This is a genomic window from Aureimonas psammosilenae (assembly GCF_009176975.1).
GTDB classification, from domain to species: Bacteria; Pseudomonadota; Alphaproteobacteria; order Rhizobiales; family Rhizobiaceae; genus Plantimonas; species Plantimonas psammosilenae.
On the sequence record NZ_WEZG01000009.1, the window covers coordinates 115,343 to 170,544 of the forward strand.

A 55,202-nucleotide genomic window follows, 5' to 3' on the forward strand; every position below is an offset into this window, starting at 1 on the left:
CTCGGCCAGTTTCTCCCATGCGGCGTCCAAGAGGTCCCACAGAGCCGCGCCTGGGTTTTTCTCCCGTCGAGCGGCGACGAGCTTCAGGTAAGGGGCCAGCATGGCTTTGGTGACGGCCGGCTGGTTGATGCCGCCGTTCCGTCGCAGATTGGTAGCATGGGCGCGGCAATATCTACCGTACCTAGAAACCGTCATGCTGATGCATCCCGGCGCTATGCAGCTCTTCACGGTCTTTCACCCAACGTTACAAATTGTGGACCGACCCAGAGAGACTGGGACAGAAAGATGTTCGCGAGGATGCTCACAGGCTGACCTCGCCGACCGCCAGTCGCTTGCGGAGCCGTTGAACCGCTGTGGCCGTCCACGCGCCACCACGGGGCGACAGGATGCCCCGCTCGTTCAATGCATTGGCGGTCCCGAGCGCAGTGGTAATGCCATCCGCTTCGATCCTCGCTAGTGCCTTCTGAAGCTGCTTCGCCTTCGCATCGGCCTTCGCGGTGATGGCCGCCACGGCTCTGCCGGTGCCAAGATGCCTGATCCCTTCGGCGCCGTTCGGGTTCCCGAGCTTCACGCCGCGCCGCTTTGCCTCCACGAGAGCGGCCTTCGTGCGAGCCGAAATCATCTCCCGCTCGTGCTGGGCTACCGCAGCCAGGATATGCACGGTGAGGGCGTTCGCATCCGGCATATCGGCCGCCACGAAATCCACGCCGGCCTTCTGCAGGCCACTGAGGAAATGCACATCGCGGCTGAGGCGATCGAGTTTGGCGATGACAAGGCGAGCACCAGAGAGCTGCGCATGCTCGATGGCGGCCCGAAGCTGTTGGCGGTCGTCCCGCCGGCCGCTCTCGACCTCAAGGTACTCGTGGAGAACCGTTGCGTTGGCGCCAGCCATCCGTTGAACATATGCCTCCACGGCCGACCGCTGCGCGTCGATACCCAACCCGTCGCTGCCCTGCTTCGCGGTAGAGACTCGAAGGTACGAGACAAACCGATGAGCGGCAGCGGGGCGGGTATGGGACACGGCGGGGACCTTGAGAGAGCCAGCGGGAGAAGTCGGTTGGATCAGCCTTGCCGCCTGTTGTCATTAGACCTATCGAACGTTTGGCCATTTGACAACGTGAGATATTGGAGACCTTGAGCCTCGCCTCACAACTAGATGCCTTCGGCGAAGGTGCGGATGAGGTCCGCTTGGTTTCTTGGGTTGGCCATCAAATCCCTGAGGCGCCTTCCTCCCTCAAGATCGTAAGTCGTCACATCAATGCTCATGCTGGTTCCTTCCGAGGAATCACTGACGGGATCGTTAGGCGGCGTTTCACGCCCCTACCGTCTTGGGACATGAGGTCCGCGTGGTGTCGCGCTGGGTGTTAGAGGCAGGCTCGATAGACCCCGCCCACCAGCCTACCGGATCGGAGGCGACGTGCCAGGGGAAGCGACCCCATGGGGGGTCTTGCGGCATCTCCTTGCCATCGATTGCCCTCTCAGATTTTTGCCCCAAACATCTCAATGTCGAAGGGTTGGTCACCCATGGTCCGCCAACGCAGGTCAGCTCGCTCGATCTCGTCGCGGTCGAACCGCAGTGACCAACAGGATGTCGTAAGCTGGCGTCAGGCCGGCAGGTACGGGCGATCGAGCGTGCTGACCGGATGCTCCTCGCTGCGATCCCAAAAGGCCTCCCACACCTTCCCACCGAACCACGGCGCCTTGACATAAAGGTTGCCGGTCCACTCAAGTTCGAACCGCCGACCGATCTTGATGCACATGCTACTGGTTCCCCTCGGGTTGCTGCCATAGTCACACCAGCGCGGCACGGCAGCCCCCTACGGGCGCCGAGCTGGCGTTCCGTCGTCCCGCATGGTCGGCGGGCGTGATTGTCGGATGGGTCCTGCGGTGGGCCCTCGGGCTCGCCGCATCGGATGATCACGGGTAGCAGCAGCGGGTTGGCTCGTCTACTCTCGTAAGGCAGCCGAGATCTGTTTTTTATCATGCCAATCAGCATCTTACCCGCTTTGGCATGGGTTCGAAGATCGCGTAGTCAAGCTCGTTTAGGCAGCCCGGTGCCTATTGTCGCTCGATCGGCAAATCTTCACTGCTTCAGAATGCGCTGGCGGCGCTCGCTATAGTGTTTCGGAGCCGGCGCTGACATCGTAGGCTGGGAGGCGATCCACAGCTTCCCTCATGCGTTCCAGCGCGAGCTTCCCGACATAGCGGTTGTCCTGACCGTCCAGGGTGTGCCCAGTGATCCGCCGACGTACCGTCTCGATGACTTCGTGGTTGGTCAGTTCCACCGATATGCGATGCCGCCAGCCGTGGTTTGGGCTTACCTCGCCAGACAGGACGCCTGTGAGTTCCAGGGCGCGGACCCAATCCCCAAGGCGATTGATGGCGACCGACTTCCGAGACCGCTTGCCGTCTTCGGCCTCCCCCGGCCGCTCTTCATAGAACAAGCGTTCGCGCTTCTGGCCTGCCACCCAAGTTGGGAACCCCATGTCGACCAACTGCCGGTGCAGGGGGACCACACGAGCCGATGCTTTGTTCTTCAACCGACCGGCCGAAGGCGATATGTCGATCAACCAGATCCCTGTCTCGGGGTCTTGTCGGACATCCTGGCGGCGTAACTGAACGACCTCGCCAGCGCGGGCCCCTGTGTGAGCTAGAAGCCATGGGACCCAGCGGCGCAAAGGCGTGGTCTCGCTAGTGGCAGCGGTGAGGATTGTCTGCGCCTCGGCCAAGGTGAAGCCCCTCTTGTCGCCTCCTTCATCCCGACGCGCGACCTTCGGGACGTCCAGGGCTGGGTTGTAGGCGATCTGTCGTTTTGCCTTCGCCCACCTGAACAGCGCCTTCACAGCAGCAAGGTACGTTTCGTTGATGGTCTTCGCGCTCAGGCCCTTCTCAACCAGCGCGTCGGTCCAGGCGATGATGTGGTCGGGCGTGATCTCGGAAGGGACAACAGTGCTGGCATGATCGGTTAGGCTGCTGATGCTGCGGGTCCACTCGGAAACGGTCTTCGGCGCGTAGGCACGTTCCGCAGCGAGCTTCGTAAGCAAACTTTGGACGGTTGAGCCTTTGCCAGACGGAACCGGCTTTGGTGCGGTGGCGGCCTTCTTGGGGGCCCACTGCGGGAACCTGTTGGCCTTAGGATCGGGCGCATAGTCGCCTTCGGCGTTCCTGCCCAGCCGGCCGGCGGCATCCACTAGGGCCGAAGCCCCAGCCTCCAGAAGGCGCGTGCGGCTTTCTCCGGCGACGTTCAATCCTTCGCTAAGTAGAAGCTCGTCGACCGTGCTGCCAAACCATGTCTCCAGCGTCCCAGCTTCCCGCTCGTGCTGGAAGCGATCGATGACCGCCTGCCATATGCCGACCTCGCCGGGTTCATCCTCCATTTTCGCCGTTAGATCTTGATACAGAAGCCCAGCAAGTGCGGTGATTTCCTTCTGCGAGAGAACCACCGGCTTGGCTCGCATGGCTCGCCAGGCCCGCTCTAGGTAAGCTGTGACTGCAGCCTGACGGGCCTTTGCTTCGCCCGGATCCCGGGTCCGCAGAGAGCAGCGCACATCGAGCGCCTTTGCCGACAACGCCACGCGGATCGTCTCTTGTCCCACCGGAAGATTGAGCGTTCGGCCCCGTGCGATCCCTATGACATCGGCAGGGATACGCTGGATGAACTGATGGAAAGTGGAGGCGGAACGCTTCATCGGGCGGGGCATGGCAAGAGGCACCGTTGAACACTCCTGTTGAACAGGATGTTCCCAACAAACCTCTGCTGCGACTTAACTATTTGGCTTCCCGGAACATTCCGGTGAATTGGTGCCCAGGAAAGGACTCGAACCTTCACACCTTGCGGCACACGGACCTGAACCGTGCGCGTCTACCAATTCCGCCACCTGGGCACGGGCCGGAGCTTTAGGGGGTCGGGTTGGTCCTGTCAATCGGGCTTGTGCGTCATCTTACCTGTCCAGAGGACCTTGGCTCCGCCGCCATCGGCGGCTTGGCGTCGCCCTAAACCTCCGCCGCCATCGTTTCCGAACGCCATCCGGGACACCCGGAGACATTACGCCTCTTTTCGGCAGAACCGCGCGGCGCTATGACCACCGCAACGGAATGGATCGTGCGGCCCCTCATAGCCGCCCATGCGAAGGCGAACGAGCAAATGGCGGTGGATCTCAACAAGACGGTCACGGTCTTCGGCGGGTCCGGCTTTATCGGCCGCTACGTCGCCCGGGCCCTGGCCCGGCGCGGGCATCGCGTGCGCATCGCCTGCCGCAGGCCCGATCTCGCTTACTACGTGCAGGTCGCCGGCAATATGGGGCAGGTCATGCCGGTGCAGGCGAACCTGCGCTATCGCTGGACAGTGGATCGCGCGGTGGAAGGCGTCGACCACGTGATCAACCTTGTCGGTGTCCTGTCGGAATCGGGCAAGCAGACTTTTTCCTCGCTTCAGGCGGAAGGGGCGGGCGCGGTGGCGGAAGCCGCCCGCGCGGCCGGCGCCAAGCTCACCCACGTCTCCGCCATCGGGGCGTCGGCCTCCTCGGATTCGGCCTATGCCCGCTCCAAGGCGGAAGGCGAGGCGCGGGCGCGCGCCGCTGTTCCGGATGCGACGATCCTTCGGCCCTCCATTGTGTTCGGCCCGGAGGACAAGTTCTTCAACCGCTTCGCCGATATGTCGCGCTTGTCGCCCTTCCTGCCGCTCGTCGGCGGGGGGGAGACACGCTTCCAGCCGGTTTACGTCAACGACGTCGCCGAGGCGATCGCGATGACGGTCGACGGCCGGGGCGCCGGGCAGTGCTTCGAACTCGGTGGCCCCGAGGTGCTCACCTTCCGCGAGATGATGGAGATCATGCTGGAAGTGGTGAACCGCAAGCGCCGCTTCCTGACGATCCCATTCGGTGCGGCGAGCCGCATCGCGGACCTCACGTCCTGGCTGCCGAGCCCGCCTTTGACGGGCGATCAGGTGAAGCAGTTGCAGCACGACAACGTCGTGTCGGAAGCCGCCATCCGCGAAGGCCGCACCCTTGCCGCCTTCGGCATCAATCCTGAATCGATCGGCGCGGTTCTTCCGACCTATCTCATCCGCTTCCGCCCGCAGGGGCAGTTCACCAAGCCCGAGATCCATGCCGGCGGCTTGAAGCGCGACAGCGAAGCCGCCTGACGGGATCTGCGCCCGGCTCGCACCGGATCGAAGGCCCCGCTGAAAAGCGGGGCCTTTTCTTTGTCTTGCCTCAGCCCAGAACCAGAAGCCCCAGCAGGCCGAGCGTCCCGATCCCGATCCGCCAATAAGCGAAGGGCGCGAAACCGTGGCGGGACACGAAGTTCAGAAGCGTCCGCACCACGATCACCGCCGAGATGAAGGAGGTGACGAAGCCGATGGTGATGAGCGTCGCATCGGCCGAGTTCAACTGGTCGTAGTTCTTGTAGAGGTCGAGCACGAAGGCGCCGAGCATCGTCGGCATGGCGAGAAAGAAGGAGAATTCCGCCGCCGAGCGCTTGTCGGCGCCCATGAGAAGCGCGCCGGCGATGGTGGAGCCCGAGCGCGAGGTGCCCGGAATCATCGCCAGGCACTGGAACAGGCCGATCTTGAACGACAAGGGCAGCGTGTAGTCCATCAGCCGCGTGTAGCGCGGCGCCTTGGCCATCTTGTCCACGAGAAGCAGGAGAACGCCGCCGACGATCAGCGCCACGCAGATCGTCGTGGGTGATTCGAACAGCACCGTCTTGATGAAGTCGTGGAGAAGAGCGCCGATCACCGCCGCTGGCAGAAAAGCGAGGGCGACCGCGAACACGAATCGCCGACTTTCGGGCACGGTCGGAAAGGTGACGGCGATCTCCCAGAGGCGCTTGGCATAGACCGACAGGACGGCGAGCACCGCGCCGAGCTGGATCAGCACCTCGAAGGTGTTGCCCGTCGTGTGGAAGCCGAGAAAGTGGCTGGCGAGAATGAGGTGGCCCGTCGAGGAAACGGGAATGAATTCGGTGAGGCCTTCGAGAACGCCGAGAAAAACGGCGGAGAGGATCGACCCGAGGTCCATGCGGGAAACTCCTTCGCGCGGCGCGCTGCCGCCTTGGGCCCCGTCTCGCACAGAAGCGTCAACCATGCTCAGAATTTTTTGGAGGCTACGCGAAAAAGGTGGTGCCTGCCGGAGCTTGGCCAAAGGCGTTCATGAAGGGCTGCGAGCGGCTTCGATCGCTTCTAGAGGCTGTTATGGACCATAGACGAGCATCGTGTGGGATCAGCGAAGTCCAGTCCGGCAGGAGGCGAGTGCAGCCAAGCCTGGCGGCTTGGCAAGTCTCGCCGACGCCCCGGATGGCTTCGCTCATCCCACCCTCCGGGCTGTCTGGTCTGGCTCGCCGGAGTGCGTCGCCGGCGTTTGCCGGTAGCCCCGCTACCGGCTGCATCCGGCTCCTACCCGGCGAACCAGACCAGACAGCACGATGCTCGTCTATGGTCCATAACAGCCTCTAAAGACTTGCTGGCGCGCGCCGACCTGCTATTTGCGTTTCTCCACAGCCTTGCCCGGCGAGGCCGACCCGGCCGTCCGGCGCCTTTGCCTTTCGTCAAGGACTTGCCGGCAGGTTGCGGTTTTGGGCGCGTCCGGCGTCCGGTTTCGCATGGGTTGCGTATGGACGTCCTGCCCTTGTCATGTTGAGGCTCCACCACCATCCGATGTCGGCGGCCTCGCGCTTCGTCCGACTTGTGCTCGGCGAATATGGCGAGCGGCCGGAACTCTTGGACGAGCGCCCCTGGGAGCGACGCCGCGACTTCCTGGCCCTCAACCCAGCCGCGACGCTGCCGGTTCTTCTGGAGGATTCGGGGCCGCCCATCGTCGGCGGCACCGTGATCGCCGAGTATCTCGATGAAACGCGCGGCGTCTTCCAGCGCGACAAGCGCCTTCTGCCGGAAACGCCGGCCGAGCGCGCCGAGGTGCGGCGCCTCGTGGACTGGTTCCTGGCCAAGCTCGAAAACGAGGTGACGCGCTATCTGGTCCGCGAGCGCGTGTTCAAGCAGGAGATGCGGCCCGAAGAAGGGGGCGGTGCGCCCGACGCCTCGGCCATCCGCGCGGCCAGAGCCAATCTCAAGCACCACATGCGCTATGTCGGCTGGCTGGCGGAAAGCCGCAACTGGCTGTCGGGCGATCGCATGACCTATGCCGATCTCGCCGCCGCCGGCGCCTTATCGATCCTCGACTATCTCGGCGAGATTTCCTGGGACGGCGAGCCGCTGGCCAAGGAATGGTACATGCGGGTGAAGTCGCGTCCTTCCTTCCGACCGCTCCTGGTGGAGAAGGTGCGCGGGCTGCCGCCGGTTGCCCATTATGCGGAACTCGATTTCTAGGCGCTCGCGTTAAGCCTATATGAGGGCGATGAGCGATCCCGCCGCCCTCCGCCGCTTTCTGGATGCCGATGCGCGGCGTCTCGGCTTCGATGCCGTGGGCGTGGTGCGGGCCGAGGAGAATGCCGCCGCCGCCGGACGGCTGGAGGAATTCGTCGCTGAAGGCCGGCACGGCACCATGGGCTGGATGCCGGAAACGCTGGAGCGTCGCCGCTCGGCGAAGGCGATATGGCCGGAGGCCCGTAGCGTCATCGTGCTCGGGCTGAACTACGGCCCCGACGAGGACCCGCTCGCCAATCTTTCGCGCACTGATCGAGGCGGTATTTCCGTCTATGCCCGCCATCGCGATTATCACGACGTCATCAAGGGGCGGCTGAAGGAACTCGGCGGGCGCCTCCTCGCCAAGGCCGATCCCGGCCACGCGGTGAAGGTCTTCGTGGACACCGCGCCCGTGATGGAAAAGCCGTTGGCCCAAGCGGCCGGGCTCGGCTGGCAGGGCAAGCACACCAATCTCGTCAGCCGCGCCTTCGGTTCCTGGCTGTTTCTCGGCTCGATCTTCACGACGCTCGACTTGGAGCCGGACGGGCAGGGCCGCGATCTTTGCGGCTCCTGCCGGGCCTGCCAGGACGCCTGCCCGACGGACGCTTTTCCCGAACCCTACAAGCTCGATGCGCGGCGCTGCATCTCCTATCTCACCATCGAGACCAAGGCGCTCGTGCCGCTCGCGTTGCGTCCCAAGATGGGCAACCGCATCTATGGCTGCGACGATTGCCTCGCCGTCTGCCCCTGGAACAAGTTCGCGGTGAACGCACGCGAAGCCAAGCTCGTGGCGCGCGAAGATCTGCGCTCGCCGGCTTTGGCCGATCTTCTCCGTCTCGATGATCCAGCTTTTCGCGCCCTGTTTTCCGGCTCGCCGGTGAAACGGGTCGGTCGGGCGAAGTTCGTGTCGAACTGCCTGATCGCCGCCGGCAATTCGGGCGAGGCCGTGTTTCTGCCGCTCGTCCGGCAACTCTTGCATGACAATGCGCCGGTGGTCCGCGCGATGGCGGTTTGGGCGCTCGGACGTTTGGCACCCGTCGAGGCGATGGCAACCCGCGAGGATGCGCTGGCTCGCGAGAGTGATGCGGATGTGCGGGGCGAATGGCTGGCGGTTGGCACAGCCGAGGCCTGACGCCGGCGTGCGGCACGCTATAGACTGATCTCCTCAACGGTTCGGGATTTCGCCTATGCGCTTCTTCGTGTTCGGCTGCGGCTATTCGGCTTCCGCCTTCGTTGCCAAGCTGGGCTCAAGCGAGATCGCAGGGGTCACCACGCGCTCGCCCGACAAGGCGGCGGCTTTCGCGGCCAAGGGCCTCAAGCCCTTCCTGTTCGACGGCGAGCATCCGGGGGAGGGGATCGACGCCGCGCTGGAGGGCGTCACCCATCTTCTCGTGTCCGCCGGGCCGGATGCCGCCGGCGACCCGGTGCTGCGGCAATATCGCGACCGGATCGGCCATGGCTGCGCGCGGCTCGAATGGATCGGCTATCTGTCGACGGTCGGCGTTTATGGCGACCATGGCGGTGCCTGGGTGGACGAGGACACGCCCGTCGCGCCGCGATCGGAGCGCTCGCGCCAGCGCGTGACGGCGGAAGAAGACTGGCGGCGCGTCGCGGAGGCACGGGGAACGCCGCTCGCAACCTTGCGCTTGTCCGGCATCTACGGTCCGGGGCGCAACGCCTTCGTGAATCTTCGCGAAGGCAAAGCCAAGCGTCTCGCCAAGCCGGGGCAGGTGTTCAACCGCATCCATGTGGAAGACATCGCCGGCTCGCTTCTCCATCTGGCGACCCGGCGCGAAGGCGGCGTCTTCAACGTCACGGACGACGAGCCCGCCCCGCCGCAGGACGTCGTGGAACATGCCGCGACCCTCGCCGGACTGCCGGTCCCGCCGCTCGTGGATTTTGACGAAGCCGCGCTTTCCCCTATGGCGCGTTCCTTTTATGGCGAGAATAAACGGGTCTCGAACCGCAAAATCAGGCAGTCCGGATACACGTTTTCTTTTCCCACATTTCGGGACGCTCTTCCCTCTCTCATAGGCGATGCCGCATTTTCACCATCACCAAATATTTCTTGAATATGACGCTTTTTAACATCACGTGATGGAACTGACCCAATTTTGACCCTGACCGCCCGGCATCTGTCCCCTCGCTAGCCGCGGGGGCAACGAGGGGGTCAGGTTTTCTGAAGCTCGGCCACCCGCGGAAAATCAACGGGATAAGGACCGAGGGGTTTGAAGACTGCCGCTCTGACAGCCATCGCCATCGCCATTTCGACGATTTCAATTCCGCATATCGCATCCGCACAGACCGCGACGCAGACCGCCAAGGTGAAGACCGCCTGCGGGGGTGCCTCCTGGTACTCGCTTCGTTCACGCACCGCATCCGGTGAAATGATGAACCCTGCTGCCATGACGGCAGCTCACAAGACCCTGCCGCTCGGCAGCAAGGTTAAAGTCACCAACCTTAAGAACAACCGTTCGATCGTCGTGACGATCAACGATCGCGGACCTTTCATCAAGGGGCGCCTGATCGACCTTTCCAAGGGTGCGGCCCGCCAGCTCGACTTCGTGCATTCGGGCGTCGCCCGCGTTCAGATCGAGTCCGTCGACGGCTCGGGAACCAAGAGCTGCGCCTGATCCATCCGAAACGATGACGCGCAAAGGCTGCGGATCTCCAGGGCGGAGAGCGCAGCCTTTCTCTTGTCAGGCGGGCGTCAGGCCGAGCCGCGCGCGCATCGCCACCCGCGCCGTCATCATGACGGCGGCGAAGAACAGGCCGGCGGCGAGCCCCGCCCAGATGCCGACCCCGCCGAGCCCGGCCGTGAAGGCCAGGACCCAGGCGACCGGCATGCCGATGCCCCAGTAGCTGACGAGCGCCATGATCATCGGAACGCGCGTGTCGGCGAGGCCGCGCAGCACGCCGGCTGACACGACCTGCAGGCAGTCCACGAGCTGGAACGCCGCCGCGACCGCCAGAAGCTGCACCCCCTCCGCCAGCATGGCCGGGGACTCGGCATGGCTCTTGTCGAGATAAGCGCCGACGAGAAAACCGGGCGCCGCCCAGAACAGGATCGCCCCGCAGCACCCGGCCGCGAAACCGAGACCGATCGCCGACCACGCGGCGCGCCCGAGGCCGAGCCAGTCGCGCCGGCCGAAGGCGACGCCGACCCGGACGCTGGCCGCCTGCGACAGGCCGAGCGGCACCATGAAGGCGATGGAGGCGAGCTGCAGCGCGATGCCATGCGCGGCCAGCGTCACCGTACCGAGCCAGCCCATCATCACGGAAGACGCGGCAAAGAGCCCGGCCTCGGCGATGATCGTGGTGGAAACCGGCAAGCCGATGCGCAGGATCTCCCGGAAGGCCGGCCAGTCCGGCCGCCAGATGCGCTGAAGGAAGCGGTAATCCTCTAATCCCCGCGCCCAGCGGCAATAAGCGAAGAGCGCCAGCGCTCCGAGGACGTTCGTCAGGACGGAGGCCAGCGCCGAGCCGTTGAGGCCAAGGGCTGGGAAGCCGAAATGGCCGAAGATCAGCACCCAGTTGAGTGCGGCATTCAGGACGACGCTCGCCAGCGTCACGAGAAGGATCGTGCCGGCGCGTCCGACGACGCTAAGCCCCGAGCGGAAGCCGGCGATGAAGAGGGCGGGGATCAGGCCCCATTCGAAGACGCGCATGAAGGAGCCGGCGAGCCGCGCGGTTTCCGCTTCCTGGCCGAGCGCCAGAAGGATGGCCTCGAAATGCCACAGCGGCACGAGCATCAGGAGCCCGTAAGCCCCAAGCGCCCAGAAGCCCATGCGCACCGAACGCCGGACGCCGGCCCGGTCGCCGCGCCCTTCGGCGCTGGCCGCCAGCGGCAGGAGCCCCTGCGCGAAGCCCGAGCCGAAGATCCAGACGAGATAGAAGCCTTGCGTACACAGAACGGCGGCGGCAAGCTCGGTCGTGCCGAGGCGCCCCACCATCAGGGTGTCGGTGACGTGGATCGCCATCTGCGCGAGCTGGGCGCCGACGAGCGGGCTCCCGAGCGCCAGCGTCGCGCCCAGATGCGCCCCCCACGAGGCGCCGGGCGGAACGGAGGACGCCTTGTCCGCCGAAACGACGGATGCGGTTTCCATATCGACTCTCCTTGAAGCCGGCTCGCGGGCGCTTGTGAGGGCGCGGGGCGAGCCGGAACGCCCCCGCGTTAGATCAGCGACCCTGCCCTGTCTAGCGCGGCTCTCCGCGCCAGATCATGCGGAACCGGGAGGAGGGCTTGGAGCATGGGCTTCGATCTTTTTTATTGGCCGTCGATCCAGGGACGCGGCGAGTTTCCGCGCCTCGTTCTGGAAGCCGCCGGCGCCGATTATCGCGACATGGCGCGGCTCGACGACGTGGAGAACGGTGGCGTGGAAGGCATGATGGCCTTCATGAAAGGGAAGGGCGGCTATCCCATCCCCCTCGCGCCGCCTTTCCTCAAGGACGGCGAGGTGCTCGTGTCGCAGTCGGCGGTGATCTCGGCCTATCTCGGCGAAAAGCTCGGCTGGGCACCGGAGGATGAAGCCCTGAGGGAATGGGCGCGCGCCATCGCCGTCACCACGGCCGATCTCGTGGCGGAAGCGCACGACGTGCACCATCCCGTCGGCGTGTCGCTTTACTACGAAGATCAGAAACCGGAGTCATCGCGCCGGGCGGGCGAGTTCCGGTCGCAGCGCATCCCGAAGTTCCTCGGCTGGTACGAGACGCTGATCGCGAACAACCCCACGCGTTCGGGAACGCTTGTGGGCAACCGCCTGACCTATGTGGATCTCGGCCTGTTCCAGGTGCGCGAAGGTCTGGCTTACGCCTTTCCCCGCGCGACCGCCGCCCTCTCGGGGCGCTTCCCTCATGTCGAGGCGCTGACCGAGCGCGTGCGGGCCGAGCCGGGGATCGCGGCCTATCTCGCAAGCCCGCGCCGCCTGCCCTTCACCACGGAGGGCATCTTCCGCGATTATCCGGAACTCGACGGCGACGCCTGAGGCCGCCGTCGAGATATCGGCTTTTTACTGCGCCATCTTGGAGGCGAAGAGCGACAGGGCCTGCTGGTAGACCACGGCGCGGTTCCAGTCGGCGAAGACCGGATAGTTCGGCTCGCCCGGACCATAGCCGGCATTCGGCTGCCAGCCGTGCTCGCGCAGGAAGTTCGCGGTGGAGGCCAGAACGTCGGCCTTGGAGCGGATGAGGTCGCGGCGGCCGTCGCCGTCGAAGTCGACCGCGTATTTCAGGTAGTTCTTGGCCAGGAACTGCGTTTGGCCGATCTCGCCGGCCCAGGCGCCCTTCATGTCCTCGGCGCGCTTGTCGCCGCGATCGACGATCTCCAGGGCCGCGATCAATTCTTCCGTGAAGAAGTCCGAACGGCGGCAATCATAGGAAAGGGTCGCCAGCGAACGGAAGATGTTCATCGAGCCGGAATTGGCGCCGAAGCCCGTTTCCATGCCCCAGATCGCGACCAGCACTTCCTTCTGGACGCCGTAGCGGCGCTCGATGGAATCGAGCAGGGCCCCGTTCTGGCGGATGACCGACTTGCCCTTCTGGATATAGGAAGCGGGCGCGCGGCGCTCCATGAACTGGTCGAGCGAGAGCTTGAAGCTCTTCTGGTTGCGGTCGAGGCTGATGACCTTGGCATCGTAGGAAACGCCGCCGAGAGCGGAGTCGATGGCGCGGGCGGAGATCCCTTGCGCGGCCGCTTCCTGCTTGAACTGGGCGAGCCAGGCCGGGAACCCGGCCGCGTTGTTGCCGCAGGTGGCGGCCGAGGCCTGACCGGCGCTCAATCCGACAAAAAGGGCACCGGCGGCAAGAGCGGCTTTGGCGGCCTTGGAAATGATGGTCATCGGCGGTCTTGAACTCCGGTCGGGAACGGGCGCGTGGCGAAAAATCGGATGAGAATGTTTCGAATCGCCTAAGGCAGGCGGAATCGGGCGAAGGTTAGGCGCGAGGTCTCAGAGAAACGTTAACCATCGGCTTGTGTTGTCGGATTGCCTCGGTCCCCGCCTATCGGCAGGCTCGCGAAGGGGATATGGGCTGAAGCCAAATCCCATCGAGCATCGCGCCGCGGTTCGCCGCCCGGAGTCCGTCTTGTCTTCTTCCCATGCCCGGTCGCGCCCGGCCGGTACGATGTCCGGCGACGGTCTCGGCATCCTCGCGATGCTTCTGGCCATGCTGCTCTTCGCCGCCAACGACACGATGGGCAAATGGCTGGTGTCGACCTACGGCGTCGGCCAGATCATGTTTCTGCGCTCCGTCGGTGCGCTTCTGGTGATCGCGCCTTTCCTGACGCGCCTTCCGCCCGGCGCGCTCTGGCGCGTCGAGCGGCCCTGGCTCCTGACGCTGCGCTGCTTCTTCGGGGCGTTCGAGGCATCCGCCTTTTATTATGCGACGATCACGCTGCCGCTCGCCGATGTCATCACCTATTGGCTGGCCGCGCCGATCTATGTGGCGGCCCTGTCGCCCTGGCTCCTGAAGGAAAAGGTCGGCTGGCGGCGCTGGACGGCGATCGCGGTCGGCTTCGTGGGCGTCGCGGTCGCGCTGCGCCCGTCTTCCGCGGCGCTGACGCCGGCCGCCGTGGTGTCGCTCGTCGGGTCCTTCGTGTTCAGCCTCACCGTGGTCTACGGTCGCCAGTTGCGCGGCACGCCCGACATCGTGCTCGTGTTCTGGCAGTTCGTGGCGGCCCTCCTGTGTGGCCTCGCGACGGTGCCGTTCTTCTGGGTCCCGCCGTCGACGCGCGACTTCGGTCTCCTGGCTCTCCTGGGCATCGTGTCCATGGTCGGCCATGTCTGCGTGACGCGCTCGTTGAAGCTCGGCAGCGCCGCCACCGTCGCGCCCATGCAATATTCGACGCTTCTCTGGGGCGTCATCTTCGGCTGGATCTTCTTCGGCGAAGTGCCGGACGCCATGCTTCTGGTCGGCGCCGCGATCATCATCGCCTCCGGCCTGTTCATCGCCTTCCGCGAAAGGAAGATGAAGGTGGACGGAGAGCCGACGGTGGTCGACTCTCCTTGAACACTTTCAGTTCTGGCCGAGCTTGCCGTCGACGCGCCGCCAGAGCTTCAGCGGGTTGCCGTCCTTGACCGCTTCCGGCTGAAGGGCGACGGGAAAGTCCTGATAGGAAACCGGCCGCAGGAAGCGATAGATCGCAAGGCTCCCGACCGAGGTGGTGCGCCCGTCCGAGGTGGCCGGGAAGGGGCCGCCATGCACCATGGCATGGCCGACCTCGACGCCCGTGCCGAAACCGTTGACGAGGATGCGGCCCGCCGTTTCCTCCAGCCGCGGCAAAAGCTTGGCCGCCGCCGCGTGGTCCGCCTCGTCGATATGGATCGCGACGGTGAGCTGGCCTTCGAGGCCGTCCACGACCTTGGCGACTTCCTCTTCGTTCCGGCAGCGAACGACGAGCGAGGAGGAGCCGAAGACCTCTTCCTGAAGCTCGGGCGCCGACAGGAAAGCCTCGGCCGAAACGGTGAAGATCGCCGACCGGCCGCGCAAGGTCCCGCCTTCCTGGCCGCGCGCCAGCGTTTCGACGGAAGCGTGGCTCCCCAGCTTCTCGACGCCCTCGCTATAGGCCTTGTGGATGCCGGGGGTCAGCATCACGGCGGCCGGCGTTTCGGTCAAGGCCTCGGCCGCGCCCTTCAGGAAGGCGTCGAGGCCTTCGCCTTCGATCGCCACGACGAGGCCCGGATTGGTGCAGAACTGGCCGGCGCCGAGGATCAGCGAGGCGGTGAAGGCCTTGCCGATCGCCTCGCCGCGGGCAGTGAGCGCCGCCGGAAACAGCACCACCGGGTTGATCGAGCTCATCTCGGCATAGACCGGGATCGGCTGCTTGCGGGACGCGGCGATCTTCATCAGCGCCGTCCCGCCGCCGCGCGAGCCGGTGAAGCCGACCGCCTTGATGCGATGATCGGCGACGAGGCCCTGGCCGATCTCGCGGCCGGAATCGAAGAGAAGCGCGAAGGTGCCTTCCGGCAGGCCGCGATCCTTTACCGCCTTGGAAACGGCACGGCCGACGAGCTCGGACGTGCCGGGATGGGCGGAATGGGCCTTGGCGATCACCGGGCAACCGGCGGCCAGCGCCGAAGCCGTGTCGCCGCCCGCGACCGAAAAGGCGAGGGGGAAGTTCGATGCGCCGAACACCGCGACGGGGCCGACCGCGATGTTGCGCAAACGAAGATCGACGCGGGGCAGGGGCTTCCTTTCCGGCATGGCCGGATCGACGCGCGCTTCCAGGAAGCCGCCGTCGCGCACGACGCCCGCGAACATGCGAAGCTGCCCGATCGTGCGGCCGCGCTCGCCTTCGAGACGCGGGCGCGGCAGGCCGCTTTCCGCCATGCAGCGCTCGATCAGCTCGTCGCCGAGCGCCGCGATGTTGTCGGCGATGGCTTCGAGGAAAAGAGCGCGGTCTTCCAGGCTCGTTTCGCGGTAGGGCCGGAAGGCGGCCTCGGCCAGCGCGCAGGCGCGTTCCAGATCCGCCTTGGTCGCGCCGCCGAAGCCCGGCTCCAGCTTCTCGCCGTTCGACGCGTTCACGCCGAAGATCTCGCCGTTCGCGCCCTTCAGGGCTTCCCCGCCGATGAACTGTTGTCCGAGAATCGTCATGGGATGGTTCCCTTCGGTGTTATTTCGCGTTGCATGTCGCCGGTCCGGCGGAGCGTCACCCCGCCATATAGGGACCGATCCACGATGAGGTCGGGCTTATTTGCCCCAGGTGAGCGCCAGCGGCTCGACCTGCCGTGCGAGTTCCAGAAGGCCGGCGCGCGTCGCGGGGTGGATCTGGTCGAGCGGGTGGCGCACATGGTCTGAAGCAATCACGCCGCCTTCCATCATCACGGTCTTGGCGGCGCGCAAGCCACATTGCCGGTTCTCGTAGTTCACGAGCGGCAGGATGCGGGCATAGGCGGCCGCCGCCCCTTCGCGGTCGCCCGCGCGGTGCTTGTCGAAGATCGGGCGAAGAAGGTCGGGCGCCATCGCGCTCGACATGGTGCCCGTCGCGCCCGCGTCGAGGTCCGCCATCATGGTGATCGCCTCCTCGCCGTCGAAGGGGCCGACCACCGCCTCGCCGCCAGCGGCGATGAGGGCGCGAAGTTTCGCCGCCGACTGCGCCACCTCGATCTTGAAATAGCGCACCAGCGGCACTTCACGGGCGAGCTTTACGAGGAAGGATACCGGCAGGGCGACGCCCGACAAGGGCGCGTCCTGCACCATGATGGGGATGCCGGCGGCATCCGCCACCGTCTTGAAATGCTCGGTCATACCGACTTCGTCGGCTCGCAAAGCCGCGCCGTGATAGGGCGGCATCAGCATCAGAAGCGCCGCGCCGAGTTCGGCGGCTTCCTTGGCGCGGGCGCTCGCGATGCGCGTCGAGAAATGCGAGCAGGTGACCATTACCGGCACGCGGCCCGCGACATGCTCCAGCGACAGCCGGGTCAGAACCTGCCGCTCCTCGTCGGTGAGGAGAAACTGCTCGGAATAGTTGGCGAGGATGCAGATGCCGTCGACCTTCTGGTCGATCATGCAGTCGAGAACGCGCTTCATGCCGTCGAGATCGAGATCGCCGTTCTCGTGGAAGGGCGTCGGGGCGACCGGAAACAGACCGGAGAAAGGTTCCTGAAACGACATCGGCAACGCCTCCCAATAATACGACTAATCGAGGCCGGGTTTAACGGAAAGGTCCGGGAGGTGAAACGCCCAAGGCGGATTTTCCATGCAAAAGGCGCTTTTCCCTCCTTTTCTCCGCGTCTGACGATCCCGCGCAGCGTGTGGCGCGATGACAGAAGCCGCTTCCTGGCTTAGAAAGCTCCCGGCCGGCGGTTTTTCGCGGACCGTTTGAAAGGGAAAAGGTGCCGAGCGTATGCGCGTCGCTCTGACGAGGTCCGGAACGGCCCGCATGCTGTTTCTGCGCGGCATCGCGCTGACGCACGACGTCGTCATCGGCGCGCTCGCCATGCTTTTGTCGCTGGGCCTCCGGCTCGGCGACGAGGTCTTCATGCTGGATGCGGAGGCTTATCTCGTGGCCTCGCTCGGCTTCGGCGTTCTGGTCGGCACGGTCGGGCTCGGCGTCGGGCTCAATCGCGGCATCTGGCGCTATGCTTCGCTGCCCGAGCTGATCTCGGTGGTGAAGACGGCGACGATCTCCGTTCTTTTGTTCGTCTTTGTGCACTTCCTCGTGGTGCGTCTCCAGCTCATTCCGCGCTCGACGCCGCTCATCACCTGGGCCTTTCTCGTGGTGATGCTGGCCGCCCCGCGCGCCGCCTACCGCATGTTCCGCAACCATCGCGACACGGTGCGGCCGGGCGCCAAGCCGCGCCAGCCGGCCAAGCGCGTGATCCTGATCGGTGCCAACGACAATGCCGACGCTTTCCTGCGCCGCATCAGCGAGCAGACCGGCCCGAACTACAAGGTGCTCGGCATCATCGACGAGCGCGGCCGGCGCACCGGGCGCTACATTCGCGGCGTGCCGATCCTCGGCACCCTCGACCGCCTTCCCGCCATCGTCAGGCGCTTCGAGAAGGAGGGGAAGCGGCCGGATGCCGTGATCCTCGCCCGCTCGCGCGAGGAATTCGAGCGCCATGCCCCGATCGAGGACCTGATCGAACTGGCGAGCGGGGAGGGACTGCCGCTCCTTCGCATGTCGGACATGCTGGACATGCGCGACGTGTCCGAGCCCGTCGAGATCCGCCCGATCCGCCTCGAAGACCTTCTCGGGCGACGGCCGAGGCGTTTGTCGAAGGACACGGTGTCGAACCTCATCGCGGGCCGCACCGTTCTCATCACCGGCGGCGGCGGCTCCATCGGCTCCGAACTCGCGCGCCAGATCGCGGCGCTGGAGCCGGCGCGTCTCGTGATCGTCGACGCCAGCGAGTTTCTTCTGTTCGAGGCCGAGAACGACCTTCGCCGCCTCGCGCCCCAGCTCGACGTCCTCGCCCTCATTGGCAACGTGCGGGAAGCCGCGACGATCGAGCGGATCTTTGCCAGCGTCAAGCCGGAGATCGTGTTCCACGCCGCCGCCCTCAAGCACGTGCCGATCGTGGAAGCGCAGCCCTTGGAAGGGCTCTTCACCAATTCGATCGGCTCGCGCAACGTGGTGCGCGCGGCCGTCAAGGCCGGCGTCCGCGCCATGGTGATGGTGTCGACCGACAAGGCGGTGAACCCCGCCAACGTCATGGGCGCAACCAAGCGCCTCGCCGAAATGGTGTGCCAGGCCGAGGACATCGCGGCGGGCACGGAAGGCACGCGCTTCGTCACCGTGCGCTTCGGCAACGTGCTGGGCTCGGCCGGCTCGGTGGTGCCGACCTTCGAGAAGCAGCTCGAACTCGGCGGCCCGCTGACTGTCACCCATCCCGATATCGAGCGCTATTTCATGACCATCAAGGAGGCCTGCCTTCTTGTTCTGGAAGCGGCGGGCCAAGGGCTCCAGCATCGCGAGGAGCGCGGCCGCATCTTCGTTCTCGACATGGGCTCGCCGGTGAAGATCGCCGATCTCGCCCGCGACGTGATCCGCTTGTCGGGCCTTCGCCCTGAGGCGGACGTGAAGATCGTGTTCACCGGACTTCGGCCCGGCGAGAAGCTCTACGAGGAACTGTTCGACCGCGCCGAAACCCTGTCGCCGACCTCGGTGGAAGGTTTGCTGACGGCCTTCCCGCGCGCCATCGAAGCGCCGCTCGTGTCGCGCATTCTCGACGAGATGCAGCGCCATGTAGAGGCGGCGGACACGGTCGCCGCGCTTCGGCTCCTCAGCGCCACCGTGCCCGAATTCACGCCGGGACGCGAAGCGGCGCGGCTGATGGGGCTCCCCGAAGACGCCGTTCTTCTGACGGAAGCCGGCGAATAAACCGGGTTCAGGCCGAATAGAACCGACGGAACCAGTCCACGAAGCGCGGCACGCCCTCCGAGACGTCGGTGCGCGGTTGCCAGCCGGTATCGCGCGACAGGGGCGCGATGTCGGCGAAGGTCGCGGGAACGTCCCCCGGCTGCATCGGCAGCATCACGAGGCGCGCTTCCCGCCCCGCCGCCGCTTCGATCGCGTGGATGAAGTCCATCAAGGGCGTCGGGCTGCCGCGGCCGATATTGTAGAGACGCCAAGGCGCAGCGGAACTTGCCGGATCGGGGCAGTCGCTGTTCCAGTCCGGGTTCGCGATCGCCGGGTGGTCGAGCGCGGCGAGGATGCCGGCCGCGATGTCGTCGATATAGGTGAAGTCGCGTGCGTGGTGGCCGTGGTTGAACACCTCGATCGGCTCGCCGGCAAGGATCTTCTTGGTGAAGATGAAGGGTGCCATGTCCGGCCGGCCCCAGGGGCCGTAGACCGTGAAGAAGCGCAGACCCGTCGCCGGCAAGCGATAGAGATGGGCATAGGAATGGGCCATCGCCTCGTTGGCGCGCTTCGTCGCGGCGTAAAGGCTCAAAGGATGGTCCACCGCGTGCGTCGTGGAAAAGGGCATCGCCGTGTTGGCGCCGTAGACGGAGGACGACGAGGCATAAACGAGATGGGAGACGCCCGTGTGGCGGCAGCCTTCCAGGATGTTGAGGAAGCCGGTGAGATTGGCGTCGGCATAGTCGTGGGGGTGGAACTGCCCGTGCCGGACGCCGGCCTGGGCGGCCAGATGCACTACATGGGTGAAGCGCTCGGCCTCGAACATCGCTGCCATCGCCGGACGGTCGGCGATGTCGCCCTCCGTGAAGCGGATGTTCGGATGGGCATCGAAGCGCGCGATCCGCGCCCGCTTCAGCGCGAGGTCGTAATAGGGCGAGAAATTGTCGAGCCCGACCACCTCGGCCCCGCGCGCGGCAAGGAGAAGGGCGGTCTCGGCGCCGATGAAGCCGGCGGCGCCCGTCACCAGGACCTTCATGGCGCGGCCTTCAACACCCTCAACGCCTCGCCCGCTTCGATGCGCCCGTCGTAAAGCGCGCGACCCGAGATCGCGCCTTCGAGGATCGCGGCGTCGGGTTCGGCAAGGCGCCTGATGTCGTCCATAGAGGCGAGGCCCCCGGAGGCGATCACCGGGATCGGCACGGCATGGGCGAGCGCGATCGTGCCCTCCCAGTTGATGCCGGCCAGCACCCCGTCGCGGTCGATGTCGGTATAGATGATCGCGGCGACGCCGGCGTCGGCGAAGCGAAGCGCGAGATCGGTCGCGGTCAGTTCCGAACTTTCCGCCCAGCCTTCCACCGCCACATAGCCACCGCGCGCGTCGATGCCGACCGCGACCTGCCCCGGAAAGCGTTTGGCCGCTTCGCGCACGAGGCCCGGATCGCGCACCGCGACGGTGCCGAGGATGACGCGATGGAGGCCGAGACCGAGCCAGCGCTCGATGTCCTCCATCCGCCGGATGCCGCCGCCGAGTTGGACGCGCATCCCGTTTTCGACGCTCGCGAGGATCGCCTCCACCGCCTGCCCGTTGACGGCGCGGCCGGCGAAGGCCCCGTCGAGATCGACGACGTGGAGGTGCTCGAAGCCGGCCTCGCGGAAGGCGGTCGCCTGCGCGGCCGGGTTCTGATTGTAGACGGTCGCCTCGGCCATGTCGCCCAGCTTCAGGCGCACGCATTCGCCGTTCTTCAGGTCGATCGCCGGAAAAAGAATGGGCATCAGGGCGTCCAGGACAGGAAATTGGTGAGAAGCTTGAGGCCGAGGCGCTGGCTCTTTTCGGGATGGAACTGCGTGCCGGCCTTGTTGCCGCTCGCCACCATGGCCGTCACCGGCCCGCCATAGTCGGTGGTGGCGAGAACATCCTGCGGCCGTGTCGCCATCAGATGGTAGGAATGGACGAAGTAGGCGTGGAGCCCATTCTCGCCGGTCGGAATGCCGGCGAGGAGCGGATGGTCGCCGTGGGCGTTGATCGTGTTCCAGCCGATCTGCGGAACCTTTAAGCCCGGGTCGCTCGGCACCATCGGCTCGACATCGCCGGGAATCCAGCCGAATCCTTGCGTGATCGTCTTCTCCAGGCCGCGCGAGGCCATGAGCTGCATGCCGACGCAGATGCCGAGAAACGGCCGGCCCCTCGCCTCGACGGTTTGGAGAAGCGCGTCTTCCATGCCCGGAACGGCGGCCAGCCCCGCGCGGCAATCGGCATAGGCACCGACGCCCGGCAGAACGACGCGGGTCGCTTTCGCGACCGCTTCCGGCTCGTCGGTCAAAAGGATGCGTGTGTCGAGGCCGGCTTCGCGGGCGGCGCGCTCGAAGGCTTTCGTCACTGACCGCAGATTGCCTGAGCCGTAGTCGATGATGGCAAGCGTTTCAGCCAAGGCGTCCGGCCCCCGTCCAGTTTCGCCACCCGCCGCGCTTGGCTTCCGCCGCGTTCGGGCGCGCCGCGAAGCGCCATGGCAGATGATGCGCGCCGGCGTCGCCGCCCGACGCGGTCGAAGCGAGGCTGCGGGCACCGGCATAATAGAAGATCGCTGCTTCCCCGGCATTGGCCGCCTGGAAAGCGCCGGTTTCGGCATAATGTTTCCGGCGGAAGCGCAGGCCGCGAAGGCTCGGGCCTTCCAGCGCCACGAGAAGCGCCAGAAGCAGCGCCAGCGGCACGGCGAGCGCGGAATAGCCTTGGGCGCCGAGCCAGCCGAGCCCGCCCGACACGAGAAACACGATCAGCGCGGAAAGAAAGAGCCCGTAGCGCAGGAGCCAGAGCCACGGAAACAGGAAGGCCCAGACGGAGAAGCCGTCGCGCACGAAGACCGCCCGTTCGCTGGGCGTGCCGGGCGGCGCGCCATCGGTGCGCGGCGGCTCGAAGACGACATAGCGCGTCACGCGAGGATGCCCTTGGTGGAGGGCACGAGATCGGCCTGGCGCGGATCGATGGCGATCGCATCACCCAGAACCCGCGCCACCGCCTTGAAGCAGGTTTCGGCGATGTGGTGGGCGTTCGCGCCGTAGAGATTCTGGATGTGCAGCGTGATCCCGGCATTCTGGGCGAGCGCCTGGAAGAATTCGCGCACGAGTTCGGTGTCGAAGGTGCCGATCTTTTCGCGCGGGAACTCCGCCTTGAAGACGAGGAACGGCCGGCCGGACACGTCCACGGCGGCGCGCGTCAGGCATTCGTCCATGGCGAGGTCGAGCGAGGCATAGCGGCGGATGCCGCGCCGGTCGCCGAGCGCTTGCCGGATCGCCTGTCCGATGGCGATGCCGGTATCCTCCACCGTATGATGGTCGTCGACATGGAGGTCGCCGTCCGTCGCGATCACCATGTCGATCAGCGAATGGCGGGCGAGCTGGTCCAGCATGTGGTCGAAGAAGCCGACGCCGGTTTGGACGTCGGCGCGGCCGGTGCCGTCGAGATCGACGCGCACGCGGACCTTGGTTTCCTTGGTCGCCCGTTCGACGCTCGCGTCCCGCCGTCCCGCCGTTTCGCCCATGTTCCGACCCTTGGTTCTTCGTTCTTCCCGGTCGAGTTTCGATTAGAACATCGCGGGGCCGGAGGGAACCGCTTCTTGGCGCTCCTCTCCTCGCTCATTACATGGCACGTGAAGTGCCGTTCGGTGACGAGCGGCGGATGATGAATCTTTCCAAGGCTTGGCGTTCCCATGGATTTCGAGAAGCACGATCCGGCAAAGATCTACGGCACGACGATCGTGACGGTGAGAAAGGGCGGCAAGGTCGTGGTGGCCGGCGACGGGCAGGTTTCGCTCGGCAACACGGTGATGAAGGGCAATGCGCGTAAAGTTCGGCGCATCGGCAAGGACGGTCAGGTGCTGGCGGGTTTCGCCGGCGCGACGGCCGACGCCTTCACGCTGCTCGACCGGCTGGAGGGTAAGCTGGAACAGTATCCCGACCAGTTGATGCGCGCCTGCGTGGAACTCGCCAAGGACTGGCGCACCGACCGCTATCTGCGCCGTCTGGAAGCGATGATGATCGTCGCCGACAAGAACATCACGCTGACGCTGACGGGCAACGGCGACGTTCTGGAGCCGGAAAAGGGCGTCATGGCCATCGGTTCGGGCGGCAACTATGCGCTCGCGGCCGCACGGGCGCTCGCCGAAACGGACTTCTCGGCCGAGGAGATCGCGCGCCGCGCCATGAAGATCGCGGCCGAGATCTGCATCTACACCAATGACAGCGTGATTCTCGAAGGCTTGGACGAGGCAGGCTGAAGCAGGCGGCATCCTTCGCGGCTTGTTTGTCGTTTCTAGCGCTGATCCGTCAGGGAGGAACGCGGGTGACCGAAACGGCCGAGAAGAGCGATCCCAAACTCTGGGAAAAGGTGAAAAAACAAGTCACGAAAGGCGGGAAGGGCGGGGAGCCCGGCCAATGGTCGGCGCGCAAAGCCCAAATGGCCGTCGCCGAGTACAAGAAAGAAGGCGGCGGCTACGAAGGCGAGAAGGACGAGAACAACAGCCTCCACCAATGGACGGAGGAGGACTGGGGCACGAAATCCGGCAAGACGAGCGGTGAAACGGGCGAGCGTTATCTCCCGAAGGAAGCCCGCGAGCATCTTTCGAAAGAGGAGTACGCTCGCACCACCGCCAAGAAGCGGCGCGACACGAAAAAGGGCAAGCAGTTCTCGGGCCAGCCGAAGGACGTCGCCGAAAAGACCGCGCCCTATCGCGATCACGACAAGGGCGCCACGCGCGACGAGCTTTACGCCGAAGCCAGGAAGAAGGGGATCGCGGGGCGGTCCAAGATGTCGAAAGCCGAACTCGAACGGGCGCTGAAGACCGGATAGGGCGGCTGCAGGGGGATCGGCGATCCCTGCCTATCGATTGGTGACTAAACGATATTTTTAGACAAGTTGCGCATGGATGGCGGTGTTCTAAACACCGGACCGGCCTGCAATGCTCAAGCGCCTTCCCCTGTTCCTAGCTTCGATGCTCTTGAGCGCTGCAACGCCTGCTTCCGCTGCAACGCTTGGCGTCGCCATGGCCCAGATGGACGACACGTTCCGTTCGTTGATCGCCGCCGGCATCCGCGACCATGCCGGAAAGCTCGAAGGCGTGACGCTGCGGGTCGAGGACGCGAAAGGCGATGTTGATCGCCAGATCCAGACAATGAAGGATCTTGTGGCTGCCAAGGTCGATGCTATCGTCGTCAATCCCGTTGATGGAGATACCGGACCTATCCTTTCGAAGATCGCGGCCGATGCGGGTATTCCGCTCGTCTACGTCAACAGCGAGCCGGTGAACGTGGACGAACTGCCGACCACGCAGAGCTTCGTCGCTTCCGACGAGAACGATTCGGGCACGCTGGAGACGCAGGAAGTCTGTCGACGTCTCGGCGGCAAGGGCGACGTGGTCGTGATGGTGGGTGAAACGCTTCATTACGCCGCCCGCCGCCGCACCGACAAGGTTCGCGAAGTGTTGGCGGGCCCCGACTGCAAGGACATCAGGATCGTCGAAATGCAATCGGCCGTATGGTCGAAGCCGTTCGGCGAGAAGCTGATGCGCGAATGGCTGGCCGCCGGCGTGAAGTTCGACGGCGTGATCGCCAACAACGACGACATGGCGCTCGGCGCGATCCAGGCGATGAACGCGAGCGGTCTGCCGATGAACAAGATCGTCGTCGGCGGGATCGATGCGACTGCGCCGGCGCTGGCGGCGATGGCCGCGGGCGATCTCGACGTCACCGTCTTCCAGAACGCCAAGGCGCAGGGCGCCAAGGCGGTCGACGCCGCGCTGGCGCTGGCGCGCGGCGAGAGCGTTCCGCGCGTCAACTACGTGCCGTTCGAACTCGTCACCTCAACGAACATGGCCGAGTATCTCGGCCGTAACTGACGTCGCTCGTCTCGCCCCGCCTTTCCCGCACAGTCCTTCGGTAAAACTTCCCATGTGGAATCGATTCGGCATCAGGACCCGCATCACGCTCGGGTTCGTTCCGCTGCTCCTTTTGATGACATTCAGCGCGTTCAATGCCCTGAACGGCATCGACGGCATCGCCGCGGTGTTTTCCAGCTATCGCGACAGCGCCGCCCGGAGCATCGCCATCGGCGAGATGAGCGACGATCTCCAAAGCGTGCGCAGCGCCGTCCTGAACTACAGTGCGACGCCCGGACGAGAGTTCGTGGACCGTTTCCACGCCGCCATCAAGGAGATGGAAACTCATCAAAAGGGGCTGGCCGACAGCGTCGCGAGCGATGCCGAAGGCACCGCCAAGCTGCGCGACGTCCAGAACGATCTCGCCCTCTACGTGTCGTCCTTCGAGGAATTCGTCCGCCTGCAGGATCGCCAACAGGTCGTGGTGTCCAAGGTCATGGAATTCGGCCCCTGGACGGTGATCGCTCTTTCGGACATCGCGCGTTCGGCTTGGCGTTCGGGTCAGACCGACGCCGTCTACAAGGCGGCCGACACGTCCGAAGCGGTGTCGCGGGGCCTCGTGGCGGCCGAACGGTTCCTTCGTTCTCAGGAAGCCCCGCAATACGCCGAGGCGGCGCGGCAGATCACCGACGCCAAGACGCGCATGAAGGCCCTGCGCGCCGGCGCCCTCGATCCACTGCAGATCAAGCGTATCGATGCGGCTTCCCGCATCCTGGACAATTTCGATCTCCGCCTCGGCGATGCCAAGGACGTCGTTCTCGCCCGCCGTTCCATCCTCGATGATCGGCTCGCCGTCGTTGGCCCCCAACTCCAGCAGCGCTTCGCCGCGCTTCAGGACGAGATCGTCGAGCGGCAGAAGGAACTCGGTCCCGAGGCCGAGGCGATGGCCTCGTCCACCGCGCGCACGACGCTCGTCATCTGCGTGCTGCTGATCGCCGTCGGCCTTGTTCTGTCCTGGGTCGTCGGACGCTTCATCTCGCAATCGGTGCGCGGCATGGCGGTGATGATGCAGCGCATCGCCGATGGCGACGCCGGCGTCGCCGTGGAGGGCGCCGAACATGGCCATGAGCTCGGCGCCATGGCGCGTTCCTTGCGCGTTTTCCAGGAAACCGGCCGCGCCAAGCTCGCCGCCGAGGCCGACGCCGAACGCGTCCGGGTTTCGGGCGAGAAGGAGCGCAAATCGCGCGAAAGCGAAAGGCAGGAAGACGCGCGCCGGATGGCCCACGCTTTCGAACAGCTCGCGCTCGGCCTCGCAGCCCTGTCGCGGGGCGACCTGACGGCGCGCATCGGCACCGTGGACCCCCGCTACAACGAGATCGCGCAGACCTTCAACCATTCGGTCGCGGCGCTCGAAGAGACCCTGTCCTCGGTGATCGGCTCCGTCGGCTCCATCCGCACGGGCCTCGGCGAGATCACGGCGGCGGCGAGCGACCTGTCGCAGCGCACCGAACAGCAGGCGGCCGGCATCGAGGAAACCTCCGCTGCGCTTTCGCAGGTGACGCTCGGCGTGAACCAGACGGCGGAAGGCGCGGTGCGGGCCAAATCCTCGGCGACGCAGGCCCTCGCCAATGCCGAGAAGAGCGGGGCGATCGTCGCCCGCGCCGTCGAGGCGATGTCCGACATCGAGCGCTCGTCGGCCGAGATCGGCAAGATCATCGGCGTGATCGACGAGATCGCCTTCCAAACGAACCTTCTGGCTTTGAATGCCGGCGTCGAGGCGGCGCGCGCCGGCGAAGCGGGGCGCGGCTTCGCAGTGGTCGCGCAGGAAGTGCGGGGCCTCGCGCAGCGCTCCGCAGAGGCGGCACGAGAGATCAAGGACCTGATCTCGGCGTCGGGCGCGCAGGTCGAGCGCGGCGTCGAACTGGTGACCGCGTCCGGCCGATCTCTCGACGAGATCGTCGGTCAGGTCGGCGAGATGGCCGGCGTCGTGTCCGAGATCGCGCGCTCGGCCAAGGAACAGGCGGTTTCGCTGCGCGAAGTCGCGGCGGCGTCCGACCAGATGGACAAGGTCACGCAGCAGAACGCCGCGATGGTGGAACAAACCACCGCCGCCGCGCAGTCGCTGGCAGCCGAGACCGAGGAACTGAGCCGTCAAACGGAGCGCTTCCGGACCGGGGCTTCGTCGGGCACGCCCGCGCGTTCGAGGGCACCCGCCGCGCCGGTTCGGCAGATGCGGCACGTGGGAAGAACCGGCGGCGCGCAGCGCAAGGCCGAGGTTGCGCCGGACGCATGGGAAGAGTTCTGATCCTTAGCTGAACAGGCGCTCGCCGCTTCCTTCGCGGGAAGCGGCGATTTCAGCGGGATCGGGCCGGCGCTTCAACGTGATGGCCGACCCGTCCTCGCTCCATTCGATGAGACCGCTGTCGCGGAACTGGCCGAGCCAATAGTCCATGCACCAGCGGCCGTGACGTTCCCGGAAAAGGGAGGCGTTGCGCAGGATATGGTCGAAGTGCTGGAGCGGCGGCACGCAGACAGGATGGTGCTGATGGTAGCTTCGCGCTCCGCCCGTCCAGAAGAAAGGCAAGCCGGACGCGGAAAGGCGCGCGGCGAAATCCGTTTCCTCCCCGCCATAGCCGACGAATGTCTCGTCCATGCCCCGGATGCGGGAATAGCGCTCGCGCGGCAGGGCGAAGGACAGGCCCCAAAGCTCGCCCGCATTCGGCTCCTGCCTGACACCGGTCTCGGGAACAACGGGCTTCGATGGATGAACGCGGCCGAGCGCGTCGAGGCGGGCGAAATCGATCCCGTCATCGGTCGCGCCTTCGGGCAGATACAGGACCTCGCCGAGAAACAGGCCCTCGCGCGTTTCCGCCGCTTTCAGGTAGTTCTCGACGGTCGTCGGCGACGGGATGCAGTCGACGTCGAGGAAAACGAGAAGCTCCCCCCTTGCTGTTTCCGCCGCCCGGTTGCGCGCGGCGGCCAGCGGCATTGGGTCGCCCGGCACCACGACGTGGCGCACCGGGCAGCCGGGGTCCGGCAGATCGGCGAAGGGAGCATCCTGCATCCAGGCGATCACCAGTTCGGCCGGCGGCTTGGTCTGGTGCTGAAGGCCGCGCATCAGGTTCGCCAGATGCGCCTCTCGCCCGCGAACCAGCGTCAGGACGCTGGCTTGCACGGCTGACGCGCCTTATCGCGGAAATGGAGAACGCCTTCGATGATGCCGCGCGCATGGGTGCGACGCGCGACATAGGAATGCGACAGGGCGGGCAGGCTCGCCAGATCGTCGGAGAAATTGCCGACGATGATGGCCTGCGGCATGGTGCGCAGCATCTCGATGTCGTTGCCGGAATCCCCCGCCACGAAGACCGCATCGGCGGGAAGGCCGAGCCGCTCGCGCACGAATTCCACCGCCGTTCCCTTGGAAGCGCGAAGCGGCAGGATGTCGAGATAGCGCCCGTGGCTGTGGATCACCGAGCAGACGAGGCCGGAGGCTTCCAGTCGGGCCTGCACGCGCGGCACGGTCTGGCGGCTGCCGTCCGAGAAGTAGCTGAGCTTGTGCGAGCGCTGTTCCAGCGGCGCCTGGGGGTGGATGCCGGGAAGATCGGCAAGGGCGGCGCGCGCCGACTCGCGGTCCCAGCGCCGCGAAACGATCTCGCGCCATTCGGCGTCCTGCGTGTAGGTCGTGCCGTTGGCGTCCAGATGATAGATTTCCGAGCCGACGGAGGTGATCATCACCTGCGGGCGCGGCGCGCCCTGCTGTTCCAGGATCGCCATGGCGCTGTGGAAGGAACGGCCGGTGGCGACGCCGAAGGCGAGGCCCCGCTGCCTTTCGCGCCAGTTGCGGAAGGTCCTGATGCTGTCCTCGCAGCCCACCAGCGTGTTGTCGATGTCGCAGATCAGGAGTTGCTCGGGCCGGGCGAGCGGCGCGACGGGCTTTGTGAGCGAGCGCAGAAGCGCGTGGTAGCGCTCCGCATGGCGCGTCCAGTCATAGGCCTCGGCCGCCTTGGCGCCGGCCTTGGCGTAGCGCTCCCAGACGGTGTCGTCGGCGAGGATCGACAAGCAGGCCTCGGATATCGCGTCCGGCGAGCGCGGATCGACCAGAATGCCGTTGCCGCACATTTCCACGATATCGTTCGGCCCGCCGGAATCGGTGGCGACAAGCGGCAGGCCGGCGGCGGAGGCTTCGAGCAGCGTCAGGCCGAAGGGCTCGTTCAGCGCCGGATTGACGAAAATCCCGCGCCGGTCGCGCGCATAGGCGTAGATCGCCGGCACATCCTCGGGCCGGTGGGTCTTGGGATAAGCGACGCGGCCGTAGAGATCGTAGCGGTCGATGAGGTGCAGGATCTCGGCGACGGTCTCGGCCATGTCGCCGTCGAGCGTCGCGAAATCCTCGCGCGTGCCCGCGACGATCACGAGATTGGCCTTTTCCTGAAGCGGGGGAGACTCGCCGAAGGCACGCACCAGCGCGGCAAGGTTCTTCTTGCGGACGGGGCGGGCGAGGGCGAGGATCGCAGGCTTTTCCGGCTCGCGCAGAAAACGGTCGATCGAGGCGTCCACGGCGGGGCAGGCGGGCGCGCCGGAAAAGCGTTCGAGATCGCTGCCGGGCGGCAGGATGCGGATGCGCCCCGCTTCATAAGCGCGGTAATCGGCCCATTGCACTTCCGCCTCGTCGCGCGAGGAAGCGATCACCACGGACGCGCGGGCAAGCGCCCCTTCCTCGGCCGCGATGCGCTCGCGAAGCGCGGGAACGGCATCGGCCGCGCTCCCCAGCGCCTTGGACTTCACCCGGCCGAGCGAATGGGCGGTGAACACGAAGGGAATGCCGAGCCGGTCCTCCACGATGGCGCAGACGCTCGCCGCATCGGCATAATGGGCGTGGAGGACGTCGGGCCGGCGCTTCTGAGCTTCGATGAAAACGATGAGGTTCTCGGCGAAGCTTTCCACCTCGCCGTGCAGCGCTTCCTTTTCGAGGTAATGCGGGCTGCGGGTCGGCAGGCGCAGGATTTCTACCTTCTCGTCGGCGCGCTCGTGCGCCACCGCATAATCGGGTCCCTGGCGGCCATGGAAGAGCCGCGTCGCGATCACGACGCGCTCGGTCCGCTTGTCCTTCACAGAGGCTTCCACGAGGTCCAGAAGGTAGCGGATATGGCCACCGGTATCGGCGGTCAGTCCATATTCCACATTCCTGGCGCGCAGGCACCCTTGAAGGGCGACATGGAGAACGAACATTAACTCTCCTTCCCTACGCAAGAATTTGTTTACAAAAGCGAGAGTCGAATCGGCATGACCGACGGAAAAGATGAACACGGAAAGATTCCGCTGCGGGTCGCTCAAGTCGCTCCGACAATTTTTCCCGTTCCTCCGAAAGACCATGGCGGTACTGAGCGGATGATCCACGATCTTTGCGTGGCGCTTCAGCGCTCCGGAGTCGAGGTAACGCTGTTTGGACCTTCGGACAGTGCGACAGATGTTCCGCTTGTGGGTAACCTTCCCAGTTTGAGTAGCCTGGAACGGAAATATGGTTCCGTGCCCCCTTCCATCCCCGCCGTTCTGGAAGCGGCGCGCATGGAGGATCTGCGGCTGCGCCTGGACGAGTTCGACATCGTCCATTGCCACGGCGAGTTCTTTCACGCGGCGCTCCTTGGGGAGAAGCGCCGCCATAGCCTGACCACGATCCACTGGCGGGTGGACGAACTCGACCGCGAGCTCTTCTTCGGCGCTTTTCCCGATCTGCCCGTCGCGGCGATCTCGGCTTCGCAGGAAAGCGGCCTGCTCCTTTCGAACCGGGCCGGCGTCGTGCATCACGGCATCGAGCGGGATCGCTATCGCTTTTCGGCCGGGCCGGGGCGTCACCTCGCCTTTATCGGCCGCATGACCGACCAGAAGCGCCCCGATACGGCGATCCGCGTCGCCACCGCCGCCGGGCGGGCGATCCGGCTCGCCGGCACGGTGGATGTCGGCAACCCGCTTTACTTCGAGCGCGAGGTGAAGCCGCTTCTTTCCAATGATGCCGTTTACGTCGGCCCGCTCGGCGACGCGGCGAAGGGCGAGCTTCTCGGGCAGGCGGAAGCGCTGTTGTTTCCGGTCGACTGGCCCGAGCCCTTCGGTCTCGTGATGATCGAGGCCATGGCCTGCGGCACGCCCGTTATCGCCTGGGATCGGGGCAGCGTGCGCGAGGTCGTGGAAGACGGCGTGACGGGCTTCGTGGTGCGCTCGGAAGAAGAAGCGCTCGCGGCGCTGGCGCGGATCGGCTCGATCGACCGGGCCGGGGTGCGGCGGCGTTTCGAGGAGCGCTTCACTTCCGACCGCATGGCGGCGGACTATGTGGCGCTCTACCGGAAACTTCTGAGCCATTGATGCGAACCGCCCTCGTCACCTGGGACTACCCGCCGTCGCCGAGCGGCCTTTCCACCGCCGCGCGAGAGATCGCCGAAAGCCTGAAGCTCGCCGGGGCCGACGTCACGGTTTTCTCCATGGGGCGGGACGACGAGGCCGCCATCGGCGGCATCCGCGTCGTCGGCTGCCGGATCGCGGACGAGGCCGGGCTCGGGCGCTTGAGGCTTTGGGGCGGGGTCGGGCATCTGGCCGCGCCGCTCGCCTTTCGCGACGCGGTTCTGGCCGAGCATATGCGCCGGCCTTTTGCTGTGGTGGAGGCGACGAACTGGTATGCGCCGGCGGTGTTTCTCGCCGGCCGGCCGGGTCTCGCGCTCGTCACCCGCAACTCGACGCCCTGCGCTTTTTCGCGCGATCCGCCATCGAGCGCGCGCGACCGCTTCGACGGCTGGATGTCCGACAAGCTGGAGCGGCGGCAGGCCAGGCACAGCGCGGGGCTGATCTCCAACACCGCCGACCACGCGCGGCGCATCGCCGTCGAATACGGGCTGGAGCAAGGCGCGCAGCCCCATGCCGTGATCGGCCTCAGCCTGCCGCCCGAGATGATCGAGCGCGGCAAGGCCGCCGCCTATCCGGCGCTCGAAGCGGGACAGGCGGCGCGGCTTCTGTTCGTCGGGCGGGCCGAGCACCGCAAGGGCTTCGACGCCCTCATGGAAGCCGCCGCCATTCTGGCGCGGGAAGCGGAAGCGGGTGGCCCGGACTTCGCCCTGCGTTTGGCGGGCGTCTCGGACGACGCCTTGGCCGGCGATCTGCCGGAAGCGGCGCGTCGCCGGATCGAAGCGCTCGGGCGCGTGGACGAAAGCGACCTCGCCGCTGAATATGCCGGCGCCCACGCGGTTCTGGCGCCTTCGCGCTATGAAAGCTTCGGTCTCGTCTATCAGGAAGGCATGGCCTATGGCCGGCCGATGGTGGCCTCCAACGAGGATGCGAGCGCGCGCGAATTTGTCGGGCAGGCGGGCGCGGGCGCCATGGCCGAAACGACGAGCGGACCGGCCTTGGCGGATGCGATCCGGGCCGTTCTCACGAACGCGGACTATCGGCGCTCGTTACGCGAAAAGGCGCTGCTGGCGACTGGCCGCTTCACCCGCCGGACCTTGGGCACCGAGACGCTGGCGCTTTACGAGAAAGCTCTGGCGCGGGTTTAAGGACGGTAGGGTTCGAGAAGCGCAGAGGCTTCCTCCAGCCGGCCGCGCCCTGGGTCCATCGCCTCGTAGCGGGCGGAGCGCTCCTCCACGTGGGCGCGCGTCAGATGGTGCCGGATCGCGCCGTGAAGCGTGATGAAGGAGCGCTGCCAGTCGCGGCGCGGGCGCTCGTGCACCGCGCCGCCATAGCGCACGGAACGGTGGTTCAGGCGGTACTGCGTGTCGGGAAAGAGGTCGGAGGCCGTGCCGTCGACGAGGTTCAGCCGGGGAAGGCCGATCGACACCGCGCCGCCGCGCTCGGCCAGCGCCGCGAGAGGACCGAGCAGCGCGCCCGTGCCCGGCTCCAGCACCTCGTCGGCGTCGAGCTGCAGCATCCATTTCGTTTGGGAAAGGGCGGTCAGCGCATTGCGCTGGCCCGCGAAATCGCCGCCGAGCGGGCGACGCCCGAGCCGCGCGGCACTGGGCCCGAAGCCTTCGATGTCGAGGGAGATGGGCTCGGCCTCGTCGCCATCCACGAGGATTAGCGCTTCCGCCGCCCAGGATGCGTGCTGACCGAGGGTCTCGAGGAGAGGATCGAGTTCCGCCGGGCGGCAGATGATCCCGAGCGCCACCGGACGGCTTTCGCGCAATGCCAGGTCTTCGAGCCGCGCGGCTGCGGCGAGCGGCGAATGGGGTTCCATCAACGCCTGGCGCTGGGCGTCTTCGACCGGCTCGATGCCGCGCGAAAGCCGTGTCGCGGCGATGCGCAGGGTGAAGATATCAAGCCCGTAATCCTGGTCGTCGCCGGACACGAACTCTTGTCTGCCGAGCCGGGCCGCCAGATCGACCCGGCACGCTTCCATATCCGCGTCCGCATCGATGAGCACGCCGCATGATGTGCAGGCGAGGGGAAAGCTGCGTCGTCGGCCGGTGGAAAAACGCAGGCTCCGGTCGCCGGGAGCCAAAGCCCTTGCGCCGCACAGGAAGCAACGGGGCGCGCTCATGCGGCCGCTCGCGGCCTTAGCGGGTGAAGCCGAAGCCGCCCTTGTGCCGCCATCGCCTCGAACCAGTTGCACTCGGCATTCCAGGCATGGCCGTCCCAACCGGCGAAGCCGAAGCCGTAGACGTCGATCCGCGTTTCCATCGGGAGTTCGCCGAGGAGATAAAGGCCGACGAGAAGCCCGGTGCTGGGCGCCGGTTGCGCCATGCCTGACATTGCCAGGATTTCCGCCGCTTGGGCATGCACGGCCTCGGGCAGGATGGTGGTCCGAAGCCCCAAGGGCTGCAGAATGGCCTGCGCTTCCGCCGTCCAGTCGCGCCCGTCCTCGTCGCCGGGGCGGGCGGGCTCGTCCTTGCGGGGGAAGGGAAACAGCACCTCCCGCGCACCGCGAAGAACGGGGCGCGTGGTGAAATCTGCATCCTCCAGCCATTCGCGCATCTGGCCGCCGTGATTGACGAGGGCGAGATGCGTCACGCGGCTGCCGGCCCGGCCGCCGAAGCCGGGCGCGTTGTTGAAGCGCACCACCCAGTCGGCCGCGTCGATCGCCTCCGCCGCCGCGTCCATGTCCGGCGCGTTGCCGACAACGGCGACGCTTCGCGGGGTCAAATCCAAGCCTTCGTCGGTTGGTTCGCTCATGCGCTCGCCCGCTTGCTCGTATCCTAAGGAAACATGCGACGGATTTCCCGCAAGGCCAGGGTCGGGCACGGATCGACTGCGGCAAAAGAGCGGCGTCGGGATGACGAAAGGGCGTCGCCGTCTATTTAGCAGGCAACAACGGTCGCTCGACTTCGTTCGCCGGCTTATCGATAGGGGACCGCCTTGTTGAAACCCATCTCATTCTTCGTCCATCACCAAGGGCGTGGCCACGCCAATCGCACGATGGCGCTCGTCTCGGAATTCGCCAAGGAACGGCCGGTCTCCGTTCTGACCGCCGGTCCGCATCTATTCGAGGGTTTCCACCGCGATATCGAGATCGTCGCCCTGCCGAACATGATCGGCGCCGGCGTGCCGACGCCCCGCCTTTACGCCGAGCCGACACCGCAGGTGATGCATTGCGTGCCCCTCGGCCTTTCCGAGATGCGCCGCACGATGCGCACGATCCTCGACCATCTGGATGATCGGCAAGTCGGTCTCTTCGTCGTGGACGTGTCGTCCGAGATCGCGCTCCTGTCGCGCATCGCCAGCGTTCCGGCTGTGCAGATCCGCATGCATGGCGACCGCGCCGATATCGGCCATGTCGGTGCCTATGAGGCTTCCGTCGGGATGCTCGCGCCCTTCGACGAGCGCATGGAGCAGGACGACTATCCGGCTTACCTGCGCGCCAAGACGTTCTATTCCGGCGGCTTGTGCACGACGCTGGACGACGTGCCGGAAAAGGCGGAAGCGCGTCGCCGCCTCGGGCTCGACCCCAACCGCGAAGTGGTGGTAGCCATCACCGGCGGGGGCGGCAGCGGCACGCCATACGCGCCCTTGACGGTCGCCGCGCGGGCCGCGCCGGACACGACGTGGCTCACCATTGGACCGACGCATCGCGAGGGCCACGAAACGGACTTTTCCAACCTCACCGAACTCGGCTGGGTGAAGAACGTCACCGATTACCTTGCCGCCGCCGATATCGTCCTGGCATCGGCCGGCGACAACACGGTGCACGAGATCGCGCGGGTGGGGCAGAAGCTCATCGTCATGCCCGAATGGCGCTATTTCGGCGAGCAGGTGCGCAAGGCCGAAGCGCTGGTGCGGCTCGGCGCGGCGGTAAGCGCGAGCGTTTGGCCGGGCGACCTCCATGGCTGGCAGGAACTTCTGGCTAAGGCGCGGGCGCTGAATGCCGACGCGATCCGCAGCCTTTATGCGCCCGATGCTGCGCGGCGTGCCGCGGGCTGGCTGGAGGGTCTCGCGGACGAGCTCTGGGAAGGGGCGAGCGTGGCGCCCGCCTTGAAGATCGTCGGCTGAGGGGAACCTCCTTGGCGACACTCGTCACCGTCCTCAAGACCGGCGGGCGCTACGACGCGCGCTGGGTGGAGCGTTTGGCGCGCGGCGCGGAGCGCTTCGCCCCGGCCTTCACACGCTTCGTCTGTCTCACCGACGATGCCGGTCTCGACTTGGCCGGCGTCGAAACCGTGCCGCTCCGGCACGATTGGCCGGCATGGTGGGCGAAAATGGAAGCCTTTCGGCCCGGGCTCTTCACCGGCACCACCGTTCTTTGCGATCTCGACACGGTGTTCTGCGGCGATGCCGATGCCTTGGCGCAGCCCGGCCTCCTCGCGATGGAAGACTATTTCCACAAAGGCCGGCTTTCGAGCGCGATCCTCCGCTGGCAGGGCGACGAGCTTGGGCACATCTACGAGCGCTTCGCCGCCGATCCGGCGCGCTGGATGCTGGCGGGCGCCTGCGGGCCGGTGCCGAACGCGGTTCACGGCGATCAGGTGGTGATCGACCATTTCCTGCGCGAGAAGGGGATGCGGCCGCGCTTCGTGCAGGAAGCCCATCCCGGCCTTCTCGACTTCTACGACGCGCAAAAGCCGATCCGGGGCTCGGTGATGGTCTTCATCGGCGATTCCAAACCCGACAAGGCCGTCGGTCCCGTTCGCGCGCTTTGGGAAGGCCTGGAGGCGGCGGGGGCCTGACGCTTCCTCGATCGCGCCGCCGCCGTCGCGAAGATCGTGCCGAATCCTCCATCGCAAGTTTTGCGCTGATCGCGTAGAGCGGTGGCGGTTTCGCTTCTTCGCTCAGCCGGCCATCGACCCTCTAGCCGGACGGGCAGGAAGCCGCGCGGCCTGCCGCCGCACAGCCAGGAAATGCCATGTCCCGCCCTTTGCGCAGCCTCGACGCCCTCCGCTCCGCCGGCCTTGTCGGCGAGGAAGACGTGGCCGCCCTGGCCGAGGTCGCCGCGCGCTACGCCGTATCCGTGACGAAGGACATGGCCGATCTCATCGAAGAGCCGCAGGACGGCATCGGCCGCCAGTTCATCCCCAGCGCCGAGGAATTGCGGAACGCCCCCGAAGAGCGCGCCGACCCGATCGGTGACGCGGCCCATTCACCGGTGGCGGGGATCGTCCACCGCTACCCGGACCGCGTCCTTCTGAAACCGCTCCATGTCTGCCCGGTTTATTGCCGCTTCTGCTTCCGGCGAGAGATGGTCGGGCCGGAAGGCATGGGCAGCCTGACGGAATCCGAACTCGACGCCGCCATCGCCTATATCGCCGCGCACGAGGACATCTGGGAGGTCGTGATCACCGGCGGCGATCCGCTTCTCCTGTCCGAGCGCCGCTTGTCGCGCATCGCCGCACTGCTGCGCGAAATCCCCCATGTGAAGGTCCTGCGCCTCCATACCCGCGTTCCGGTGGTGGAGCCGGGCCGTGTCGGCGAGGCGATGGTCGCGGCGTTGAAGAGCTTCCGCGGGGCGGTCTTCGTGGCGCTTCACGCCAACCATCCGCAGGAGTTCTCGGACAACGCCAAGGCGGCGATTGCGCGGCTGGTGGATGCCGGCATCCCGATGGTCAGCCAGTCGGTTCTCCTCAAGGGCGTCAACGACGATCCCGAGACGTTGGGCAAGCTGATGCGGTGCTTCGTGGAGAACCGCATCAAGCCCTATTACCTGCATCACGGGGATCTTGCCCCCGGCACGGCGCATTTCCGCACGACGCTTGCCGAGGGAAGGGCGCTGATGCGCGGCCTTCGCGGCCGCTTGTCCGGGCTTTGCCAGCCGGCCTACATCCTCGACATCCCCGGCGGGCACGGCAAGGTGCCGGTCGGGCCGAACTATCTGGAGGAGGCGGGGGAGGACGGCTGGCGGGTCGAGGACCCGAACGGCGGGTGCCACGCCTATCCCCCGAAGGAATAGGCGTGGGCTTGGAGGTTAGGCCGCCTGTTTGGCGTCCTTCAGCGTCGCCATGTCGATGACGAAGCGGTACTTCACATCGCTCTTCAGCATCCGCTCATAGGCCTTCTCGATATCCTCCATGCGGATCATCTCGATATCGGAGGTGATGCCGTGCTCGGCGCAGAAGTCGAGCATCTCCTGCGTTTCCGCGATGCCGCCGATCAGCGAGCCGGCAAAGGAGCGGCGACGCCAGATCACCGAGAAGGCGGCGACGGACAGCGGCTTTTCGGGCGCGCCGACTTGGCAGAGCGTCCCGTCGAGCTTCAGAAGGTCGAGATAGGCGTTGATGTCGTGATCGGCAGCCACGCAATCGAGGATGAAGTCGAACGAGGTGCTGTGCGCCTTCATCTGGGACGGATCGGTGGAGACGATCACCTCGTCCGCCCCGAGGCGCTTGGCATCGTCGGCTTTCTTCGGCGAGGTGGTGAAGAGCACCACATGCGCGCCCATCGCGTGGGCGAGCTTCACGCCCATATGGCCGAGGCCGCCGAGGCCCACCACGCCCACCTTGCTTCCGGGGCCGACATTCCAGCGGCGAAGCGGCGAGTAGGTGGTGATGCCGGCGCAAAGCAGCGGGGCCACGGCGGCGAGTTCCAGGTTCTCCGGAATGCGCAGCGTGAAGCCCTCGTCCACCACGATCGCCTGCGAATAACCGCCGAAGGTCACGGAGCCGGTCTGCGGCTCGATGCCGTTATAGGTGCCGACGAAGCCGTTCTCGCAATATTGCTCGAGACCCTTGGCGCAGGTGTCGCAATGCTGGCACGAGCCGACCATGCAGCCGACGCCGGCGAGATCGCCGACCTTGAACTTCGAAACGCCCGCGCCGACGGCCGACACGCGGCCGACGATCTCGTGGCCGGGCAGGCAGGGATAGGTGGTGTTGTGCCATTCGTTCCGCGCCTGATGCAGGTCGGAATGGCAGACGCCGCAATAAAGGATGTCGATCTTCACGTCCTTCTCGCCCACATCGCGGCGCTCGAAGGAAAAGGGGGAAAGCGGCTTGTCGGGCGCCGTCGTGGCGAAACCTTCGCAAGCGAACATGCGGGAAACTCCTGGGGAATGCACCGCCGGAAAGGCGGGGCGGGCGGACATGCGACTTCGCAAGTCGCTCGGTCAAGAGAAAACGGGCCGCAGGCGATTTCTCCTGCGGCCCGTTCGGCGAACTAGATTCCGTTGCCGTTCCGGCCATGCCGAAACGGCTATTTTCGCTTAGGCGTGCGACGATCCGTCCATGCCGGGAGAAGCGACCGTCCGTCAGGCGCCGGGGCCGGTCGGCTCATGGTAGGGGCAGCCATTGAACTTCGCCCGGAAGTCGGCCGAATGGCGATAGGGCTCGCGCCGCGCGCGGTTGATGTTGCCGAGCGGGCGATGGGCGTCGATGCCCGTCCAGATGCTGAAGCGCATCTCCTCGTTCACCTTCTCGACCCTTGCCGCGTCCCAACTGTCCTGCGGGCGCACACGGATGGTGGCGACCTTCTGGAACGGGGCTTCCTCCTCGTCCCATTCGACGGTCGGGTCCTCCACCGGCTGCTTTTCGAGATCGCGGCAAAGCTGGACGCGGAACTCCCATTCGCCCTCGATGCCCATCATTTCGCTGCGCACTTCCTCGCGGATCGCGTCGGGCCGGCCGGAGGCGTCTATCTCGCGGCCCGTCAGGACGGTGAGACCCGGGGCGACGGGCTTGACGCTGAACTTCGCGATATGATCGCCGTAGCGGAAGGGCGTCGTGGAATAATAGGTCTCGCCGAGCGGATCGACATTGGGCGCGCCGCCGAGCGACTGGATCTTCGTGCTTTCGATGCCGACCGCTTCCAGCGCCGTGTTGACGCCGCGAAGCACGCTGGACATCACCTTCTTCGTGCCTTCCAGCCGATCGGTGGTGGAAGCCAGCATCTTCAGGTTGCCGAGAAACTTGTCGGCGGTCGGAGCCTGGAAGACCTTGCCGTTGACCATGACGAAGTCCTGCGCGGTGCCTTCCGCGCCGGGAAGCCGCTCGCCTTCGACATCGAGCACCTTCATGGCGAGGCCGCGCGGCAGGCTGACGGCGTCGGGCAGGATATCGCCGGCATTGGTCGACATGCGCAGGTAGATCTTGTGTGATCCGGGCTTGGCGAAGAGGCCTTGCGCGAGCTCGGGCGGCAGGTTCTCCTCCACCGTCAGCTCACCCTCCAGAATGCCATGGGCCTTGGCATGGACCGAGCGCACGGCATGGCCGTAGTCATTGGCGGTGCGCTCCAGGATGGTGTCGAAGGCGTCGTTCAGACCCTGGATGGTCTCCTTTTCGTCCGGCTTGATGTCTTCGACGCCGGGCTCGTAACGCAGGGGCTCGCGGAGCATCGCTTCCTCCGAATGATTCACTTGGTGGGCAACAGTTTCGAGACTGGAAGGTTTCCAAACAACCGGTCTAGCTTTTCCCATGCGCGTCCCGGAGGAGGGCGCCTGGCTTTCAGGGAGATGAGCGATGCCGATGACGAGGCGCGGGTTTTCCGCGATGATGACTCTTCTGGCGGGAAGTGCCGCGGGATTGACGCGGCTGTCGCCGGCCGAGGCGGCCAGCGTGGAGAACCTGACGATCATCGCGGCGGCTTCCACGGGCGGGGGCTACGATACGCTCGCGCGCACGGCGCAGACGCTCCTTCAGAACCAGAGCCTCGTCGGCAATGTCGAGGTCCTGAACGTTCCGGGCGCCGGCGGCACCGTGGGGCTGGCCCAGTTCGTGGGCGCCGCGCGCAAAGACCAGCTCCTGACCGCGGGCCTTGGCATGGTGGGCGCGATCACCATCAACAAAAGCCCGGTGACGCTCGATCAGGTGGTGCCCGTCGCTCGCCTTCAGGGCGAGTACCAGCCGCTCGTCGTGGCTGCCGCCTCGCCGTTGAAGACGGTGAAGGACCTCTTGGACATGTATGGCAAGGACCCCGGCTCGGTGTCCTGGGGCGGCTTCGGGCTCGGAAGCCCCGACCATCTCCTCAGCGCCCTCGTGGTGAAGGCGGGAGGCGGTGACGTTTCCAAGCTGAACTACATCGTGGCGGGCGCGGGCTCCGAGATGCTGCCGCTGGTGTTGTCCAATCAAGTGACGGTCGCGACCGGAGGCTATGGTGAGTTCGCCGACCTCATCGCGTCCGGCCAGCTTCGCGCGCTGGGCATCTCCTCGCCGCAGCGTCTGGCCGGCGTCGACATCCCGACCTTCCGCGAACAAGGGCTCGATACCGAACTCGTCAACTGGCGAGGCCTGATGGGCGCGCCGGGGCTGGCGGGCGAGGATCTCGCCAATCTCGACGCCGCCCTCGGCGCGATGGCGAAAAGCGCCGAATGGGCGGAGATCTGCAAGACGAGGGGCTGGGAGAATCTCTACATGAACGCCGCCGACTTCTCCGCTTTCCTTCAAACGGAGAAGACGCGGATCGGCGCGCTTCTGAAGGAACTCGGTCTCGACGCCTGACACCGCCTTACCGCTTCGCTTTGCCGGATGCTTGCCGTTATAAGCGGCCCGTCGGAATAGGACGGTTGCGATGAGCGAAGCGAAGCGGATCGACGGCAAGGCGGCGGCGGCGGCGATCATCGCAAGGATGAAAGATGCGGCGCGGCGGCTGGCCGACGACGCCGGGGTGAAGCCGGGGCTGGCCGTCGTGATCGTCGGTGAAGACCCCGCGAGCCAGGTCTACGTTTCCTCCAAGGCGAGGATGGCGGAGGAATGCGGCTTCCACTCGGCCAAGCACGTTCTCTCCGCAGACACGAGCGAAAGCGACCTTCTCGCCCTTGTCGCGCGCTTGAACGACGATCCCTCGATCCACGGCATCCTCGTCCAGCTTCCGCTGCCGCGCCAGATCGACGCGAACGCGGTGATCCGGGCGATCTCGCCGGAAAAGGACGTCGACGGCTTCCATCTCCTCAATGTCGGGCTGATCGGCACGGGCGATGCGGCATCGGCCTTCGTGCCCTGCACGCCGGCCGGCTCCATGATCCTGATCCGCGACGTGTTGGGTTCCGATCTTTCGGGCAAGCACGCCGTCGTGGTCGGGCGCTCCAACATCGTCGGCAAGCCGATGGCGCAGTTGCTTCTGGCCGCCAACGCGACGGTGACGATCGCCCATTCGCGCACCATGGATCTTCCCGCCATCTGCCGCATGGCGGACATTCTGGTGGCCGCCGTTGGGCGGCCCCAGATGATCCGAGGCGACTGGGTAAAGGAAGGGGCCGTCGTGGTCGACGTCGGCATCAACCGGATCGACGCGCCGGAGCGGGGCGAGGGCAAGACGCGGCTCGTCGGCGATGTCGCCTATGAGGAAGCGGCGAGCCGCGCTGCGGCGATCACGCCGGTGCCGGGCGGCGTCGGCCCGATGACCATCGCCATGCTGATGGCGAACACCCTGGTTTCCGCTCATCGCGCGGCCGGCTGGGACGCGCCGAAGTTCTAGAGCGTCGTCCGGGATATCGGACGCGGGTATGCCGCCGGGCTTTTGGTTCAAGGTCGAGGGGGTCGACAAGGTCGTAGCGGGGCGACAGTCGCAGGCGAAACCCGATGGATTTGGACCGAAGGCACAAGGCAGACTTGCGTTCGATATCCCGGACGATGCTCTAGGCGAGGCGCAGTCCGAAGCGCTCGGCGATCGGCAGGAAGTCCCGATCGCTTTGCAGAAGCGCGTGGCCGTTGAGAATGCAGAAGCTCGCGATGGCGAGATCCACCGTCTTGCGGATGGTGATGCCTTCCGCGCGCAGTTCCCGGTAGATGCGCGCGCCCTCGACGGCGACTTCGGGGGACATTGTTTGTACGATCGGCAGGCGGCGAAGCTTGGCCTCCAGCTTCGCTGCGTGGTTGTGATCACGAGCACCACGAAGAATTTCGAGAAGGACGAGATCGCCGACGATCAAGTCCATCTTATTGGAGTGCTCCATGAGAAGCCGCGTCGCTGGGGTGGAGTGAGCGCGAAAAAGATCGATCCAGACGGAACTATCGACAAAGATCATCGAATGTCAGAATCGTCTATGTCCGTTCGCATGGCATCGAGATCGCCTTCCCATCCGATACCCCAAAGCTCTTTCAAAGCCTGCCGTCGGCTATTGTTCTCGATCAGGAGGCGAAGGCCTTCCTCGACGGTCGCGCTGTCGGAGCCGAGGCCTGTCGTGTCCATCGCCTGCGCAAGCAGACTCTCATCGATAATGACGTTCACGCCCATCTTTGGCCTCCACCTGAAATAACCGGCGCCGCGCTCGTTCTAACCTATCCCTTTAACGAGCGCGATGTCAGCGGTTACCCCGCCGAGCCGGGCTCGCTCGTCTGGCCGGCGCGCGTACCGCCTTCTCCTTCCGAACCGGCCGGCGCCTGCTTCGGACCGCCTTTGGCGACGCCCACCATGGCGGGGCGCAGAACGCGCTCACCGATGGAATAACCGTCCTGCACGACCTGGACGACCGTGTTGTTCGGCACGTCGGGGTTGGGCACCTCGAACATCGCCTGATGGAAGTTCGGGTCGAAGCGCTGGCCGGCGGGCTCCAGCTTCTTCACGCCGAAGCGCTCCAGCGCCGACAGAAGGCCGCGTTCGGTGATCTCGACGCCCTCGATCAGATGGCTGAGCCCGTTCGCCCCGGCGGCGCGTTCCTCCGCCGGCACGGCGGCGATGGCGCGGCCGAGATTGTCCATGACGCTCAGCATCTCGCGCGCGAAATTCGCGACCGCGTAGGTCTTGGCGTCCTTGATCTCGCGCTCGGTGCGCCGGCGCAGGTTCTCCATCTCGGCGGCGACGCGAAGCGCCCGGTCCTTCTCGGCCGAGACTTCCGCTTCGAGTTCGGCGATGCGCGCTTCGGCCGCTTCCTTGATGAAGCTGGCGGCCTGATCGTCGGAAAAGCCGCTGCGGGCCGTTTCCGCAGCGTCGCCCACCGCCTCGTCCAGCATCTCGTTGTCGTTCCGCTGGCCGGTTTCGCTCGTCATCTTCGCCCCTTGGTTTGCGATATGTCGGCCGTCTGGCCGATCAAGTTCCCGTTGCCGCCGATATCGATGGAGGCAGGCTCAAAATCAAGGCCGCCGCGCACCGGGAGGGCGGCCGAGGATGCGGGACACGAGGCGCGCGGTGTAATCCACCATCGGCACGATCCGGCGATAGTTCAGCCGCGTCGGCCCGATCACGCCGACGGCGCCGATCACCTTGCCGTCGGCATCGTTGTAGGGCGCGATCACCAGCGAGGAGCCCGAAAGCGAAAAGAGCTTGTTTTCGGAGCCGATGAAGATGCGAACGCCATTGCCCGTTTCGGCCAGATCCAGAAGCTCGATCAGCCCGCTTTTCGTTTCCAGATCGTCGAACAGGAGGCGCAGACGCTCCAGGTCGTCGGCCGCCGTCACGTTTTCCAACAAGTTCGCCCGGCCCCGCACGATGAGGCGCGAGGGCTGGCTGGCATCGGCCCCCGACCAAAGGGCGAGGCCCTGCTCCACGAGCTGATGCGACAGGGCGTCGAGCGCCGCCGCGGTTTCCTGCTTCAGGGCCTCGACGCGCGCGCGCGCTTCGTTGAGGGTGCGCCCGACGATATGGGCGTTGAGGAAGTTGGAGGCTTCCACAAGCTGCGAGGCGGTGACGCCGGCCGGCAGGTCCACGATGCGGTTTTCGACGTCCCCTTGTTCGCCGACAAGAACGGCGAGCGCCTTGGTGGCCTCCAGGCGGATGAACTCGACATGCTTCAAGCGAAGATCGGTCTTGGCGGCCAGAACCAGCCCCGCCCCGCGCGACAGGCCGGACAGAAGCTGGCTGGCTTCGGTCAGAAGGGTCTGCACCGAGCGCTCGTCGCCGGTCTTTCGCACCCGGTCCTCGATCGCTGTGCGCTCGGTCTGCGGCAGGTCGCCGACTTCCAGAAAGGCATCCACGAAGAAGCGCAGGCCCAGTTCCGTCGGGAGCCGGCCGGAACTGACATGGGGGGCGTAGATGAGGCCGAGATGTTCCAGGTCGCTCATCACGTTGCGGATGGAGGCCGGCGACAGGGCGGTGGTGAGAAGGCGCGACAGCGAGCGCGACCCCACCGGCTCCCCGATGTCGAGATAGGATTCCACGATCAGGCGGAAGATTTCGCGCGAGCGCTCGTCCAGCGAGCCGGCGAGCCTTTCGGGAGGCAGACGGAAGTCGTTCATCGGTTTCGCAGCAGTGACTTACACATTCATATAGGACGAGCGGGCGAGCGGCGTCACCTTCGTTGCGCGGGGACCGCGCGGGGGATAGAAGCCCCTTTCGAGATCTGAAGAAATGGTAAATCATCATGCGGCCTTCCAAACGAGCCTTCGACGCGCTTCGCAACGTCACGCTGGAGCGCGGCGTTTCGCGACACGCGGAAGGTTCCTGCCTCGTGAAGTTCGGCGACACGCACGTGCTTTGCACCGCCAGCATCGAGGAGCGGGTGCCGCCCTTTCTGAAGAATTCCGGCAAGGGCTGGGTGACGGCGGAATACGGCATGCTGCCGCGCGCCACCGGCGAGCGCATGCGCCGCGAGGCGTCGAGCGGCAAGCAATCGGGCCGCACGCTTGAAATCCAGCGCCTTATCGGGCGTTCCTTGCGCGCCGTGGTCGATCTCGGCGCGCTCGGCGAGCGGCAGATCACCGTGGACTGCGACGTGATCCAGGCGGACGGCGGCACGCGCACGGCCTCCATCACCGGCGGCTTCGTCGCTCTCCACGACTGCCTCGCCTGGATGGAAGCGCGTGGCATGGTGAAACGCGAGAAGGTCATCCGCGACCATGTGGCCGCCATTTCCTGCGGCATCTACAAGGGCGAGCCGGTGATCGACCTCGATTACCTCGAGGACTCCTCGGCCGAAACCGACGCCAATTTCGTGATGACCGGCACGGGCGGCATCGTGGAGATCCAGGGCACCGCCGAGGGCGCGCCCTTCTCGGAAGAGGAATTCGCCAAGCTGATGGCGCTCGCCAAGGCCGGCATCGCCGATCTCGTGACGATGCAGAAGGCGGCGATCGCGGGGGGCGCGGTGGCATGAGCCTTCTCGATCCGAGCCGCGACGGGCCTTTGCTCGTCGCCAGCCACAACGAGGGCAAGATCCGCGAATTTCGCGAGCTTCTGGCGCCCTTCGGCTTCACGGTCACTTCGGCTGCGGAAAAGAACCTGCCCGAGCCCGAGGAGACCGGCACGACATTCGAGGAAAACGCGCAGTTGAAGGCGTTCGCCGGCGCGAAGGCGTCCGGCCTCCTGTCCTTGTCGGACGATTCCGGCCTTTGCGTCGAGGCACTCGGCGGCGATCCCGGCATCTATTCGGCGCGCTGGGCGGGCGCGTCCAAAGACTTCGCGCAGGCCATGCGCAACGTGGAAGAGAAGCTTCAGGCGGCGGGCGCGACGACGCCCGAGCAGCGCCGCGCGAGCTTCGTCTGCGTCCTGTCGCTCGCCCGGCCAGATGGCACGACGACGGAATTTCGGGGCGAGATCTTCGGCGAGATCGTCTGGCCGCCGCGCGGGAGCCTTGGCTTCGGCTACGACCCGTTCTTCCAGCCGGATGGTTTCACCAAGACCTTCGGCGAGCTTTCGTCGGAAGAAAAGCACGGCTGGAAGCCCGGCGACGCCACGGCCCTGTCGCATCGGGCGCGGGCCTTCAAGCTGTTCGCGGAAGAAGCGTTGGGAGTGCCGCGCGTCGAATGAGCGACCGGCTCACCCTTTCGGGCGGCGCGAGCGTTTCCGCCTTTCCGCCTTTGCCGCGCGAGCCGGGCTTTGCCGTCTACGTGCATTGGCCCTTCTGCGCGGCCAAGTGCCCTTATTGCGACTTCAACAGCCATGTCCGCCATCAGGCGGTGGACCAAGAGCGCTTCGCCAGCGCTTTCACGCGCGAGATCGCCGTGATGGCCGCGCGCTCGAAGGGGCAGACCGTCACTTCCGTCTTCTTCGGCGGCGGCACACCGTCCTTGATGAAGCCGGAAACGGTGGCGAGCATCATGGAGGCCATCGCCGCGAACTGGACGGTGGCACCCGGCGCGGAAGTGACGCTGGAAGCCAATCCGTCGAGCGTCGAGGCCGAGCGCTTCCGGGGCTACCGGGCTGCCGGCGTCAACCGCGTGTCGCTCGGCGTCCAGGCGCTTCACGACGAGGATCTGCGCCGTCTCGGCCGCCTTCACGGCGTCACGGAAGCCTTGCGCGCCATTGGGCTGGCCCGCGAAATCTTCCCGCGCCTGTCTTTCGACCTGATCTATGCCCGGCCCGGCCAGAGCGTCGCGGCATGGGAAGCCGAACTCAATCGCGCGATCGATCTCGCGGCCGACCACCTGTCGCTCTACCAACTGACCATCGAGGAAGGGACGCCCTTCCACGCCCTTCGCGCGGCCGGCAAGCTGCAGGTGCCGGACGGCGAGCTTTCCGCCGACCTTTATCAGGCGACGCAGGACCTGACGCGCGCGCGCGGGCTGCCGGCCTACGAGATTTCCAACCACGCGGTTCCGGGCGCGGAGTCCCGCCATAACCTCACCTATTGGCGCTACGGCTTGTATGCCGGCGTCGGCCCCGGCGCGCATGGCCGGCTGATGGGTGAGGGCGGGCGCTACGCGATCGCCACCGAGCGCCATCCCGAAACCTGGCTGCGCATGGTGGAGGATTGGGATTCAGGGATCGTCACCGACGATCTTCTGAACCGAAGCGAGGAAGCCGACGAGCTTCTTTTGATGGGGCTTCGCTTGTCGGAAGGCATCGACCTGCCGCGCTGGCGGCGGTTGGCCGGCCGCGACATCGACCCGTCCAGCGAAGCCGACCTTGCCGAGCACGGCATGATCGAGCGGCTCGGACCGGACCGCATCCGCGCGACCCCGGCCGGCATGATGGTTCTCGACGCCGTCGTGGCCGATCTCTGCTGATGGATGGGGAAAACGAGCGGCCGGGCTTTTCAATCCGCGACCAGAGCTTTTCCGCCAGGAAGCCGGAGCCCGGACTTTATCTCGTGGCGACGCCGATCGGAAATCTCGCCGACATCACGGTGCGCGCCCTCGACGTGATCGCCGGCGCTGACATTCTCGCCTGCGAGGACACGCGCGTCAGTCAGGTTCTCCTGTCGCGCTATGCGATCCGCCGCCGCCTCGTCGCCTATCACGAGCATAACGCGGCGGAAGCCGGGCCGGAGCTTCTCGCCGCGCTCCAGGCCGGCAAGAGCGTCGCGCTGATTTCGGACGCCGGAACGCCGCTCGTGTCCGATCCGGGCTTCCGGCTGGTTGGCGAGGCGGTGGAGCGCGGCGTCGCCGTTTATCCGATTCCCGGCGCGTCGGCCGTTCTGTCTGCGCTTCTCGCCTCCGGCCTGCCCTCCGACGCTTTTCTCTTCGCCGGCTTCCTGCCGCAGAAGGAGACGGCCCGTCGCCAGCGGATCGAGGAACTCGCCCGCATTCCGGCGACTCTGATCCTTTTCGAAGCGCCCCACCGCATCAAGGATAGCCTCGCCGATCTGGCTGCAATTCTGGGCGACCGCCCGGCCGCCGTCTGCCGCGAACTGACCAAGGCCTTCGAGACGACCTATCGCGGCACGCTGCCGGCGTTGGCGCAAGATTTCGAGACCATGGAGCGGGTGCGCGGCGAGATCGTCGTGGTGATCGGCCCGCCCGCTGCCGAGGCCCCGCCGAGCGAAGCCGATGCCGACGCGATCCTCTCTGGGCTCCTCCGGGAAATGAAGCCGACGGAGGCCGCGCGCGAAGCGGCGAAACTCACCGGCCTGCCGCGCCGCGACCTTTATCAGCGCGCGCTCCAGATGAAGGACGGCGCTTGAGCGAAAACCGTCTGTCGAAGCGTCGAAGCAGCTTCGCCAAGGGCCATCGCGGCGAATGGCTGGCGGCCTGGGCGTTGCGCCTCAAGGGCTATCGCATCCTCGCCGTCCGCCATCGAACGAAGCTCGGCGAGATCGACCTCGTGGCGAGGAAAGGCGATCTGATCGCGATCGTGGAGGTGAAGGCGCGGGCGACGCTGGAGCAGGCAATGGACGCGATCGGGCCAGAATCACAGCGCCGCATCGCCAACGCCGCCGATCTTTGGCTCGCCCGGCAGCGCGACGCGGCCTCCCTGTCGATCCGCTTCGACATCGTCGCCGTTTTGCCCCGCCGCTGGCCGGTGCATGTGAAGGACGCTTGGCGGGCCTATTGAAGGCTGGAGCGATTGCCACCCGGCCCTTCGCCCGCTACCTGCGAGGCAGGAAGCGGACGGAGTTCATGCGATGCCCCTCGACGTTGCGGTCCAGATGGACCACGTATCCTCGATCACCATCAAGGGCGACTCGACCTTCGCTTTGTGCCTGGAAGCGCAGCGGCGCGGGCATCGCCTGTTCCACTACACGCCCGACCGCCTGTCCCTTCGCGACGGCCGCGCGACGGCCCGCGCAGAGGTGATGGAACTGCGCGAGGAACAGGGCAAGCACTTCACGCTTGGCGAGCAGGCCAAGATCGATCTGGCCGCCATGGACGTGGTGCTGCTGCGCCAGGACCCGCCCTTCGACATGGCCTATATCACCTCGACCCATATTCTCGACCGCATTCACCCGAAGACGCTGGTGGTCAACGACCCGACCTCCGTGCGTAATGCGCCGGAGAAGATCTTCGTCACCGAGTTCGCCGACCTGATGCCGGAAACGCTGATCACCAAGGACCCGGTGGAGGTCGCCGCCTTTCGCGCCGAGTTCGGCGAGATCGTCCTCAAACCCCTCTACGGCAATGGCGGTGCCGGTGTCTTCCACCTGACGGAAGGCGATCGCAACCTCACCTCGTTTCTGGAAACCTTCGGCATCCTGTTCCGCGAGCCCTTCATCGTGCAGCGCTACCTGAAGGACGTGCGCAAGGGCGACAAGCGCATCATCCTCGTCGACGGCGAGGTCGCGGGCGCGATCAACCGCGTACCGGCGGAAACCGATGCCCGCTCCAACATGCACGTCGGCGGCCGGGCCGAGGCGACGGAACTGACGCCGCGCGAGCGCGAAATCTGCGAGCGGATCGGGCCGGAACTTCGCAAACGCGGGCTGCTCTTCGTCGGCATCGACGTGATCGGCGACTACATGACCGAGATCAACGTCACCTCGCCGACGGGCATCCGCGAGGTGAAGCGCTTCGGCGGGGCCGACATCGCGCAGCTTCTTTGGGACAAGATCGAGGAGAAGGTCGAGGCCTGAAGGCTCCGCTCAAGAGGAACCGACTTGGAGCGCGCTCGCTTGTTCCATCCGAACGACAGGAGGGAACAGGAATGGCGCAGCGCAGAACGATGGCCGGCATCGCGGCGGAGGAAACGGAGGACGGCTTCGTCATCCATATCGTCGACGATGCGGCCGAAGTGTTCGAGATCGAGGCGAGCCGGGAGAATGTCGAGCTGATGGTCGCCAATCTCAGCGCCGTTCTCGGGGGCGGCTCTGGCGAAGACTCCCACGCCGAGGACTAAGAGGCTGTCTGAGAAGTCCCCAGGTCGGTTCGACGGGTCTTTTCCGCCGCCGCATCGTCACCGATCCTCGCCGATGCCGCCGGCATCGACTGCGTTCGGCTCCTTCCGGACAACGAAAAATTCCTCGTCGTCCCTCCGCCGGGGACTTCTCACACAGCCTCTCACGCCCTTCAGGCCGTTTTCCAGGCCGTCGCCTCGTTGGCGAGGCCTTCCACGGGCGCGTCGAGGCTGAAGACGATGCCGCCCGGCGCGAAGTCGATGGAGGCCTTGCCGCCGAACTCGGCCGCGAGCACCCGTTCCACGACGCGGGTGCCGTAGCCGCGCGAGGAAGGCTCGGCGACCGGCGGTCCGTCCGTTTCGCGCCATTCGAGCGAAAGGCGTCCGTTCTCGACGCTCCAGCCGACATGAACGGTGCCGACGCCGTTCGACAGGCTGCCATAGCGCTGCGCATTGGCGCCGAGTTCGTGCACGGCGAGCGACAGCATGGTGGCGATGCGCGGCTTCAACCGCACCGGCGGGCCTTCGACGCTGATGCGGGTCCCGAGCCGCGCGTGAACGGGCTCCAACGCGCCCTGCACCACGTCCTTCAAAAGGGCGCTCGCCCAGGCTTCCGCCGTCAGAACGTCGTGGCTGCGCGCCAGCGCCTGAAGCCGGCCCGACACGGCGCTCGCCACCTCGCGGGGCACGGAGGAATCCTTCAGCGTCTGGAGCACCACGGTCTGCACCGTCGCCAGCGTGTTCTTCACGCGGTGGTCCAGCTCGCGGTTGAGAAGGAAGCGGTGCTCCTCGGCGCGCTTGCGGTCGCTGACATCGAGCTGGGAGGCGAAGAAATAGATGAGATCGTCGCCGTCGAAGACCGGCGACATCAAAAGCGCGTTCCAGAAGGTCGTGCCGTCCTTGCGATAGTTCAGGAGATCGACCTGGATCGATTCCCTTGCCTCCACCGCTTCGCGCACCCTGGCGACATCCATTTCGCGCGTCGCCGGTCCTTGCAGGAAGCGGCAGTTGCGCCCGAGGATCTCCTCGCGCGAATAACCGGTGAGGCGCACGAAAGCGTCGTTGCAGAAGACGATCGGGTTGTCGTTCTGTTTGGGATCGGTGATCACCATGGGCATGCGCGTAGTGCGCACGGCGGAGGCGAACGGGTCCGAGCTGCCGCCCTTCTGCAGCTTCACTTCCCCTTCGATCCGCCGACGGTTCTCGTTGTTCACCGATCCTCGCAACCGTCAGTGCTCCGCGACGATGCGCGGCTTCCACCCTTGCCGATCATTAGCCGACTCTCGCCTTCGCGCCTAGCGTTGGAACGTCGTCAAGGCCGAGCCTTGCGTCGCAGAACGGCATTGGCGGCCATGACGCCGAGGCCAAGTAAGCTGAAGGCGACGGAGGAGGGCGGGTATTTCTGCGCTTCCGTGTAGGGGCTGAAGGTGAGTCCGCGACCGCCCGGCCAGTGCTCGGCGCCATCGCCGTTCGGGGAGTTGAGATCGTCGCCGGGCGTCGGGCGTCGCGGCTCGACGGAGACCGCTGGGACGCCGACCGCCAGAACGCGGTCCATGACGTTCGGCAAAAGCGAGGAAGCAAGCGCGATCGCGCGGCCCGCGCCGCCGACGGTGATGTCGCGCACCGGATAAACGGCCGCGTGGAGGATCGCGTCGGCGACGAGTTCGGGCGCATAAAGCGGAGGCACGACGCGCGGCTCCCGCCCGAGCCGGCTCTTGGCGTGCTGAGGAAAGGGCGTGGCGATGCCGGATGGCTTGATCAGCGTCACCTGAACCGGTGCGCGACCGTGCAGGAGCTCCATGCGCAGCGCGTTGGTAAACCCCTTCACCGCATGCTTGGAAGCGGCATAGGCGCTCAAGTAAGGGATCGCGACATCGGAATTCACCGACCCGACATTGACGAGCGTTCCGCCGCCGTCCTGTTTGCGGAAATGCGCCACTGCCGCCAGCGAGCCGTGAACGGTGCCCCAGTAGTTCGTTTCGAAGATGCGCCGGTGCTCGTCGAGGGGCAGTTCGGTGAGTTCCGAATAAACCGCCGTGCCGGCATTGTTGACGAAGGTGTGGAAGGCGCCGAAGCGCTCGACCGTGGTCTCCACGAGGCGGTGGACATCCTCCTCGCGCGAGACATCGGCCACGACGAAGGACGCACGACCGCCTGCCGCTTCGATCTCCCGCACGATTGTCCCGAGGGCTGGTTCGTCGCGGCTCGCCAAAACGACGCGCGCGCCTTTCCTCGCCGCCATCTTCGCGGTGACGAGGCCGATGCCGGAACTCGCGCCGGTGATCACGATCGTCTGCTCGGTCAGCGGCCTGCGGATGAGATGCATGTCGGGTCTCCTCAAGACCTGCCAAGGCTCGGAGCCGGTCGACGGTTCCCCTTGCGCCGGCGATGCGTCCATCGGTCCGTTCGCGCGGGGCTCAGGGCGTGACGAGGATCAGCCAGAAGGAAACGGTGAGGGCGGCCAGAACCGTGGACAAGGATACGGCGGCGGAAGCCGCGCTCGCGCCCACCCCTTCGCGCGCCGCGATCAGGTAAGCGTTCACGCCGCAGGGGCAGCTTGCGAAAAGCACGCAGACGGCGGCCCAGGCCGGCGGCATCGTGAAGACGAAAGTCACGAGAACGAAGACCACGGCCGGGTGGATCGCGAGCTTCAGGGTGCTGATGAGCGCGGCGGCGCGCCATTCGCCGCCGATGCCGTGGCGGGCGAGCGCCAGACCCATGCCGATCAGGGCGCAAGGGGCGGCGGACGCGGCGATCGGGTCCACCAGATGGTCGAGAGGTCCGCTCGTGTCGAGACCGAGCGCGCGCAAGGCGAGCCCGATATAGATGCCGATCAGGATCGGATGGGTGGTCAGCATCTTGAGGATGCGCCGCCGGGCATGCGCCATGCCCTGTTCGCCCGATCCCTCCAGAAGCAGCGTGACCACCACCGTCATGGAGGGCAGGTGGATCGCCAGAAGCAGCGCCAGGGGCGTCGCGGCATCAGGGCCGACGGCTTCGAGGATCAAGGGCACGCCCACCATCGCGGTGTTGGCCTGACCGGCGGAGAAGCCGAAGATCACCGCCTCGCGCCGGCTTCTGCCGAAGGCTTTCCTCGCCGCCAGCATCGCCAGGGCCCATGCGACGGCCACCCCGGCGAAATAGGAGATCCAGTAACCCCAGGGCTGCGCGTCCGGCATCTGCGAATGCAGGATCGTGCGCATCAGAAGGCAGGGAATCGCCAGCGTGTAGACATAGGCCGCGAGCCCATCGGCGACGGTTTCGTCGAACAGCCGCAGCCGCGCGGCAGCAAAGCCGACGAGCATGAGCCCGAAGGTGGGGGCGGTGATGGAAAGGACGTGCAGCAATCAGGAACGCAGATCGGCGAGCGGCGCGGTCAGGCGGCAGACGAGGCCGTCCGGCGCATAAACCAGCTCGCACGATCCAGCCGAGGCCCCGGTCAGGCCCATCTCGATCAATCTCGTGCCGAAGCTGCGGCGGGTCGGCGGCGCGACCGGCGGTCCCCCGGATTCGCGCCATTCGAACACGAGTTCGGAACCGGCCGCCAAAGGATCGAACCGCCTTTGCCAACCGACGTGGATGCGCCCTTCGGGCACCGAAAGCGCGCCGTATTTCACCGCGTTGGTGGAAAGCTCGTGGACGATCAGCGACAAGGCGAGGGAGGCCTTCGGCCCGAGCGTCAAGGCGGGGCCGTCGCTTTCCACCCGGCCGCCCTCGTCGTGGATGGCCGAGGCGGAGCGAACGATGTCGGCGATCGTGGCGGCGTCCCGGTGGCCGGTCATCAGGACGTCATGGGCTTTGGCGAGCGCCTGAATGCGCTCGCTCAGGACTTGCCGGGCCGAGGCGACGTCCGGGGCGTTGCGCAGGGTCTGCGCCACGATGGAGGACACCAGCGCGAGGTTGTTCTTCAGGCGATGCGCCAGTTCGCCGGCAAGAAGCAGGCGCTGGTGGTCCGCCTCGACCGCGCTCGTCACGTCGCGCACGGCACCCACGAGATTGCGCTCGCCGCTGCGACTTTCGGCGACCTGTCCGCGCACCGCCACCACGCGCTCGGCACCGTCGTCGATGCCGATAACCCGGAACTGGAGGTCGAACCTGCCACCCGCCATCACATCCGCATAGGCGGCGTCATAGGCCGGCCTGTCCTCGGGATGCACGGCGGCCTTCTTCTCGGCATGGGTCACGGGGCGATCTTCCCCCACGCCGAAGGCGGCGCGCACCCGGTCGTCCAGGATCAGTTCTTCCGTGTCGAGATTCAGGTCGAAGACGCCGACATCGCCGACCTCGACCGCCAGACGGAGACGTTCCTCGCTTTCGCGCAGGCGCGCTTCCGCCCTTCGCCGCCCGGTGATGTCGCGAAACAGCACCGAAACTTGCCGCCGGGCGGCCGGCTCGATGCGCGCGGCGGACACCTCGATGGTGCGCCCGACCGTCACGAAATCGCGCTCGAAGCGGATCGGGGTGCCGGTGGCCAGGACGCCGCCATAAAGCTCCACCCAGCCGTCCGCCTCCGTCGGCGCGAGATCCCGCACCTTCATGCCCACGATATCCGTGATGCCGGTATGGCGTTCGTAGCCGGGATTGGCCTCGACATGGACGTAGTCGCTCAAAGGGCCGTGCGGCCCGTCGATGAACTCGATGATGCAGAAGCCGTCGTCCACCGCTTCGAACAAGGCGCGGTAGCGGTCCTCGCTTTCGCGAAGGGCGTCCTCGGCCGCGACCTCGTCGGTCACGTCGCGGGCGATGCCGTTGAAGCGGACCGGCCGGCCGTCCTCTGCATACAGGAACTCGCCCCGGCGCTCGATTTGCCGAAGCTCTCCGTTGTCGGCCTTGCGGATGCGATAAACGGCGTCTCTCGGCGCCGCCCCGGAAAGGCGCGTGGAATTGCTGGAAGCGAGCGTCCGGTCTTCCGGCAGAACCCGCGCTTCGAATTCGGCGGCGGGCCGGATGTCCCGGTGATCGAGGCCGTAGAGCCTGGAGAATTCCGGCGTCGCGCTGATCATGCCGGTGGGAACGTCGATGGTGAAAAGGCCGACGCCGCCCGCTTCCTGCGCTTGGCGAAGCTGGTCGGCCAGTTCGTCCAGCCGGATGCCGGAAAGATGCTGCTCGGTTCGATCGCGCAGGGTCTTCACGAAGCCGACATGCCCGCCGCCGTCGTCGCGAAGCGGCATCGTTTCGCCGAGCGCCCAGAAGCGGGTCCCGTCGGCTCGCATGTACCAGCCTTCGTCGATCCTGTGGCCGCCGGCGAGGGCGGTGCCCATCTCCGTTTGGAGCTGCCCGTTCTCGCGGTCCTCGGGCGTGAAGATGATGTCGCCGCTCCGGCCGAGCATCTCCGCGGCCGTCCAGCCGAGAATGTGCTCGGCGCCGGTATTCCAGTCGGTGAGGATGCCGTCCCGGTCGGTGGCGATGATTGCCAGCC

Annotated in this window: 55 protein-coding genes and 1 tRNA gene (2 of these 56 running past the window's edge); 26 read left to right on the plus strand and 30 right to left on the minus strand. The window is 66.2% G+C overall.

The genetic code is table 11. From position 1 onward, the window contains the following. The 5 genes from F9929_RS16085 to F9929_RS16100 all read right to left on the minus strand — a co-directional run. A protein-coding gene (locus tag F9929_RS16085) for a hypothetical protein (protein WP_152047606.1) crosses the window boundary here: on the minus strand, positions 1–195 show its 5' portion. The gene continues 435 nt to the left of window position 1, outside the view; 195 of the gene's 630 nt are visible here — the first part of the coding sequence; it begins with the start codon at positions 193–195; its stop codon lies beyond the left edge, outside the window. A 106-nt stretch (positions 196–301) separates the two neighbouring features. Further along, the gene (locus F9929_RS16090) at positions 302–1,021 is read right to left on the minus strand and encodes a recombinase family protein (protein WP_152047607.1); all 720 of its coding nucleotides are present in this window, start codon (positions 1,019–1,021) and stop codon (positions 302–304) included. A 583-nt stretch (positions 1,022–1,604) separates the two neighbouring features. Continuing rightward, entirely contained in the window at positions 1,605–1,760 is a 156-nt protein-coding gene (locus F9929_RS24090; RefSeq protein WP_193227800.1) for a hypothetical protein, read from the minus strand. Between the two features lie 354 nt (positions 1,761–2,114). Continuing rightward, positions 2,115–3,689: a site-specific integrase gene (locus tag F9929_RS16095; protein WP_193227801.1), complete on the minus strand. Its 1,575-nt coding sequence runs from the start codon at positions 3,687–3,689 to the stop codon at positions 2,115–2,117. A gap of 110 nt (positions 3,690–3,799) precedes the next feature. Further along, positions 3,800–3,884 (minus strand) — tRNA-Leu (locus F9929_RS16100). Positions 3,885–4,144: 260 nt separating this feature from the next. Between F9929_RS16100 and F9929_RS16105 the strand changes: the two genes are divergently transcribed. Continuing rightward, on the plus strand, positions 4,145–5,143 hold the full coding sequence (locus F9929_RS16105) for a complex I NDUFA9 subunit family protein (RefSeq protein WP_152047686.1): 999 nt from the start codon (positions 4,145–4,147) through the stop codon (positions 5,141–5,143). Positions 5,144–5,213: 70 nt separating this feature from the next. Here F9929_RS16105 and F9929_RS16110 read toward each other — a convergent pair whose 3' ends face one another. Then, positions 5,214–6,020: an undecaprenyl-diphosphate phosphatase gene (locus F9929_RS16110; protein ID WP_152047609.1), complete on the minus strand. Its 807-nt coding sequence runs from the start codon at positions 6,018–6,020 to the stop codon at positions 5,214–5,216. 611 nt (positions 6,021–6,631) lie between these two features. Between F9929_RS16110 and F9929_RS16115 the strand changes: the two genes are divergently transcribed. Genes F9929_RS16115 through F9929_RS16125 form a run of 3 tightly spaced genes read left to right on the plus strand, consistent with a single transcriptional unit; the run spans position 6,632 to position 9,432 of the window. Continuing rightward, positions 6,632–7,324, plus strand: a complete 693-nt coding sequence (locus tag F9929_RS16115; RefSeq protein ID WP_152047610.1) for a glutathione S-transferase family protein — start codon at positions 6,632–6,634, stop codon at positions 7,322–7,324. A gap of 19 nt (positions 7,325–7,343) precedes the next feature. Next, a complete protein-coding gene (gene queG / locus F9929_RS16120) occupies positions 7,344–8,492 on the plus strand; it encodes a tRNA epoxyqueuosine(34) reductase QueG (RefSeq protein WP_152047611.1) in 1,149 nt (382 codons plus the stop codon). Positions 8,493–8,547: 55 nt separating this feature from the next. After that, positions 8,548–9,432, plus strand: a complete 885-nt coding sequence (locus F9929_RS16125) for an SDR family oxidoreductase (RefSeq protein ID WP_152047612.1) — start codon at positions 8,548–8,550, stop codon at positions 9,430–9,432. A gap of 98 nt (positions 9,433–9,530) precedes the next feature. Here the strand turns inward: F9929_RS16125 and F9929_RS24495 are convergent, their stop codons facing one another. Next, a complete protein-coding gene (locus tag F9929_RS24495) occupies positions 9,531–9,767 on the minus strand; it encodes a hypothetical protein (protein WP_235919367.1) in 237 nt (78 codons plus the stop codon). Between F9929_RS24495 and F9929_RS16130 the strand changes: the two genes are divergently transcribed. Then, complete coding sequence (locus F9929_RS16130) at positions 9,685–9,993, plus strand: septal ring lytic transglycosylase RlpA family protein (protein ID WP_235919366.1); 309 nt, start codon at positions 9,685–9,687, stop codon at positions 9,991–9,993. The genes F9929_RS24495 and F9929_RS16130 overlap by 83 nt on opposite strands. A gap of 66 nt (positions 9,994–10,059) precedes the next feature. Here F9929_RS16130 and F9929_RS16135 read toward each other — a convergent pair whose 3' ends face one another. Further along, the gene (locus tag F9929_RS16135; protein WP_152047613.1) at positions 10,060–11,466 is read right to left on the minus strand and encodes an MATE family efflux transporter; all 1,407 of its coding nucleotides are present in this window, start codon (positions 11,464–11,466) and stop codon (positions 10,060–10,062) included. Between the two features lie 144 nt (positions 11,467–11,610). On the opposite strand from F9929_RS16135, the gene F9929_RS16140 reads away from it, so the two are divergent. Then, entirely contained in the window at positions 11,611–12,345 is a 735-nt protein-coding gene (locus tag F9929_RS16140; protein ID WP_152047614.1) for a glutathione S-transferase, read from the plus strand. 24 nt (positions 12,346–12,369) lie between these two features. Here the strand turns inward: F9929_RS16140 and F9929_RS16145 are convergent, their stop codons facing one another. Further along, the gene (locus F9929_RS16145) at positions 12,370–13,197 is read right to left on the minus strand and encodes a lytic murein transglycosylase (protein WP_152047615.1); all 828 of its coding nucleotides are present in this window, start codon (positions 13,195–13,197) and stop codon (positions 12,370–12,372) included. A gap of 244 nt (positions 13,198–13,441) precedes the next feature. On the opposite strand from F9929_RS16145, the gene F9929_RS16150 reads away from it, so the two are divergent. Beyond that, complete coding sequence (locus tag F9929_RS16150; RefSeq protein ID WP_328595998.1) at positions 13,442–14,365, plus strand: DMT family transporter; 924 nt, start codon at positions 13,442–13,444, stop codon at positions 14,363–14,365. Between the two features lie 6 nt (positions 14,366–14,371). On the opposite strand, the gene F9929_RS16155 is transcribed toward F9929_RS16150, so the two are convergent. Then, complete coding sequence (locus tag F9929_RS16155) at positions 14,372–15,949, minus strand: aldehyde dehydrogenase (NADP(+)) (protein ID WP_152047616.1); 1,578 nt, start codon at positions 15,947–15,949, stop codon at positions 14,372–14,374. A gap of 96 nt (positions 15,950–16,045) precedes the next feature. Beyond that, positions 16,046–16,969, minus strand: a complete 924-nt coding sequence (locus F9929_RS16160; RefSeq protein ID WP_152047617.1) for a dihydrodipicolinate synthase family protein — start codon at positions 16,967–16,969, stop codon at positions 16,046–16,048. A gap of 268 nt (positions 16,970–17,237) precedes the next feature. Here F9929_RS16160 and F9929_RS16165 point away from each other — a divergent pair, with 268 nt between their 5' ends. Next, positions 17,238–19,181 (plus strand): nucleoside-diphosphate sugar epimerase/dehydratase, encoded by a 1,944-nt coding sequence (locus F9929_RS16165; protein WP_193227802.1) that lies wholly within the window; start codon positions 17,238–17,240, stop codon positions 19,179–19,181. Positions 19,182–19,188: 7 nt separating this feature from the next. On the opposite strand, the gene F9929_RS16170 is transcribed toward F9929_RS16165, so the two are convergent. From F9929_RS16170 to hisB, 5 genes are read right to left on the minus strand one after another with little or no spacing between them, the layout of a single operon-like run. Beyond that, entirely contained in the window at positions 19,189–20,196 is a 1,008-nt protein-coding gene (locus F9929_RS16170; RefSeq protein WP_152047619.1) for an NAD-dependent epimerase, read from the minus strand. Continuing rightward, positions 20,193–20,933, minus strand: a complete 741-nt coding sequence (gene hisA, locus F9929_RS16175) for a 1-(5-phosphoribosyl)-5-[(5-phosphoribosylamino)methylideneamino]imidazole-4-carboxamide isomerase (protein ID WP_152047620.1) — start codon at positions 20,931–20,933, stop codon at positions 20,193–20,195. The genes F9929_RS16170 and hisA overlap by 4 nt, the downstream gene beginning before the upstream one ends. Continuing rightward, positions 20,933–21,589, minus strand: a complete 657-nt coding sequence (hisH, locus tag F9929_RS16180) for an imidazole glycerol phosphate synthase subunit HisH (RefSeq protein WP_235919358.1) — start codon at positions 21,587–21,589, stop codon at positions 20,933–20,935. The genes hisA and hisH overlap by 1 nt, the downstream gene beginning before the upstream one ends. After that, the gene (locus tag F9929_RS24500) at positions 21,582–22,091 is read right to left on the minus strand and encodes a DUF2628 domain-containing protein (RefSeq protein WP_152047622.1); all 510 of its coding nucleotides are present in this window, start codon (positions 22,089–22,091) and stop codon (positions 21,582–21,584) included. Before F9929_RS24500 ends, hisH begins: the two co-directional genes overlap by 8 nt. Continuing rightward, complete coding sequence (gene hisB, locus F9929_RS16190; protein ID WP_152047623.1) at positions 22,088–22,696, minus strand: imidazoleglycerol-phosphate dehydratase HisB; 609 nt, start codon at positions 22,694–22,696, stop codon at positions 22,088–22,090. Before hisB ends, F9929_RS24500 begins: the two co-directional genes overlap by 4 nt. 168 nt (positions 22,697–22,864) lie before the next feature. Between hisB and hslV the strand changes: the two genes are divergently transcribed. From hslV to F9929_RS16210, 4 genes are all read left to right on the plus strand, one after another. Beyond that, positions 22,865–23,431 carry an ATP-dependent protease subunit HslV gene (gene hslV / locus F9929_RS16195; RefSeq protein ID WP_152047624.1) on the plus strand — a complete coding sequence of 189 codons (567 nt, stop codon included), beginning with the start codon at positions 22,865–22,867 and terminating at the stop codon, positions 23,429–23,431. A gap of 65 nt (positions 23,432–23,496) precedes the next feature. Further along, positions 23,497–24,003 (plus strand): hypothetical protein, encoded by a 507-nt coding sequence (locus F9929_RS16200; protein ID WP_152047625.1) that lies wholly within the window; start codon positions 23,497–23,499, stop codon positions 24,001–24,003. A 109-nt stretch (positions 24,004–24,112) separates the two neighbouring features. Continuing rightward, positions 24,113–25,048: a substrate-binding domain-containing protein gene (locus tag F9929_RS16205; RefSeq protein ID WP_152047626.1), complete on the plus strand. Its 936-nt coding sequence runs from the start codon at positions 24,113–24,115 to the stop codon at positions 25,046–25,048. A gap of 52 nt (positions 25,049–25,100) precedes the next feature. After that, positions 25,101–27,332 (plus strand): methyl-accepting chemotaxis protein, encoded by a 2,232-nt coding sequence (locus F9929_RS16210; protein WP_152047627.1) that lies wholly within the window; start codon positions 25,101–25,103, stop codon positions 27,330–27,332. A 3-nt stretch (positions 27,333–27,335) separates the two neighbouring features. Here F9929_RS16210 and F9929_RS16215 read toward each other — a convergent pair whose 3' ends face one another. Both F9929_RS16215 and F9929_RS16220 read right to left on the minus strand, forming a co-directional pair. Next, complete coding sequence (locus F9929_RS16215) at positions 27,336–28,202, minus strand: glycosyltransferase family 2 protein (RefSeq protein ID WP_407922245.1); 867 nt, start codon at positions 28,200–28,202, stop codon at positions 27,336–27,338. Next, entirely contained in the window at positions 28,184–30,256 is a 2,073-nt protein-coding gene (locus F9929_RS16220) for an HAD-IIB family hydrolase (protein WP_152047628.1), read from the minus strand. The genes F9929_RS16215 and F9929_RS16220 overlap by 19 nt, the downstream gene beginning before the upstream one ends. A 159-nt stretch (positions 30,257–30,415) precedes the next feature. On the opposite strand from F9929_RS16220, the gene F9929_RS16225 reads away from it, so the two are divergent. Together F9929_RS16225 and F9929_RS16230 are read left to right on the plus strand one after the other, a co-directional pair. Continuing rightward, on the plus strand, positions 30,416–31,384 hold the full coding sequence (locus tag F9929_RS16225; RefSeq protein WP_235919359.1) for a glycosyltransferase family 4 protein: 969 nt from the start codon (positions 30,416–30,418) through the stop codon (positions 31,382–31,384). After that, positions 31,384–32,565, plus strand: coding sequence for a glycosyltransferase family 4 protein (locus F9929_RS16230; protein WP_152047630.1), 1,182 nt, complete (start codon positions 31,384–31,386; stop codon positions 32,563–32,565). Before F9929_RS16225 ends, F9929_RS16230 begins: the two co-directional genes overlap by 1 nt. Here F9929_RS16230 and F9929_RS16235 read toward each other — a convergent pair. Beyond that, positions 32,562–33,545 carry a glycosyltransferase family protein gene (locus F9929_RS16235; protein ID WP_152047631.1) on the minus strand — a complete coding sequence of 328 codons (984 nt, stop codon included), beginning with the start codon at positions 33,543–33,545 and terminating at the stop codon, positions 32,562–32,564. The two genes, F9929_RS16230 and F9929_RS16235, sit on opposite strands and share 4 nt — an antisense overlap. Next, positions 33,542–34,177: a hypothetical protein gene (locus tag F9929_RS16240; RefSeq protein WP_152047632.1), complete on the minus strand. Its 636-nt coding sequence runs from the start codon at positions 34,175–34,177 to the stop codon at positions 33,542–33,544. The genes F9929_RS16235 and F9929_RS16240 overlap by 4 nt, the downstream gene beginning before the upstream one ends. Positions 34,178–34,360: 183 nt before the next feature. Between F9929_RS16240 and F9929_RS16245 the strand changes: the two genes are divergently transcribed. The 3 genes from F9929_RS16245 to F9929_RS16255 all read left to right on the plus strand — a co-directional run bounded on the left by F9929_RS16245 (position 34,361) and on the right by F9929_RS16255 (position 37,382). Beyond that, on the plus strand, positions 34,361–35,491 hold the full coding sequence (locus F9929_RS16245; RefSeq protein WP_152047633.1) for a glycosyltransferase: 1,131 nt from the start codon (positions 34,361–34,363) through the stop codon (positions 35,489–35,491). Between the two features lie 11 nt (positions 35,492–35,502). Continuing rightward, a complete protein-coding gene (locus F9929_RS16250) occupies positions 35,503–36,165 on the plus strand; it encodes a hypothetical protein (protein WP_152047634.1) in 663 nt (220 codons plus the stop codon). Positions 36,166–36,341: 176 nt separating this feature from the next. Continuing rightward, positions 36,342–37,382, plus strand: coding sequence for a lysine-2,3-aminomutase-like protein (locus F9929_RS16255; RefSeq protein WP_152047635.1), 1,041 nt, complete (start codon positions 36,342–36,344; stop codon positions 37,380–37,382). Positions 37,383–37,397: 15 nt separating this feature from the next. Here the strand turns inward: F9929_RS16255 and F9929_RS16260 are convergent, their stop codons facing one another. Together F9929_RS16260 and F9929_RS16265 are read right to left on the minus strand one after the other, a co-directional pair. Beyond that, entirely contained in the window at positions 37,398–38,462 is a 1,065-nt protein-coding gene (locus F9929_RS16260; RefSeq protein ID WP_152047636.1) for an NAD(P)-dependent alcohol dehydrogenase, read from the minus strand. Between the two features lie 213 nt (positions 38,463–38,675). Beyond that, positions 38,676–39,758, minus strand: coding sequence for a catalase family protein (locus tag F9929_RS16265; RefSeq protein ID WP_152047637.1), 1,083 nt, complete (start codon positions 39,756–39,758; stop codon positions 38,676–38,678). A 124-nt stretch (positions 39,759–39,882) separates the two neighbouring features. Here F9929_RS16265 and F9929_RS16270 point away from each other — a divergent pair, with 124 nt between their 5' ends. Both F9929_RS16270 and folD read left to right on the plus strand, forming a co-directional pair. Further along, positions 39,883–40,860, plus strand: a complete 978-nt coding sequence (locus F9929_RS16270) for a Bug family tripartite tricarboxylate transporter substrate binding protein (protein ID WP_152047638.1) — start codon at positions 39,883–39,885, stop codon at positions 40,858–40,860. Positions 40,861–40,930: 70 nt separating this feature from the next. Further along, entirely contained in the window at positions 40,931–41,836 is a 906-nt protein-coding gene (gene folD, locus F9929_RS16275) for a bifunctional methylenetetrahydrofolate dehydrogenase/methenyltetrahydrofolate cyclohydrolase FolD (protein ID WP_152047639.1), read from the plus strand. 160 nt (positions 41,837–41,996) lie between these two features. On the opposite strand, the gene vapC is transcribed toward folD, so the two are convergent. The 4 genes from vapC to hrcA all read right to left on the minus strand — a co-directional run bounded on the left by vapC (position 41,997) and on the right by hrcA (position 44,532). Further along, complete coding sequence (gene vapC, locus F9929_RS16280; protein WP_152047640.1) at positions 41,997–42,386, minus strand: type II toxin-antitoxin system VapC family toxin; 390 nt, start codon at positions 42,384–42,386, stop codon at positions 41,997–41,999. After that, positions 42,383–42,595, minus strand: coding sequence for a type II toxin-antitoxin system VapB family antitoxin (locus tag F9929_RS16285; protein ID WP_152047641.1), 213 nt, complete (start codon positions 42,593–42,595; stop codon positions 42,383–42,385). The genes vapC and F9929_RS16285 overlap by 4 nt, the downstream gene beginning before the upstream one ends. Before the next feature lie 74 nt (positions 42,596–42,669). Continuing rightward, positions 42,670–43,347 carry a nucleotide exchange factor GrpE gene (gene grpE, locus F9929_RS16290; protein WP_152047642.1) on the minus strand — a complete coding sequence of 226 codons (678 nt, stop codon included), beginning with the start codon at positions 43,345–43,347 and terminating at the stop codon, positions 42,670–42,672. Between the two features lie 84 nt (positions 43,348–43,431). Further along, positions 43,432–44,532 carry a heat-inducible transcriptional repressor HrcA gene (gene hrcA / locus F9929_RS16295; protein ID WP_152047643.1) on the minus strand — a complete coding sequence of 367 codons (1,101 nt, stop codon included), beginning with the start codon at positions 44,530–44,532 and terminating at the stop codon, positions 43,432–43,434. A 125-nt stretch (positions 44,533–44,657) separates the two neighbouring features. On the opposite strand from hrcA, the gene rph reads away from it, so the two are divergent. The 7 genes from rph (at position 44,658) to F9929_RS16330 (ending at position 49,786) form a co-directional block, all read left to right on the plus strand. Further along, positions 44,658–45,389 (plus strand): ribonuclease PH, encoded by a 732-nt coding sequence (gene rph / locus F9929_RS16300; protein ID WP_152047644.1) that lies wholly within the window; start codon positions 44,658–44,660, stop codon positions 45,387–45,389. Then, entirely contained in the window at positions 45,386–46,042 is a 657-nt protein-coding gene (gene rdgB, locus F9929_RS16305; RefSeq protein ID WP_152047645.1) for an RdgB/HAM1 family non-canonical purine NTP pyrophosphatase, read from the plus strand. Before rph ends, rdgB begins: the two co-directional genes overlap by 4 nt. Then, positions 46,039–47,241 (plus strand): radical SAM family heme chaperone HemW, encoded by a 1,203-nt coding sequence (gene hemW / locus F9929_RS16310; RefSeq protein ID WP_152047646.1) that lies wholly within the window; start codon positions 46,039–46,041, stop codon positions 47,239–47,241. The genes rdgB and hemW overlap by 4 nt, the downstream gene beginning before the upstream one ends. Beyond that, a complete protein-coding gene (gene rsmI, locus F9929_RS16315) occupies positions 47,241–48,137 on the plus strand; it encodes a 16S rRNA (cytidine(1402)-2'-O)-methyltransferase (protein ID WP_152047647.1) in 897 nt (298 codons plus the stop codon). The genes hemW and rsmI overlap by 1 nt, the downstream gene beginning before the upstream one ends. After that, positions 48,134–48,508 carry a YraN family protein gene (locus F9929_RS16320; protein ID WP_152047648.1) on the plus strand — a complete coding sequence of 125 codons (375 nt, stop codon included), beginning with the start codon at positions 48,134–48,136 and terminating at the stop codon, positions 48,506–48,508. The genes rsmI and F9929_RS16320 overlap by 4 nt, the downstream gene beginning before the upstream one ends. A gap of 70 nt (positions 48,509–48,578) precedes the next feature. Continuing rightward, a complete protein-coding gene (gene gshB / locus F9929_RS16325; protein ID WP_152047649.1) occupies positions 48,579–49,523 on the plus strand; it encodes a glutathione synthase in 945 nt (314 codons plus the stop codon). Positions 49,524–49,594: 71 nt separating this feature from the next. After that, the gene (locus tag F9929_RS16330) at positions 49,595–49,786 is read left to right on the plus strand and encodes a hypothetical protein (RefSeq protein WP_152047650.1); all 192 of its coding nucleotides are present in this window, start codon (positions 49,595–49,597) and stop codon (positions 49,784–49,786) included. 170 nt (positions 49,787–49,956) lie between these two features. Here the strand turns inward: F9929_RS16330 and F9929_RS16335 are convergent, their stop codons facing one another. The 4 genes from F9929_RS16335 to F9929_RS16350 form a co-directional block, all read right to left on the minus strand. Continuing rightward, positions 49,957–50,997 carry an HWE histidine kinase domain-containing protein gene (locus F9929_RS16335; RefSeq protein WP_152047651.1) on the minus strand — a complete coding sequence of 347 codons (1,041 nt, stop codon included), beginning with the start codon at positions 50,995–50,997 and terminating at the stop codon, positions 49,957–49,959. Between the two features lie 98 nt (positions 50,998–51,095). After that, positions 51,096–52,109, minus strand: coding sequence for an SDR family oxidoreductase (locus F9929_RS16340; protein ID WP_152047652.1), 1,014 nt, complete (start codon positions 52,107–52,109; stop codon positions 51,096–51,098). A gap of 91 nt (positions 52,110–52,200) precedes the next feature. After that, a complete protein-coding gene (locus tag F9929_RS16345; protein WP_152047653.1) occupies positions 52,201–53,130 on the minus strand; it encodes an AEC family transporter in 930 nt (309 codons plus the stop codon). Next, positions 53,131–55,202 carry the 3' portion of a PAS domain-containing sensor histidine kinase gene (locus F9929_RS16350; protein ID WP_193227803.1) on the minus strand. The gene runs 37 nt beyond the window's last position, so only the last 2,072 of its 2,109 coding nucleotides appear in the window; its start codon lies beyond the right edge, outside the window; it ends in the stop codon at positions 53,131–53,133. It lies immediately after the preceding gene.

What these genes read in the sequence shown, in the direction of transcription:
- F9929_RS24090 (WP_193227800.1), bottom strand. Translation starts at nt 1,760, where the DNA reads ATGTGCATCAAGATCGGTCGGCGGTTCGAACTTGAGTGGACCGGCAAC.
- F9929_RS16095 (WP_193227801.1), bottom strand. Translation starts at nt 3,689, where the DNA reads ATGAAGCGTTCCGCCTCCACTTTCCATCAGTTCATCCAGCGTATCCCT.
- F9929_RS16105 (WP_152047686.1), top strand. Translation starts at nt 4,145, where the DNA reads ATGGCGGTGGATCTCAACAAGACGGTCACGGTCTTCGGCGGGTCCGGC.
- F9929_RS16110 (WP_152047609.1), bottom strand. Translation starts at nt 6,020, where the DNA reads ATGGACCTCGGGTCGATCCTCTCCGCCGTTTTTCTCGGCGTTCTCGAA.
- F9929_RS16115 (WP_152047610.1), top strand. Translation starts at nt 6,632, where the DNA reads ATGTTGAGGCTCCACCACCATCCGATGTCGGCGGCCTCGCGCTTCGTC.
- queG (WP_152047611.1), top strand. Translation starts at nt 7,344, where the DNA reads ATGAGGGCGATGAGCGATCCCGCCGCCCTCCGCCGCTTTCTGGATGCC.
- F9929_RS16125 (WP_152047612.1), top strand. Translation starts at nt 8,548, where the DNA reads ATGCGCTTCTTCGTGTTCGGCTGCGGCTATTCGGCTTCCGCCTTCGTT.
- F9929_RS24495 (WP_235919367.1), bottom strand. Translation starts at nt 9,767, where the DNA reads ATGGCAGCAGGGTTCATCATTTCACCGGATGCGGTGCGTGAACGAAGC.
- F9929_RS16135 (WP_152047613.1), bottom strand. Translation starts at nt 11,466, where the DNA reads ATGGAAACCGCATCCGTCGTTTCGGCGGACAAGGCGTCCTCCGTTCCG.
- F9929_RS16140 (WP_152047614.1), top strand. Translation starts at nt 11,611, where the DNA reads ATGGGCTTCGATCTTTTTTATTGGCCGTCGATCCAGGGACGCGGCGAG.
- F9929_RS16145 (WP_152047615.1), bottom strand. Translation starts at nt 13,197, where the DNA reads ATGACCATCATTTCCAAGGCCGCCAAAGCCGCTCTTGCCGCCGGTGCC.
- F9929_RS16155 (WP_152047616.1), bottom strand. Translation starts at nt 15,949, where the DNA reads ATGACGATTCTCGGACAACAGTTCATCGGCGGGGAAGCCCTGAAGGGC.
- F9929_RS16160 (WP_152047617.1), bottom strand. Translation starts at nt 16,969, where the DNA reads ATGTCGTTTCAGGAACCTTTCTCCGGTCTGTTTCCGGTCGCCCCGACG.
- F9929_RS16165 (WP_193227802.1), top strand. Translation starts at nt 17,238, where the DNA reads ATGCTGTTTCTGCGCGGCATCGCGCTGACGCACGACGTCGTCATCGGC.
- F9929_RS16170 (WP_152047619.1), bottom strand. Translation starts at nt 20,196, where the DNA reads ATGAAGGTCCTGGTGACGGGCGCCGCCGGCTTCATCGGCGCCGAGACC.
- hisA (WP_152047620.1), bottom strand. Translation starts at nt 20,933, where the DNA reads ATGCCCATTCTTTTTCCGGCGATCGACCTGAAGAACGGCGAATGCGTG.
- hisB (WP_152047623.1), bottom strand. Translation starts at nt 22,696, where the DNA reads ATGGGCGAAACGGCGGGACGGCGGGACGCGAGCGTCGAACGGGCGACC.
- hslV (WP_152047624.1), top strand. Translation starts at nt 22,865, where the DNA reads ATGGATTTCGAGAAGCACGATCCGGCAAAGATCTACGGCACGACGATC.
- F9929_RS16205 (WP_152047626.1), top strand. Translation starts at nt 24,113, where the DNA reads ATGCTCAAGCGCCTTCCCCTGTTCCTAGCTTCGATGCTCTTGAGCGCT.
- F9929_RS16210 (WP_152047627.1), top strand. Translation starts at nt 25,101, where the DNA reads ATGTGGAATCGATTCGGCATCAGGACCCGCATCACGCTCGGGTTCGTT.
- F9929_RS16220 (WP_152047628.1), bottom strand. Translation starts at nt 30,256, where the DNA reads ATGTTCGTTCTCCATGTCGCCCTTCAAGGGTGCCTGCGCGCCAGGAAT.
- F9929_RS16225 (WP_235919359.1), top strand. Translation starts at nt 30,416, where the DNA reads ATGATCCACGATCTTTGCGTGGCGCTTCAGCGCTCCGGAGTCGAGGTA.
- F9929_RS16230 (WP_152047630.1), top strand. Translation starts at nt 31,384, where the DNA reads ATGCGAACCGCCCTCGTCACCTGGGACTACCCGCCGTCGCCGAGCGGC.
- F9929_RS16235 (WP_152047631.1), bottom strand. Translation starts at nt 33,545, where the DNA reads ATGAGCGCGCCCCGTTGCTTCCTGTGCGGCGCAAGGGCTTTGGCTCCC.
- F9929_RS16240 (WP_152047632.1), bottom strand. Translation starts at nt 34,177, where the DNA reads ATGAGCGAACCAACCGACGAAGGCTTGGATTTGACCCCGCGAAGCGTC.
- F9929_RS16255 (WP_152047635.1), top strand. Translation starts at nt 36,342, where the DNA reads ATGTCCCGCCCTTTGCGCAGCCTCGACGCCCTCCGCTCCGCCGGCCTT.
- F9929_RS16260 (WP_152047636.1), bottom strand. Translation starts at nt 38,462, where the DNA reads ATGTTCGCTTGCGAAGGTTTCGCCACGACGGCGCCCGACAAGCCGCTT.
- F9929_RS16265 (WP_152047637.1), bottom strand. Translation starts at nt 39,758, where the DNA reads ATGCTCCGCGAGCCCCTGCGTTACGAGCCCGGCGTCGAAGACATCAAG.
- F9929_RS16270 (WP_152047638.1), top strand. Translation starts at nt 39,883, where the DNA reads ATGCCGATGACGAGGCGCGGGTTTTCCGCGATGATGACTCTTCTGGCG.
- folD (WP_152047639.1), top strand. Translation starts at nt 40,931, where the DNA reads ATGAGCGAAGCGAAGCGGATCGACGGCAAGGCGGCGGCGGCGGCGATC.
- vapC (WP_152047640.1), bottom strand. Translation starts at nt 42,386, where the DNA reads ATGATCTTTGTCGATAGTTCCGTCTGGATCGATCTTTTTCGCGCTCAC.
- F9929_RS16285 (WP_152047641.1), bottom strand. Translation starts at nt 42,595, where the DNA reads ATGGGCGTGAACGTCATTATCGATGAGAGTCTGCTTGCGCAGGCGATG.
- grpE (WP_152047642.1), bottom strand. Translation starts at nt 43,347, where the DNA reads ATGACGAGCGAAACCGGCCAGCGGAACGACAACGAGATGCTGGACGAG.
- hrcA (WP_152047643.1), bottom strand. Translation starts at nt 44,532, where the DNA reads ATGAACGACTTCCGTCTGCCTCCCGAAAGGCTCGCCGGCTCGCTGGAC.
- rph (WP_152047644.1), top strand. Translation starts at nt 44,658, where the DNA reads ATGCGGCCTTCCAAACGAGCCTTCGACGCGCTTCGCAACGTCACGCTG.
- rdgB (WP_152047645.1), top strand. Translation starts at nt 45,386, where the DNA reads ATGAGCCTTCTCGATCCGAGCCGCGACGGGCCTTTGCTCGTCGCCAGC.
- hemW (WP_152047646.1), top strand. Translation starts at nt 46,039, where the DNA reads ATGAGCGACCGGCTCACCCTTTCGGGCGGCGCGAGCGTTTCCGCCTTT.
- rsmI (WP_152047647.1), top strand. Translation starts at nt 47,241, where the DNA reads ATGGATGGGGAAAACGAGCGGCCGGGCTTTTCAATCCGCGACCAGAGC.
- gshB (WP_152047649.1), top strand. Translation starts at nt 48,579, where the DNA reads ATGCCCCTCGACGTTGCGGTCCAGATGGACCACGTATCCTCGATCACC.
- F9929_RS16330 (WP_152047650.1), top strand. Translation starts at nt 49,595, where the DNA reads ATGGCGCAGCGCAGAACGATGGCCGGCATCGCGGCGGAGGAAACGGAG.
- F9929_RS16340 (WP_152047652.1), bottom strand. Translation starts at nt 52,109, where the DNA reads ATGCATCTCATCCGCAGGCCGCTGACCGAGCAGACGATCGTGATCACC.